52 protein-coding genes and 8 pseudogenes are annotated in these 56232 nt (G+C 69.8%); 28 read left to right on the top strand and 32 right to left on the bottom strand.

What is annotated here, in order from left to right:
- Positions 1-28: 28 nt before the first annotated feature.
- Positions 29-250: pseudogene (locus ABB07_RS41870) on the top strand (transposase); the annotation flags it as partial.
- A pseudogene (locus ABB07_RS41865) lies at positions 180-623 on the top strand (transposase); the annotation flags it as partial. The pseudogenes ABB07_RS41870 and ABB07_RS41865, both read left to right, overlap by 71 nt.
- A gap of 204 nt (positions 624-827) precedes the next feature.
- Here the strand turns inward: ABB07_RS41865 and ABB07_RS00270 are convergent.
- The 4 genes from ABB07_RS00270 to ABB07_RS00255 form a co-directional block, all read right to left on the bottom strand.
- Positions 828-2327 (bottom strand): long-chain-fatty-acid--CoA ligase, encoded by a 1500-nt coding sequence (locus tag ABB07_RS00270; RefSeq protein WP_208896662.1) that lies wholly within the window; start codon positions 2325-2327, stop codon positions 828-830.
- A 52-nt stretch (positions 2328-2379) separates the two neighbouring features.
- Complete coding sequence (locus ABB07_RS00265) at positions 2380-2841, bottom strand: cupin domain-containing protein (RefSeq protein WP_244189708.1); 462 nt, start codon at positions 2839-2841, stop codon at positions 2380-2382.
- Positions 2842-2909: 68 nt separating this feature from the next.
- A complete protein-coding gene (locus tag ABB07_RS00260) occupies positions 2910-3293 on the bottom strand; it encodes a DUF6069 family protein (RefSeq protein WP_279617418.1) in 384 nt (127 codons plus the stop codon).
- A 75-nt stretch (positions 3294-3368) separates the two neighbouring features.
- Positions 3369-4961 carry a CocE/NonD family hydrolase gene (locus ABB07_RS00255; RefSeq protein WP_208896659.1) on the bottom strand — a complete coding sequence of 531 codons (1593 nt, stop codon included), beginning with the start codon at positions 4959-4961 and terminating at the stop codon, positions 3369-3371.
- A gap of 109 nt (positions 4962-5070) precedes the next feature.
- Here ABB07_RS00255 and ABB07_RS00250 point away from each other — a divergent pair, with 109 nt between their 5' ends.
- Positions 5071-5658: a TetR/AcrR family transcriptional regulator gene (locus ABB07_RS00250; protein ID WP_208896658.1), complete on the top strand. Its 588-nt coding sequence runs from the start codon at positions 5071-5073 to the stop codon at positions 5656-5658.
- 46 nt (positions 5659-5704) lie between these two features.
- On the opposite strand, the gene ABB07_RS00245 is transcribed toward ABB07_RS00250, so the two are convergent.
- The gene (locus tag ABB07_RS00245) at positions 5705-6349 is read right to left on the bottom strand and encodes a LysE family translocator (RefSeq protein WP_208896657.1); all 645 of its coding nucleotides are present in this window, start codon (positions 6347-6349) and stop codon (positions 5705-5707) included.
- Positions 6350-6479: 130 nt separating this feature from the next.
- On the opposite strand from ABB07_RS00245, the gene ABB07_RS00240 reads away from it, so the two are divergent.
- On the top strand, positions 6480-7571 hold the full coding sequence (locus ABB07_RS00240; protein ID WP_208896656.1) for an ArsR/SmtB family transcription factor: 1092 nt from the start codon (positions 6480-6482) through the stop codon (positions 7569-7571).
- Positions 7572-8102: 531 nt separating this feature from the next.
- Here the strand turns inward: ABB07_RS00240 and ABB07_RS00235 are convergent.
- Both ABB07_RS00235 and ABB07_RS00230 read right to left on the bottom strand, forming a co-directional pair.
- Positions 8103-9236, bottom strand: a complete 1134-nt coding sequence (locus ABB07_RS00235) for an ABC transporter permease (protein ID WP_208896655.1) — start codon at positions 9234-9236, stop codon at positions 8103-8105.
- A gap of 283 nt (positions 9237-9519) precedes the next feature.
- On the bottom strand, positions 9520-10296 hold the full coding sequence (locus ABB07_RS00230; RefSeq protein ID WP_208896654.1) for an SDR family NAD(P)-dependent oxidoreductase: 777 nt from the start codon (positions 10294-10296) through the stop codon (positions 9520-9522).
- 258 nt (positions 10297-10554) lie between these two features.
- On the opposite strand from ABB07_RS00230, the gene ABB07_RS00225 reads away from it, so the two are divergent.
- Together ABB07_RS00225 and ABB07_RS00220 are read left to right on the top strand one after the other, a co-directional pair.
- Positions 10555-11244: a TetR/AcrR family transcriptional regulator gene (locus ABB07_RS00225; protein WP_208896653.1), complete on the top strand. Its 690-nt coding sequence runs from the start codon at positions 10555-10557 to the stop codon at positions 11242-11244.
- A gap of 160 nt (positions 11245-11404) precedes the next feature.
- Complete coding sequence (locus ABB07_RS00220) at positions 11405-12337, top strand: LysR family transcriptional regulator (protein WP_208896652.1); 933 nt, start codon at positions 11405-11407, stop codon at positions 12335-12337.
- 61 nt (positions 12338-12398) lie between these two features.
- On the opposite strand, the gene ABB07_RS00215 is transcribed toward ABB07_RS00220, so the two are convergent.
- The 4 genes from ABB07_RS00215 to ABB07_RS00200 form a co-directional block, all read right to left on the bottom strand.
- A complete protein-coding gene (locus ABB07_RS00215; RefSeq protein ID WP_279617417.1) occupies positions 12399-12569 on the bottom strand; it encodes a fumarylacetoacetate hydrolase family protein in 171 nt (56 codons plus the stop codon).
- A 268-nt stretch (positions 12570-12837) separates the two neighbouring features.
- The gene (locus ABB07_RS00210; protein ID WP_208896650.1) at positions 12838-13314 is read right to left on the bottom strand and encodes an NADPH-dependent FMN reductase; all 477 of its coding nucleotides are present in this window, start codon (positions 13312-13314) and stop codon (positions 12838-12840) included.
- An 11-nt stretch (positions 13315-13325) separates the two neighbouring features.
- The gene (locus ABB07_RS00205; RefSeq protein WP_208896649.1) at positions 13326-14249 is read right to left on the bottom strand and encodes a sugar phosphate isomerase/epimerase family protein; all 924 of its coding nucleotides are present in this window, start codon (positions 14247-14249) and stop codon (positions 13326-13328) included.
- Positions 14250-14293: 44 nt separating this feature from the next.
- Complete coding sequence (locus ABB07_RS00200) at positions 14294-15028, bottom strand: YoaK family protein (RefSeq protein ID WP_208896648.1); 735 nt, start codon at positions 15026-15028, stop codon at positions 14294-14296.
- Positions 15029-15141: 113 nt separating this feature from the next.
- Here ABB07_RS00200 and ABB07_RS00195 point away from each other — a divergent pair.
- The 4 genes and pseudogenes from ABB07_RS00195 to ABB07_RS41850 form a co-directional block, all read left to right on the top strand.
- Positions 15142-15450, top strand: a pseudogene (locus tag ABB07_RS00195) (amidohydrolase family protein); the annotation flags it as partial.
- A gap of 153 nt (positions 15451-15603) precedes the next feature.
- The gene (locus ABB07_RS41860) at positions 15604-15804 is read left to right on the top strand and encodes a DUF1427 family protein (protein ID WP_425264665.1); all 201 of its coding nucleotides are present in this window, start codon (positions 15604-15606) and stop codon (positions 15802-15804) included.
- Complete coding sequence (locus ABB07_RS41855; protein ID WP_425264664.1) at positions 15801-16154, top strand: DUF1427 family protein; 354 nt, start codon at positions 15801-15803, stop codon at positions 16152-16154. The genes ABB07_RS41860 and ABB07_RS41855 overlap by 4 nt, the downstream gene beginning before the upstream one ends.
- Positions 16155-16639: 485 nt before the next feature.
- Positions 16640-16788: pseudogene (locus ABB07_RS41850) on the top strand (transposase); the annotation flags it as partial.
- Positions 16789-16857: 69 nt separating this feature from the next.
- Here the strand turns inward: ABB07_RS41850 and ABB07_RS00180 are convergent.
- The 8 genes from ABB07_RS00180 to ABB07_RS00145 form a co-directional block, all read right to left on the bottom strand.
- Positions 16858-17394: a hypothetical protein gene (locus ABB07_RS00180; protein WP_208896644.1), complete on the bottom strand. Its 537-nt coding sequence runs from the start codon at positions 17392-17394 to the stop codon at positions 16858-16860.
- A 298-nt stretch (positions 17395-17692) separates the two neighbouring features.
- The gene (locus ABB07_RS00175) at positions 17693-18895 is read right to left on the bottom strand and encodes a thiolase family protein (protein WP_208896643.1); all 1203 of its coding nucleotides are present in this window, start codon (positions 18893-18895) and stop codon (positions 17693-17695) included.
- A complete protein-coding gene (locus ABB07_RS00170; protein ID WP_208896642.1) occupies positions 18892-19536 on the bottom strand; it encodes a CoA transferase subunit B in 645 nt (214 codons plus the stop codon). The genes ABB07_RS00175 and ABB07_RS00170 overlap by 4 nt, the downstream gene beginning before the upstream one ends.
- The gene (locus ABB07_RS00165; protein WP_208896641.1) at positions 19536-20291 is read right to left on the bottom strand and encodes a CoA transferase subunit A; all 756 of its coding nucleotides are present in this window, start codon (positions 20289-20291) and stop codon (positions 19536-19538) included. The genes ABB07_RS00170 and ABB07_RS00165 overlap by 1 nt, the downstream gene beginning before the upstream one ends.
- A 1-nt stretch (position 20292) precedes the next feature.
- Complete coding sequence (locus ABB07_RS00160; RefSeq protein ID WP_208896640.1) at positions 20293-20670, bottom strand: nuclear transport factor 2 family protein; 378 nt, start codon at positions 20668-20670, stop codon at positions 20293-20295.
- A 47-nt stretch (positions 20671-20717) separates the two neighbouring features.
- Positions 20718-21791: a maleylacetate reductase gene (locus tag ABB07_RS00155; RefSeq protein ID WP_208896639.1), complete on the bottom strand. Its 1074-nt coding sequence runs from the start codon at positions 21789-21791 to the stop codon at positions 20718-20720.
- Positions 21788-22681 (bottom strand): intradiol ring-cleavage dioxygenase, encoded by an 894-nt coding sequence (locus tag ABB07_RS00150; RefSeq protein ID WP_208896638.1) that lies wholly within the window; start codon positions 22679-22681, stop codon positions 21788-21790. The genes ABB07_RS00155 and ABB07_RS00150 overlap by 4 nt, the downstream gene beginning before the upstream one ends.
- A 72-nt stretch (positions 22682-22753) precedes the next feature.
- Positions 22754-23926: an iron-containing alcohol dehydrogenase gene (locus ABB07_RS00145; protein ID WP_208896637.1), complete on the bottom strand. Its 1173-nt coding sequence runs from the start codon at positions 23924-23926 to the stop codon at positions 22754-22756.
- Positions 23927-24114: 188 nt separating this feature from the next.
- Between ABB07_RS00145 and ABB07_RS00140 the strand changes: the two genes are divergently transcribed.
- Together ABB07_RS00140 and ABB07_RS41440 are read left to right on the top strand one after the other, a co-directional pair.
- Positions 24115-25011 carry a LysR family transcriptional regulator gene (locus ABB07_RS00140; RefSeq protein WP_208896636.1) on the top strand — a complete coding sequence of 299 codons (897 nt, stop codon included), beginning with the start codon at positions 24115-24117 and terminating at the stop codon, positions 25009-25011.
- 571 nt (positions 25012-25582) lie between these two features.
- Positions 25583-25717, top strand: a complete 135-nt coding sequence (locus tag ABB07_RS41440) for a hypothetical protein (protein ID WP_279617364.1) — start codon at positions 25583-25585, stop codon at positions 25715-25717.
- Between the two features lie 276 nt (positions 25718-25993).
- On the opposite strand, the gene ABB07_RS00135 is transcribed toward ABB07_RS41440, so the two are convergent.
- A complete protein-coding gene (locus tag ABB07_RS00135) occupies positions 25994-26428 on the bottom strand; it encodes a MarR family winged helix-turn-helix transcriptional regulator (RefSeq protein ID WP_208896635.1) in 435 nt (144 codons plus the stop codon).
- A gap of 198 nt (positions 26429-26626) precedes the next feature.
- Here ABB07_RS00135 and ABB07_RS00130 point away from each other — a divergent pair, with 198 nt between their 5' ends.
- The 6 genes from ABB07_RS00130 (at position 26627) to ABB07_RS00105 (ending at position 32512) form a co-directional block, all read left to right on the top strand.
- Positions 26627-27817, top strand: coding sequence for a PP2C family protein-serine/threonine phosphatase (locus ABB07_RS00130; RefSeq protein ID WP_208896634.1), 1191 nt, complete (start codon positions 26627-26629; stop codon positions 27815-27817).
- A 109-nt stretch (positions 27818-27926) separates the two neighbouring features.
- Positions 27927-28823, top strand: coding sequence for an STAS domain-containing protein (locus tag ABB07_RS00125; protein WP_208896633.1), 897 nt, complete (start codon positions 27927-27929; stop codon positions 28821-28823).
- A complete protein-coding gene (locus ABB07_RS00120) occupies positions 28820-29236 on the top strand; it encodes an STAS domain-containing protein (protein ID WP_208896632.1) in 417 nt (138 codons plus the stop codon). The genes ABB07_RS00125 and ABB07_RS00120 overlap by 4 nt, the downstream gene beginning before the upstream one ends.
- A complete protein-coding gene (locus ABB07_RS00115; RefSeq protein ID WP_208903192.1) occupies positions 29236-29679 on the top strand; it encodes an anti-sigma regulatory factor in 444 nt (147 codons plus the stop codon). Before ABB07_RS00120 ends, ABB07_RS00115 begins: the two co-directional genes overlap by 1 nt.
- Entirely contained in the window at positions 29676-30764 is a 1089-nt protein-coding gene (locus ABB07_RS00110) for an ATP-binding SpoIIE family protein phosphatase (RefSeq protein ID WP_208896631.1), read from the top strand. Before ABB07_RS00115 ends, ABB07_RS00110 begins: the two co-directional genes overlap by 4 nt.
- Positions 30761-32512 (top strand): PP2C family protein-serine/threonine phosphatase, encoded by a 1752-nt coding sequence (locus ABB07_RS00105; protein WP_208896630.1) that lies wholly within the window; start codon positions 30761-30763, stop codon positions 32510-32512. Before ABB07_RS00110 ends, ABB07_RS00105 begins: the two co-directional genes overlap by 4 nt.
- A 520-nt stretch (positions 32513-33032) precedes the next feature.
- Here ABB07_RS00105 and ABB07_RS00100 read toward each other — a convergent pair.
- Positions 33033-33539 carry a MarR family winged helix-turn-helix transcriptional regulator gene (locus ABB07_RS00100; protein WP_208896629.1) on the bottom strand — a complete coding sequence of 169 codons (507 nt, stop codon included), beginning with the start codon at positions 33537-33539 and terminating at the stop codon, positions 33033-33035.
- A 259-nt stretch (positions 33540-33798) separates the two neighbouring features.
- Between ABB07_RS00100 and ABB07_RS41845 the strand changes: the two genes are divergently transcribed.
- On the top strand, positions 33799-34323 hold the full coding sequence (locus ABB07_RS41845; RefSeq protein WP_425264663.1) for an STAS domain-containing protein: 525 nt from the start codon (positions 33799-33801) through the stop codon (positions 34321-34323).
- A 235-nt stretch (positions 34324-34558) separates the two neighbouring features.
- Here the strand turns inward: ABB07_RS41845 and ABB07_RS00090 are convergent, their stop codons facing one another.
- The 5 genes and pseudogenes from ABB07_RS00090 to ABB07_RS00070 form a co-directional block, all read right to left on the bottom strand.
- A complete protein-coding gene (locus ABB07_RS00090) occupies positions 34559-36961 on the bottom strand; it encodes a SpoIIE family protein phosphatase (protein WP_208896627.1) in 2403 nt (800 codons plus the stop codon).
- 91 nt (positions 36962-37052) lie between these two features.
- Positions 37053-41339 (bottom strand): HAMP domain-containing protein, encoded by a 4287-nt coding sequence (locus ABB07_RS00085; RefSeq protein WP_208896626.1) that lies wholly within the window; start codon positions 41337-41339, stop codon positions 37053-37055.
- An 884-nt stretch (positions 41340-42223) separates the two neighbouring features.
- The gene (locus tag ABB07_RS00080) at positions 42224-43159 is read right to left on the bottom strand and encodes an anti-sigma factor RsbA family regulatory protein (RefSeq protein ID WP_208896625.1); all 936 of its coding nucleotides are present in this window, start codon (positions 43157-43159) and stop codon (positions 42224-42226) included.
- Positions 43156-43515, bottom strand: a complete 360-nt coding sequence (locus tag ABB07_RS00075; protein ID WP_244189135.1) for an STAS domain-containing protein — start codon at positions 43513-43515, stop codon at positions 43156-43158. Before ABB07_RS00075 ends, ABB07_RS00080 begins: the two co-directional genes overlap by 4 nt.
- Before the next feature lie 512 nt (positions 43516-44027).
- Positions 44028-44486 (bottom strand): annotated as a pseudogene (locus ABB07_RS00070) (ATP-binding protein); the annotation flags it as partial.
- A gap of 255 nt (positions 44487-44741) precedes the next feature.
- Between ABB07_RS00070 and ABB07_RS00065 the strand changes: the two are divergent.
- Both ABB07_RS00065 and ABB07_RS00060 read left to right on the top strand, forming a co-directional pair.
- On the top strand, positions 44742-44927 hold the full coding sequence (locus ABB07_RS00065) for a CsbD family protein (RefSeq protein ID WP_208896624.1): 186 nt from the start codon (positions 44742-44744) through the stop codon (positions 44925-44927).
- 129 nt (positions 44928-45056) lie between these two features.
- Positions 45057-45875, top strand: coding sequence for a YihY/virulence factor BrkB family protein (locus ABB07_RS00060; protein ID WP_208896623.1), 819 nt, complete (start codon positions 45057-45059; stop codon positions 45873-45875).
- A 388-nt stretch (positions 45876-46263) separates the two neighbouring features.
- Here the strand turns inward: ABB07_RS00060 and ABB07_RS00055 are convergent, their stop codons facing one another.
- The 3 genes from ABB07_RS00055 to dps all read right to left on the bottom strand — a co-directional run bounded on the left by ABB07_RS00055 (position 46264) and on the right by dps (position 48705).
- Positions 46264-46716: a PRC-barrel domain-containing protein gene (locus ABB07_RS00055; protein ID WP_208896622.1), complete on the bottom strand. Its 453-nt coding sequence runs from the start codon at positions 46714-46716 to the stop codon at positions 46264-46266.
- The gene (locus ABB07_RS00050; RefSeq protein WP_208896621.1) at positions 46713-47318 is read right to left on the bottom strand and encodes a PRC-barrel domain-containing protein; all 606 of its coding nucleotides are present in this window, start codon (positions 47316-47318) and stop codon (positions 46713-46715) included. The genes ABB07_RS00055 and ABB07_RS00050 overlap by 4 nt, the downstream gene beginning before the upstream one ends.
- A gap of 826 nt (positions 47319-48144) precedes the next feature.
- The gene (gene dps / locus ABB07_RS00045) at positions 48145-48705 is read right to left on the bottom strand and encodes a DNA starvation/stationary phase protection protein Dps (RefSeq protein ID WP_208896620.1); all 561 of its coding nucleotides are present in this window, start codon (positions 48703-48705) and stop codon (positions 48145-48147) included.
- Between the two features lie 107 nt (positions 48706-48812).
- Between dps and ABB07_RS41840 the strand changes: the two genes are divergently transcribed.
- From ABB07_RS41840 to ABB07_RS00030, 5 genes and pseudogenes are all read left to right on the top strand, one after another.
- Positions 48813-49112 carry a hypothetical protein gene (locus ABB07_RS41840; protein WP_425264838.1) on the top strand — a complete coding sequence of 100 codons (300 nt, stop codon included), beginning with the start codon at positions 48813-48815 and terminating at the stop codon, positions 49110-49112.
- A pseudogene (locus ABB07_RS41835) lies at positions 49040-49330 on the top strand (hypothetical protein); the annotation flags it as partial. The gene ABB07_RS41840 and the pseudogene ABB07_RS41835, both read left to right, overlap by 73 nt.
- 89 nt (positions 49331-49419) lie before the next feature.
- Positions 49420-49673 (top strand): annotated as a pseudogene (locus ABB07_RS40350) (thiamine pyrophosphate-dependent enzyme); the annotation flags it as partial.
- Between the two features lie 97 nt (positions 49674-49770).
- A complete protein-coding gene (locus tag ABB07_RS00035) occupies positions 49771-50622 on the top strand; it encodes an RNA polymerase sigma factor SigF (protein ID WP_208903189.1) in 852 nt (283 codons plus the stop codon).
- Between the two features lie 289 nt (positions 50623-50911).
- Entirely contained in the window at positions 50912-51148 is a 237-nt protein-coding gene (locus ABB07_RS00030) for a hypothetical protein (RefSeq protein ID WP_208896619.1), read from the top strand.
- Between the two features lie 7 nt (positions 51149-51155).
- Here the strand turns inward: ABB07_RS00030 and glgX are convergent.
- Both glgX and ABB07_RS00020 read right to left on the bottom strand, forming a co-directional pair.
- Positions 51156-52592 (bottom strand): annotated as a pseudogene (glgX, locus tag ABB07_RS00025) (glycogen debranching protein GlgX); the annotation flags it as partial.
- Positions 52593-52730: 138 nt separating this feature from the next.
- Complete coding sequence (locus ABB07_RS00020) at positions 52731-53267, bottom strand: cysteine hydrolase family protein (protein ID WP_208896618.1); 537 nt, start codon at positions 53265-53267, stop codon at positions 52731-52733.
- Between the two features lie 735 nt (positions 53268-54002).
- Between ABB07_RS00020 and ABB07_RS40345 the strand changes: the two genes are divergently transcribed.
- Positions 54003-54224 (top strand): DUF2071 domain-containing protein, encoded by a 222-nt coding sequence (locus tag ABB07_RS40345; protein WP_244189134.1) that lies wholly within the window; start codon positions 54003-54005, stop codon positions 54222-54224.
- Positions 54225-54429: 205 nt separating this feature from the next.
- On the opposite strand, the gene ABB07_RS00010 is transcribed toward ABB07_RS40345, so the two are convergent.
- Positions 54430-55683, bottom strand: a complete 1254-nt coding sequence (locus ABB07_RS00010) for an IS110 family RNA-guided transposase (protein ID WP_425264797.1) — start codon at positions 55681-55683, stop codon at positions 54430-54432.
- A 237-nt stretch (positions 55684-55920) separates the two neighbouring features.
- Here ABB07_RS00010 and ABB07_RS00005 point away from each other — a divergent pair.
- On the top strand, positions 55921-56232 hold a 312-nt coding region (locus ABB07_RS00005), incomplete at its 3' end, for an IS110 family transposase (protein WP_482268062.1).

Raw genomic sequence — 56232 nt, 5'->3', positions numbered from 1 at the left:
GCTGGCGTTGGCGGTCGTTGCACGGTGTGTGAGTGATCGTCGTCCGTACCGCAGTGATGTGTCCGATGCCCGCTGGGCCCTGATCGAGCCAGTCTTCACCGCCTGGCGGGCGAGACGGACCGGGCCCGGAACGGCAGCCCGGGTGCACGGCCTGCGGGAGATCGTCAACGCGAGCCTCTATGTCAACCGCACCGGCATCCCGTGGGAGTACCTGCCTCACGACTTCCCGCCGTACCAGACCGTCTACGACTACTACGCCAAGCGGGGCCGACGGGACCACGCAGCAGGTCCACGACCTGTTACGCGACAAGACCCGCCGAGCCCACGGCCGCAGCACACAGCCGACCGCGGCCGTTGTCGACGCTCAAAGCGTGAAGACCTCGGCAAACGTCGCCGAGACCAGCCAGGGCATCGACGCCGGCAAGAAGATCAAAGGGCGCAAGCGTCACCTGATCACGGACACCCTCGGCCTAGTCCTCGCCGTGATCGTCACGGCTGCTTCGGTGCACGACTCCGCCGGCGGGGTTCGACTCCTCGACGAGCTCGCCACTGCACACCCCAGCGGGAGCAAGGTATGGGCCGACGCGGGCTACCAGACAAGTGTCTTCCAGCGCGGGGCCGAAGTGGGGATCGACGTTGAGGTCGTGCAACGGCCCAACGCCGGTGCGCTTCTGGGACAGCTCCCACAACCGGAAGGCGGCGCGGACCGGCAGCCGGGTCAACGCTGCGCGGAGTCGGCCGCGGTTGCCTTGACGCCGCCGGTGAGAACGGTGGGGCGGGTCCGCACGGCGTGCTCGCCCCACGCGCACAGTGGCGCCGGACCCGGGTCAGGCCGCAGCCGGGGCGATGACGATCTCACGCTTGAGGATCTTGCCGGTCGGCCCCTTGGGGAGGGCGTCGGTGAGCGTGACCACCCGTGGGTACTTGTAGGCGGCCACCTGCGCCTTCGCGTGGTCGCGGATCTCCTCGACGGTGGCGTGTGCCCCGGGCTTGAGGACCACCACCGCCGCGACCTCCTCTCCGAGCAGCGGGTCCGGCACGCCGACGACAGCGGCCTCGGCGACTGCCGGATGCGTGTACAGGACCTCCTCGACTTCGCGCGGGTAGACGTTGTAGCCGCCGCGGATGATCACGTCCTTCGTGCGGTCGACGATGAAGTAGTAGCCGTCCTCGTCCACCCGGGCGAGGTCGCCGGTGTGGAACCAGCCGTCGCGGATCGCGTTCGCGGTGGCACGCGGCTGGTTGTGGTAGCCGGCCATCACGTTCTCGCCGCGGACCGCGATCTCACCGACCTCGCCGGGCCCGGTCGTCGTGCCGTCCCGTCCCACCAGGCGCAGCTCGACGCCGCGCACGGGCAGACCGATGGAGCCGGGCTTGCGCGGCCGGTCCGGCGGGTTGAAGGCGGCCACTGGCGACGTCTCGGACAGGCCGTAGCCCTCGAGCACGTCGACCCCGAAACGCCGTTCGAAGCCGTGCAGCACCTCGACCGGGAGCGAGGCGCCGCCGGAGACGGCCAGGCGCAGGCGGGCGGCGTCGAAGCCGTCGGGGAGTTCGGCGTTCAGGAGTGCTGCGTACATCGTCGGGACGCCGAAGAAGACGGTGACACCGTCCCGGCGGATGGTTTCCAGTGCCGCCGCCGGATCGAAGCGCGTGAGCAGGGTCAAGGTGGCCCCTGCTGCCACGGCCGTGTTGAGGCCGCAGGTTTGGCCGAAGGCGTGGAACAGGGGCAGGCCGCCGAAGAGTACGTCGTCGGGGGCGACGTGGAACAGCGTCTCCACGGCGGTGGCCGTGTTGCTGAGCAGGTTGCGGTGCGTCAGCTCGGCACCTTTGGGTGTGCCGGTGGTACCCGACGTGTAGAGGATGACCGCCAGGTCGGCGTCATCGGTGTCGACGACGGCGGGCAGTGGTTCGGTGCGCTCGAGCCGTGCGTCGAAGTCGGCCGGATCGACGACCAGCCAGCCGGTTCCGGCAGCGCTGGCCGCTATGGCGGCCTCGGCCGCCGACATCGGCGAGGCCAGCACCGTCCGAGCGCCGCAGTCGCGCAGGGTGAAGGCGATCTCGCGAGCCTTGAGCAGCGGGTTCATCGGTACGACGACGGCGCCGACGCGCAGGATGCCGTAGTAGACAACGGGGAAGTGCGGCACGTTGGGCATGATCACGGCCACCCGGTCGCCCGGGCGGACGCCTCGGGCCCGCAGCAGCGCGGCGGTACGTGCGCTGAGGTCGTCGAGTTGGGCGTAGGTCAGTGCGGTGTTCTCGTGCCGCACCGCGATCCGGTCACCGTGCTCGGACGCGGAGCCGGTGAGCAGGGTAGCGAGATTGGTCATCGTGGTTCCTAGCGGTGGTGCACCGAGTGGTGCGGAGGGGAGGGTGAACCGGTCAGCGAGGCGGCCCGAGGAGGACGTTGCCGCGCAGGGCCGCGGCTTCGGTGAGCCTCTCCTTGGTGATCTCGAACCCTTCGGGGCGGGGGGTGGTGATGTCGCGTCCGGCGTGCCGGAACATCTCCTCGATGCCCCCGGGGGTGGTCATGAGCAGGAGGTCCGCGCGCTCGGAGGTGATGCGGTAGCTGTGGGGGAGGTTGCGGGGCAGGTAGACGATGCCGCCCTCGGAGAGTTCGTGGCGTTCGTCGCCCACCCACACGAGCGCCTCGCCCTTGAGGAGGAGGAACACCTCGTCCTCGCGAGTGTGCATGTGGAAGGGCGGGGCCTCGTCCTTGGGGACGTCGAACCGTCCGATGGTGAGCTGGCCCTCGGTGGCCTGGCTGTCGAGCAGGATCGTGAACAGCCCGCCGTGGAGCCATTCGAGGGTCTGCTGCTGGTCGGGCTGGGCGAGGTAGGGCATGGTCACGGGGGTCTCCAGGGTGAAGGTGTGCCGGCCGGACCGGTGCGGTCCGGGGAGCGGGTGGTGCGTCAGGAGCGGCGCAGCGAGGTGATCACGAAGGTGGGGATCACGACCGCGCCGACGATCAGGTGCATCAGGGCCAGCAGGAGCCGGTCGGTCGTGCTGATTCCGGTCCCGCTGAAGGGGAGGCTGCCAACGAGCGTCAGGATCGCGAGCACGGTCCAGACGACGGTGGCCCGCCGTGGGGAGAACCGTTCCAGCAGCTCCAGGAGCGCCCAGCCGAGCAGGGTCGGGACGATGGAGGAGGCGCTCACCAGGCCGATCAGGACGGAGTGGACCGGCATGCCGAACACTGCGGGCGTCTTGAGGTTGTACCCGAACGCCCCGGTGAGGGCGAGCATGTACAGGAGGTTCGCGAGGAGGCCGATGAAGACGGCAGTGGCGCGCAGCAGCCGGGTCGGGGGCCCGTGGGGTGGCGAGGGGTGGGTGGTGTCGGTGCGGAGGGTGGGTGGCCGTTGTGGGCGGGGTCAGTGAACGAGGGGCAGGACGAGGTGGGATGGGTGGTCGGCGTCGTGGTGGATGAGGTCCCGGCCCACCTGGTGGCCGTAGTAGTGGTAGAACAGGCCGTCGGCGACCGGGGAGTCGCCGTTGGCGATCTCCAGCCGGATGCGGCTGCCCTTGCGAAAGAGGTAGGAGGTCGGCCAGACCTCGATCTCGTAGCGGACGACGGCCCCCGGCTCGACCGGCTGCGGCGGCTGGGTGCGGTGAGAGCCCTTCAGCCAGCCGCGGCTGACCATCGCGGAGGGCGGCGGTACGTTCTTGGCAACCCTGCGCATCAGTGCCTCCTTGAGCTTCGGAACGGCCTTCTGCTCGGAGATCTTGACGTGGAAGTCGGTGTCGCTCTGGTCCGTCTCCGCGTACAGCACGAGGGTGATCTTCCCGGTGACCTCGGTGTCGTGTTCCAGCGGCGGAGTGGTGAACGTGAGGATGCCGCTGGTGGGCTGGGGGATGCCGTCGGTGATGACGGTGGTGCCCACCGTCCATTCGGGGTTGGGGAAGTCGTAGGCGGTCGGCCCTCCGGTCGCCGCGGTGGGCGGCGCGGTGGTGAGGCTGCCGTCGTTGAGTGAGCGGACGGCGCCCGCGGGCTCGGGGCTCAGGTAGAACGGGGTCGGTACGGCGCGCTGGAGCGGCCACTCGGGCTCTTCGCGCAGTCGGCTGCCGGCGTTGCCGATCTGGAGCCGGACGGGCGGGCCGTCCATGACGCCGTTGTCGATGCCCTTGAGCCAATGGTCGTACCAGGGGCGGATGTAGGTGTCGAGGAACTCGGGCTGGTAGTAACGCTCGTGGCTGTCGGTGCCGGCCAGCACAACCAGCCGCTTGTCGGCGCCGCTGAGTCGCTCGTAGCCGTCGAGCTGACCGTGCAGGTGCAGGCCGATGCTGTACCACCAGGCGACGTTGAGTACCGGGATGTCGATGTCCTCGACCTTCACCGCTCGCTGGTCCCACCAGTCGTCGAAGACGGGCCGGTCCAGGGTCATGCCGATGACGTCGGCGGCGATGCCGCCGGGCCGGGGCGGGGTGGCGCCGAGGGTGGCGGCAGCCCGGAGGTGCTCGGTCGCCCAGAACGCGAGGAAGTTCATGGAGTAGACCCCGCCGTGGTAGACCGCGTCGTGGTAGAGGTCCGTGAACCCGTTGTAGATGAGCGCACAGGTCAGGTGCGGCGGGCGCTGCGCGGCGGCCAGCCACTGGTTCACGCTGTAGGCGCTCTCCCCGGCCATCGAGATCTTCCCGGTCGACCAGGGGCGCGAAGCGATCCACTCGATGGTGTCGTAGCAGTCGCGCTGCTCGGCGGGCCCGAACAGCTCGAACTCCCCCTCGGACCTGCCGGTGCCGCGCTGGTCGCCGACCACGACCGCGTAACCGTGGCCGGTCCAGTAGTCGAGCGGACCGGTCTCGATGAACCGGAACACCGACACCGGCGGGAGGTAGAGCAGGTCCTTCTGGTACGGCGCCACCGCGTACAGCGCGGGGTACGGGCCCTCCGCGTCGGGCAGGTACACGTCGGCGTAGAGCCGGGTTCCGTCGGACGCCGTGATGCACTCGTTCTTGATCGTGCGCATGACATCAACTCGCAATTTCATCATCTGTGGAAACTAGTTTCAGCGTATGATGAAACTAGCGGGACGGCAAGGGCAGTCCTCTTCGAACTTGCGTGGAAGGTGATGCGCTGTGGGCGGGCGAGGCCCCCGAGGGGAACGCGGAGAGCAGGCCGACAAGATCATCGCCGCGGCCCGCAGAGCCTTCGCCACCCGCGGCTACGCGGCGACCTCACTCCGGTCGGTCGCCCAGGACGCCGGCGTGGACCCCGGTCTCGTGCTCTACTACTTCCGTACCAAGACCGGGCTGCTGGAAGCGGTCCTGCAACCCCCCGAGGCATTCGGTGCGACGGTGGCCGCCGCCGCGGAACAGCCCCTGCACCAGCGAGGACGCGCGTTCGTGCAGGCCACCCTGCAACTGTGGGAAGACGCCGCCTCTGCCGAGATCCTGCGGTCGATTATTCTCACCGCCGCCCAGGAACCCGCCGCCCTGGAACGCCTGCGCCAGTTGTTCTCCGAACTCGTCCTGGCCGTCGTCTCCCGCAGCCTGCCCGACGCCGAACGCAACCTGCGCGCCAGCCTCATCGCCACCCAGATCGACGGCATGATCATGAACCGCTACATCTGGCAGGTCGGCGATATCGCAGCCCTCCCCGCCGACGCCGTCACCGACCTCCTCGCCCCCACCATCCAGCGCTACCTCGTCGACCCTCTGCCATAAATCGCCCAGGAGCCCCGGCACGGCCGCCGGAAGCGCCGGGCCGCGCTCATGTGCTGCAACACGTGGCGCCGACGCTGACGCCGAGGCCGATCATGGCAATGCCGCCCGCGCCGGCGATCATCGCCATGCGGCCCTCGGAGCGGGCGAACCAGGTACGGGCTGCGGAGGCGGACAGGCCCCACGCGGTGTCCGAGAGGAGACCGATGACCGCCGGGACCAAGCCCAGCACCAGCATCTGCCGGGGAATGTGGCCTGCGGAGTTGTTCACGAACTGCGGCAGCACCGCGGCGAAGAAGACGAAGCCCTTGGGGTTGGTGACGCCGACGAACAGGCCGTCCAGGACTGTGCGCAGGTCACTGCGCCGGGTGCCGGCCGGGGTGGTCAGGCCAGCCGCGTGCAGTTGCTTGCTGTGGCGGACGGCCTGCACGCCGAGGCGGACGAGGTAGGCGGCTCCGGCGAGCTTCACTGCGATGAGCAGCGTCACCGAGCTCTGCACCAGGTTGCCCAGGCCCAGGGCGACGGCGGTGATCAGGGCGTAGGCGCCGAGGACATTGCCCAGGACCGTCGCCATCGCGGTGCGGCGGCCGTGGGCGAGGGCGCGTCCGACGACGAACAGGACGCTCGGCCCGGGTACCGCGATCACCAGCAGGGACACCGCCGCGAACGCCAGCATGCTCTCGGTGGACACCATGGGTCTGTCGTCTCCCGTCAGGTTGATGCCGGCGCGTCAACAGGCACTGCCCGCGCCGGGTGAGGGCGTGCGACCACGAGCTTCGGACACCGGGACAGAACCGATCAACTGATTGTGAAATCCTGCAATCGTGATCACTGTGCGGTTCGGCGGGACGGCCGAGGAAGACCTGGCCCTGACCGTGTCCCCCCTGCTGGAGGCCGTCCATTCCTGGCATGTGCTGACCGCCCCCGGGCACCACGCACTGCACCTTCCCTGGGTGCGCCGGTGCCGCGAGCTGCCCGCCGCGCTCCGCCGGGAACTGCGCGAACACGGCTGGATGGTGGCCGACTACGTCCCCGCCTTCTTCGAGGCAGGCGCCGACGCCCCCGAGGCGGATTTCGCCGGCCAACTGGCCGCGGTCCGCTCCGTCCCCCCGGAACACCTCGCCACCGAGCTGTCCCAGACCCTCGTCGACACCACCCGCTACGGCCGCGACCTCGTCACCGACCCGTTCGTGCGGGACGCGGCCCTCGCTGACCTCGACCGCTCCGACCCCGCCCTGGCCGAGCGGCTGCGCCACGTCCTCGCCGACCCGGCTCCAGCCGTGGAGACCGCGCTCACCGTTCTGGCGGACTACTGGGACAGCGCCTTCGCCAACGAGTGGGGACGCCTCGAGCCCGTACTGCATGACGAACTCACCCGCGCCGGACGCCGGATCGCCGTTGCCGGCGTCTTCCCCATGCTGCGCACCCTGCTCCCGCAGATCCGCCTGGACCCTGGGGAGCGGCTGCTGCGCCTGGACCGCCCGCATGACCACGACATCACCGTCACCCCCACCCGCCCGGTGACGTTCACCGCCAGCCACTACGTATGGCCGCACGTCCGCGTCACCTGCGACGCCCCCTGGCCCCTGCGGGTGACCTACCCCGCGGCCCCGCTCGCCCCGCAGCCCGCCTCCGCCGGCCGCGAAGAACTGCTCACCGCCCTGCGAGCCCTGGCCGCCGCGCCGCGCCTGGAGATCGCCGAGTCCCTCGCCGGAGAGAGCCGAAGCACCCAGGAACTCGCCACCCTCCTGGGCCTCTCGGCGTCCGTGGTCTCCCGCCACCTCCAGCAGATGACACAAGCAGGGCTGCTGACCAGCCACCGCGAGGGCTACTACGTCCTCTACTCCGTCGACCGCAGCCGACTCGGGCGCATCGCCGCGGCCCTGAACGATCTCGTCGACGGACCCGGAGCCTGATGTGGCAGAGCACGGCAGCCCCGAAACCGGCGCGGCAGCCGCGGACCGCCAACCGTCGTCGTGTTCCAGATGATCGGACTTCGGCAGCGTCCAGCGCTCAACCAGTTCCTCCGTCGACGCCTGTGCGCGGTCGCCGACCGGCCCGGCCCAGCCTCAATCGCCGCAGCAATACCCCGCACACCGCCTCTCACCAGGGCGGTCCTGTCCCGTGTAGTGGTGGAGCGATCGTGCGCCAACGGTCACGTGGTGGGCGGTAGTTCGTGCGAGTCCGCTCGGCGGGGTAGATCTGCTCCATGCTGCCCTCGGCCTTACGGACCAAAGGGACAACCGCGATCGGTCACGTACGGAGCCCTCCCCTGGCTGCCCGGGACGGTGCACCGAGAGGGACGCACGAATCCGTTCACGGCCTCCACCCGAAGGACAAAGGCGGGGCTGCGACGCCGGGACGTCCGGCAGGGCCAGCCCCCGGGGAAGGGATGGCGTCCCGCCTCGCCCTACACCCGGCCAGATACAGTTGATCTTGTAGGGCCTTCAGCGGACCGCGGCGGTGTGGAGCGGGGCCGGATCCGCAGCGCGGCGTGCGGCGACCCAGTCCAGAACGTACTGCAGCGCCAGGCAGCCGACGACCCAGGCGCTCATGGTGAGCAGAGCGGCCGTGAGGTGGGCGTTGTGGAAGTAGGCGGCCCCACGCAGAGCGCGGATCGCGGCCGCCGGAGCCAGGATCTGGGCCAGCGGGGAGAGCCACGCCGGCAGGAAGGTGGCGGGCAGGATGCCGCCGGAGGTGGCGTTGCCGAAGGTCAGCAGCACCACAGAGGCCATCGGCATGCCGATCGGTCCGAACAGCCGCAGCATCACCCCGGTCGCGGCGGCGGTCGCCCACGCCAGCAGTCCCACCACGACGGCGACTGTGAAGAAGGACGCCGGGAGCGCGTTCATGGCAGTGTGTGCGATGAGTGCCACCGCCGCGCCGGAGGCGGCGGAGAAGACCATCATCGACGCGACCCGGGCGGCCAGGCGCAGGCGTGGGGCGATCTGGTAGGAGGACACCGCGAAGAGGAACCCGGCGAGTACCACTCCGAACGCGGCATAGAAGGGAGACAGCCCTCGAGCATCTCCGGCCACCAGCGGCCGCACATCCTTGATGGGAACAGGATGACCGACCGCCTGGTTCACCGCGGCGGCCAGGTTGGAGACGGTGGAGGGGCCCTGCGCACCGGCCGCCAGCAGACGCAGATGGTGGCCGTCCGCGACGAGCGCGGCAGGGACCTCGTCATGGGCGATGGCCTGGCGCGCGGCTTCCGCGTCCGGGTAGCGGTAGAAGGTGTAGGCGCTGGGGTCTGCGGTGTTGAGGGCGAGTTCGGTACGGGCGGCCACCTGGTCGGATGCGGCGATACCCAGCGGCTGGTGATGTGCCGAGGGGGCATGGAACGCCGCAAGATAGACGGCCACGAATATGGTGCCGATCGCCAGCGCGGTGACGACCGGCACGAGCATCGCCTTGCGCGCTGCAGCAGCGGCCGCGAGCACGGGGGCGGGGATGCCGGGCTCGCTATCGGCCAGCGCGTGCCGGGAGTGCGCAGGGTGACCGGCCGCCCGGCGCCTGCCAGGGGCGTGGAGTGCGGGGTCGGGCGGCGCGATGGGAGGGAGGTCGGTGCTGTGCTGCATAGAGGGAGGGGCTTTCTGCGTATCCGCGGTGTGCGCGAGGGATCTCGGTCAGGGCCCGCAGTGGTCCGCGCGCCCGGTGTGCAGGCGGGAGCCGGGCGGGCCGACGGCGTGTTCTCTCCGAGGGCGTGACCGCCCACCCACCTGCTACCGCCAGGCGATCGGGGCGAGGCGGTCGTATGGTTGTCGCTGCCCCTCCTCCGCGTGGCGGCCCTTGGCGGGCTGCCTCCCCCGTGGGGCCGCGGAAGGACGAGCGGTGCCAGCGGGTTCGATGACCCGGGGCGGGCTAGAAGAGCCCGCCATCGAGCTGTAGGGTGCGCCCGGTCATGTAGGCCGCGTCGTCGGAGGCGAGGAAGGCGTACCCGGCGGCCACCTCGGACGGCTCCGCGAGCCGCTTGAGGGCGACCTGGGTGTTGAGCCAGTCGGCCATGGAGAGCTTGCCGATCTGCTCGGGGTGCAGATAGCTGGCTCCATGTTCTGCGGCCATGTCGGTGGCGGTGCCGCCGGGGGCGACCGCGTTGATGGTGATCTTCTTCTGCCCGAGTTCGGCGGACAGGTTCAGCACCATCGACTCCACCGCCGCCTTGCTCGCGGCGTACAGGGTGTGGCCGAAGATCGCTCGCGAAGCGCTGACGGATGACGTCAGGACGATCCGGCCGCCTTCTGGCATGTGGGCGGCGGCGTGCTGGGCGGCGAACAGCTGCCCGCGGGTGTTGACGGCGAAGACGCGGTCGAAGTCGGCCGGGGTGATCTTCTCCAGGGCGTCGAAGTGCTCGATGCCGGCGCAGGAGGCGAGCACGTCCAGTCGGCCGAACTCGTCCACCGCCCGCTCCATCAGCGAGCCCGTCTGGTGCGGGTCGGCGACATCGGCCTGTACGGCGATCGCCCGTCCGCCGTTGTCTGTGAGCTCGGCGACGAGGGCGTCCGCCGCCTCCTGGTTGCCCCGGTAGCCGATCGCCACCGAGGCTCCCTCGGCGGCCAGTCGCCTTGCGACGGCCGCGCCGATACCCCGGCTGCCGCCGGTGACCACTGCCGCCTTGCCTTCGAAACGCGCAATCTGCATGGATGCCCACCACTTTCTTCTCTCGCGATACGCAGGGGGAGCGCCGCGGACGACACCTGCGGCGCCCGGGGCGAAGGCCGGCCCGCCCGGGCACGGACACCCGCCATGTCCAAAGGCGTCCTCCCGCGGCGCCCCCAGGCCGGGTGTCTTCACCGTAACACTAACCGCAGAAAATCCTTCACTTAATCTGCCTGTGAAGCCCACCACTGACGTAACCTCGATGCGTCCACCAGCACAGACAACGAGGAAAGGCCCACGGTGACCCGCAACGCATCCCCAGACGGCGGCACACCGCGCTTGCGGGCAGACGCCGCACGCAACCGCGCCCAGATCCTGGCCGCTGCGCGCAGCGCCTTCCGGGAACTGGGCACCGCCGCCCCGCTCGACGAGATCGCCCGCCGCGCAGGAGTCAACATCGCCACGCTCTACCGGCGCTTCCCCGACCGCGACGCCCTCATCCGGCAGGTCGTCCTCGACGGCTTCACCCTGGTACTCCAGACCGCTCACGACGCGCTGGAGACCGCGCCCCGGGACCCACTGGCCGCCATCGAGAAGATGATGCTGCGCCTGGTCGACGAACGGGACATGCTCGTCCTGCCCCTGATCGGCGGCCCCGTCATCGACGACCCCCGAGCCCTCGAACTCCAACGCCGGACCGCAGCCGCCCTGGAAGACATCCTGGCCGTCGCCCGCACCCAGGACGCGGTCCGTCCCGACGTGACAGCGGTGGACCTGATCACCACCGGAGCACTCGCGTGCCGCCCCCTGCCCCACCTCCCCGCCGAACAGGCCACCACCCTCGCCACCCGCCACGTGCGCGTCTTCCTCGACGGCCTGCGCCCGGACGGCGCCCGGCCACTCCCCCCACCCCCCACCCACGAAGACCTCACCGCCCACCTGCACACCACGAAAGGCACAGATCGAGAACCCGGCTGCACCGAGGTCTGAACGAAGCCACGTCACGCCCGGCCTGCCCGCGCTGCTGTCACGGAACCTCAAGGTCAACCACTGGCAGGGAGACGGCGGGAGACCACACCGGTATCCGGTGAGTACGTGCCCGGATACTCCTTCCCCGCCGGATCGTCCCGTAGCAATCGAGGAGGCTCTCATGAGCCCTGGCCTCAAACCCGAGGACATCGATCTCCGTCTGGTCCGCTACGTGACGGTGCTCGCGGAAGAGCTGCACTCCGGCCACGCCGCGGACCGTCTGCACATCGCTCAGCAGACTTTGTCCGCGCAGATCAGCCGACTGGAACATCGGTTGGGCACGGCGCTCTTCGCGCGCGACCGTCGACACGTGGAACTGACGGATGCCGGTGCGGTGTTCGTGGCCCGCGGGCGTCAGCTGCTGAACCCAGCTTCCGCGTTGCTCACGGAGGTGTGTGAATCGGGCCGTCCCATGCGGCTCGATGTCGTCACCGAGAGCCTGACGACCGGACTGGCCGCGCAGCATGTGCGCGCCCGTCTCCCGGAGCTCGCTCTGGAGGTCGTCCAGGGACAGGGGTTTGCCGGCTCGTTGGAGCGCCTGAGCCGGGGGGAGGTCGATCTGGCCTTCGGCCGGGTGACCGGGGTACCTGACGCCTGGAAGGGGGCCTTCCCCTGTCTGCTCGTCAGGATCAAACCGATGGGGGTCGTCCTCCCCGAACACCACGCCCTCGCCGACGAAGACGTAGTGCGCCTCGCCCAGTTGCGGGACTTTCCGATCCTTCTGCACAACGCCGCCGAGGCCGGGGACTGGGAGGACTGGAACACCGCTCTGGTATCGCGGTTCGGTCTCACCGCGGGGCGGCGCCTGCGCGGCCACGGCCGCGCGGCGGCGAATGCGGCGGCGCTCGCTTACAACACGCCGACGCTCGCACCCGTCCATGCCCCGCTGCCCGAAGGTCTCGTCGTGCGCGAGTTGCACGATCCGATACCGCTGTTTCCCGTCTGGCTGGTCGGGCGGGACACGGACCGATCGCTCAGGGCGCCGAAGCGGGCAGCCGACATCGGCGGTCATCGAGGAGGTCGATCGTCTCGCGCTCGACCAGGGCTGGCGTGACCTCCCCCGCCAGCCCTGGTGGCTTCCCGAGACGGACCGCGCCGAGCTCGCTTGAGCCGGCTCAGTCACCGGTGATACGGGTCTCCAGGCGGCCCACTCCCATGACCTCGGCGACGACCTCGTCGCCGGGTTCGAGGTATCGGCCTTGATGGGCGGCGGCGGTTCCCGCGGGAGTACCGCTCAGCAGCAGGTCGCCCGGATGGAGCGGCGCGAGCATGCTCAGCGCCGAGATCTGCTCTCGGCCACATGATCACGGTAGTTGGCGCCCGCGCAGTAGACGGTCGGGCGATGCGTGGTCGGGGGAAGGAACGTCACCTCCGATGCGCTTCGCCAGGCGAGTCGCCCGCCATCCGGAGGATTCGCGCTCAGCGCCTCCCGAACGGCGTCGACTGGATCCTGTTCAGTGGACGTGCAGGGTGTGGGCGATGTGCTGACGGAACGCCGTGAGCGCGTCCAAGAGGAAGGCCCTGGTCGAGTCGACCGTGATGGTCCCGTCGTCGTCAATGAGCCCCGGCTTCGCATGCAGGTACACCTCGGGCTGGGCGAGTTCCGGGGACGCGAGGAACGACAGGATCGAACGGAGGTGCTGTTGGGCGACGGCGGTGCCGATCGCGCCGATGGATGCACCCACCGCATAGGACGGCTTGCCGCTTAGCGGGGCTTGTCCCTTCGGCCGGCTCACCCCAGTCGAGCGCGTTCTTGAGCACCCCGGGGATCGACCGGTTGTACTCGGGGGTGACGATGAGGATGCCGTCCGCCCTGCTGACGGCATCCCGGTACTCGGCCGCGGCGCCGGGATAGTCGGCGTCGGGTGCCTCGTAGTCGTGGTTGTAGAACGGCAGCTCCGCGATGGGGATCTCATGTAGCACGAGGCCCGCCTCAGGCGCGAGCTTCTCCAGGGCAAGCGCCAGTCGGCGGTTGATCGAAACGGACGAGATGCTGCCGACTATGTAGCCGACGCTGTAGGTGGTGCTCATGTGCTGCGTCCTTACGCGTTGCTGGAGATACGGAAAGCAGGGACGTCCTCGGCGGCGTCGATGGCGGCGATGGTCTTGGTGAAGACCTCGCGAACGCCTTCGGCGACGGGCATCTGCCGCAGATGCTCGGACATGATCTCCACGCCCCAGTGGCCTCGCCAGCCGGCGTCGTGCATGGCCGCGATGAAGGCGGCGGTGTCCAGAGCACCGTCACTGGGCATCCGGCGCCGGTGGATGGTGTCCTCCCACAGCGTGCCGACGACCTGCTTGTCGGCGTCGTCGAGTTCCACGACGAAGACATGGTCCATGGGCAGTGCGTCGACCATGTCCTGGTAGGAGGTGCCGGCACGGGCGACGTGCCAGGTGTCCACGACGAGGCCCGCGTGCGGGTTGCCGATCTCGCGCATCATCTGCGCACCGTCCTCGATGGTGCGCACGTTCGCCATGGGCATGGGCTCCATCGCCACACGCAGACCGTGGCGAGCCGCATCGCTTGCGAGCGCGTCGAGCGATTCCATGAACCGCTCGCGCGAGACACCGCCGGGCACGGCCCTGAAGGACTCGAGCTCGGCGCCGACCTTGATGGTCTTGGTGCCCAGTACCGCCGCGGCGGCGAAGAGGTCCTTGCGGACCGCGTCGGACGCCTTGCGCAGTTCGCCGTCCGTCCACCAGTTGCTGATGAACTCCAGCTCGATGGTTTCGATGCCGTGGTCATCGAGGAGATTCTTCAGCGTGCTGATGCCGATACTGTTGACGATCTTCATCAGGTCGGCGTGAACGAATCCCACCCCCTTCCATCCCGCGGCCTGCACGGCGGCCAGGCGGGTGCGGATGTCGATGGGGCTCGACTCGTCCTCGCGTGAGGGAGCAGTGTTTCCGGACCACGTCCAGACGGTGGCGAGCAGATCTCGGTTTTCGATACGGCGGATAGCCATGGTGATTCCTTTCGTGACAAGCCGTGATGGTGAAGGAGGGACTGCTACTTCTTCGCAGTCCAGGCTTCCGTCGATCGCCAGGTGGTGGTTCCGACGACGACGATGGCAAGGAGCAGGGCGACAGTGATCAGCAGCACTGCCCAGGGAATTCCCGCCATGATGAACGCTGTTCCGACGAGTCCTCCGGCGAACATGCTGGCGACGGAAATGAGACGTCGGCCGAGTTTGCTGTCCGAGCCGCCCGCGGCGCGGCTGTCCGCGGAGATACCGGTGATCGTCAGTGTGAGGACCGTCGTGGTGAGGTCGGGGACCGCCAGGGCGCGGGCGGTGGCGTTCTGTAATCCCATCGCCACCCCGGGCAGGACGATCAGTCCGATCAACGGCACATTTCCGTAGGGCGTCGCAACGAGCGTGGTGAGAACGAGCGCTGTGAGTACGAGTACGGCCTGGATCGCGGCGGCCACCAGGAGATGCCGACCTCGGTGCCGGCCGTGCGCGGCCGCGACTCGGCCGCCGACGAATGCGCCGACGATGAAGGTGACGATTCCCAGCGCGGATGCCCACCAGACGAATCCATTCGCCCCGCCGAGTGCGAAAGACAGGAAGACGACGTTGCCGGTCATGTTGGCTACGAACACGCGCCCGAGTTCGCGATAGCTGAATGCGTCGACGAGGCCGGTGACTATGGTCAGCAGCACGAGCAGTGTGGGAAGTGGACCGTGCGGGTTGCCCCGCGCGGGGACGATCGTGCGCCAGGCTTCTGTCGCGTGGTGTGCCATCAGTTCGTCTTTCCAGTGGGAGTGACAGGCGCAGGTCGGGTCAGCAGCATCCGGGTGGCGAGCCCGCAGGCGATGCCTGCGACGGTCGCGATGACCGACACCACCCAAGCTGAGCCCCCGACACGCCCGTGTTCGTGCTGCACCTCTACCAGTCAGCCCTGCTGAACCGTGCCGCCGTCCGTGCCGTCGGATACGGCAAGGACACCCCGAACCCTCCCGGAGGGGAGATCGTGCGCGGGCGCGACGGTGATCCCACCGGGCTGCTGTTGGCCGCGCCGGCCGCGACGGTCCTCTACGCGACTCTCGCGAAGGGGCCGATCCTGGCGGACGAGCAGAAGCTGGAGTCCACGCGGCACTTCTTCCGCGAACTCAACAGGTTCGGTCTGACGAGCGCGATAGACGCGGCAGGCGGATTCCAGGACAGCGGCAGCCGAATCTGCCGAGCAGACTGCGTGGCGGCTGGCCAGGGGTGAACACGTACATCGGCATCACCACGGCGGCTTCAACGGCGCCTGCTAGCCACTAGAACGCGGAGGCTGCGTGGGGGCGGTGACCCGTAGCGCTTTTGCGAGGGCGTGAAACACCGCGCTCACCCAGCCTTGCCTGTACCGGAGAGGTCAGAGACCTTGAATTACTTCGCATCATTTGGTGGCGGCTTCCTGGTTGGCGCACTGTACGCAACTGTCCGGCTCCCCTCGCCGGCGCCACCCCTGACAGCCCTGGCGGGGTTGTTCGCGATGGGTACCTCGTACTCGTTGCTGGAGATGCTCGTATGACAAGCACGCCCCCCACCGGGTGGCGAAGACGAGCCACCTCCATAGCGACCTCACTCGTGGCCGGCGGCGTGATGGGAAGCGTCTACTGGCTGATCCGGGTAGGCACGCCAGCGCCACCATGGGGCGCCCTGACCGGGCTCCTTGGGATGATCATGGGTGAGGCTGCCATCAAAGCCACCCGACGCAGGCTTCTCGCGGCGAAACTAGTTCTGCGATCGATCCGCAGGGCAGCGACGAGGCGCCTTGACGCAGCCCGCGGAACCCGACGCTGCTTCAGGGCCTGCCCGACAAACCACTGTGCCCGAAGAGAGCGCCTGCCAGGAGGATGCGAGGGGCGGTGGGTGGTGTGACGACACGGTTCACCCATACAAGGTCTCTGGACGGGAGACGCTGTGGCCAGACAGGTGCTCACATTCGCCCACTGGGTGGACTTCGTGATCGATTGCGGGAGACGAACACACGCGCCCGTGGATAGGGATGCCAGCCAACACCCCGGTCCCGGTCTTCGACCAGGGGAGCGGGACGGTGCCTTTGGGCGCACGGTTCCAGGGTGCTTCGTTCGGTGCGTACGTTCAGCCGTTGAGGGCCTCGTGGGCGGACTGCCAGCATGCTCGTGGCTGGCAGATTAAAGCTGATGCTCCCGTCCCTGTATTCATCCCGTATGCCAGGACGGTTCACCTCGGAGAGCCGGCGAGCGCGTTCTCCTTCTTCCCTGCGGAACCGACCCCGGCTCGACGCGGGTCCCCGGCCGGAGCAGAGGGAGACCACGCTCCGCGCGGCGGTGGACGGTTGACCGTCTGTCGCCGACAGTCGATCTTGTGGTGGTCGGGGTGAGGTGACAGATGCGGCTTGGGAGCGGATAGCCCCGTCCCTGCCGTGTCGATGACCGCGGGTCGGCCATGGCGGGATAACGGCAGGCGGACGGCGCGTTGTGGCGGTTGCAGACCGGGGCCCCGGCGGGACCTGTCCCACCGTTCCGGCCCCGCGGCAGACCGGCCGTGAACGCATTCGCCCGCTGAGAGCGGAACGGCACCTGAGCGGGGCTGCAAGCCTTCATGGATTGCGGTGGCCCGGTCCCGCTGCAGCTCCGCCGAGTCGTGCTGCGGCAGCGGCCTGACTACGAAGACGTGCTCGCCTGCCACGCCCAGCATCTGACGGCTCGTCGCCAGGATGCGCAGTTCGGGGGCGGCTGAGAGCAGCGCCACCGCCCGCACAGGCGTCGGCCAGATGCTCGCAGTTGTCCAGCACGATCAGCGCCTGTCGACCGCCCAGGTATGCGGCAAGCTGTTCCAGCAAGGGCTTGGTGCCGAGGTCCGGCACCGCCAGCGCGGCGGCGGTCGTGCTCGCCACCATCGACGGGTCCTGCGCCGCGGCCAGGTCCACCAGCCACACCCCGCCCGGAAAGGACCTTGCCAGGGTGGCCGCGGCCTCGAGCACCAGCCGCGTCTTGCCCACCCCGCCTGGCTCGGTCACCGTCAGCCGCCGCGCGCCGGCCAGCCGGCGACGGATCTCGGCAATCTCCTGCCGCCTGCCGACGAACCTGGTGAAGGCCGCAGGCAGGTTCGCCTCACACACTGCTTCGACGACCAAGCGTCCCGCCTTTCCGGTCTCAAGGCGCCGTCCACAGCGTCCAAGGTGACGTGATCGCTGTGAGACTCCGACCGTTTCGTCACCGTGAACACTTCCGAACTCGCCTCTCCCAGGACGTGCCGCCACCGCCGTGGTGGCCTTGCGACGGCACGCGGGGTCGCGGCACGTCCCTGCACCGTCATGACTCCGACGAACACCTGGAGCGGCTTGGGAGGCACCGATCACTGTTGTGTTCCCTGCCGGTTTCCTCCGGACGGCGGCGCGGATGACCGTCGTGTGCGCGCTCGGACCGGGCTGCTCAGCGCTCCAGCACGAGGGCGAGGCCCTGGCCGACGCCGATGCAGAGGGCGGCGACGCCGACTCCACCGCCCTTGCGGGCGAGCTGGTGTGCGACGGTGCCGACGAGACGGGCGCCGGAGGCACCGAGCGGGTGGCCCAGCGCGATGGCGCCGCCCTGGGGGTTAAGGACGGCCGGGTCGAACTCGGGCCACTCGGCGACGCAGCCGAGCACCTGGGCGGCAAAGGCTTCGTTCAGCTCCAGCACGTCCAGGTCGGCGAAGGTCCGGCCGGCCCTGGCGAGGGCGCGGTTGACGGCCTCGACGGGGGCGAGCCCGAAGTAGTGTGGGTCGACGGCGTGTACACCGGTCGCACTGACGCGGGCCAGCGGTTCGCGGCCGACCGCCTTCAGGCCCTCCTCGTCGACCAGCAGCAGGGCGGCGGCACCGTCGTTGAGCGGCGAGGCGTTCCCGGCCGTGACCGTGCCGTTCTCGGTACGGAAGGACGGCTTGAGCCTGGCCATCGCGGCGAGCGAGGCATCCGCGCGGACCGACTCGTCGGCGCCGAACACGACCGGGGCGCCCTTACGCTGAGGGATCGACACCGCAGCCAACTCGGCATCGAACAGACCCTGTTGGTGTGCGGCAGCCGCCTTTTGGTGCGAGGCGAGCGCGAACTCGTCCTGCTGCTCCCGGCTGATCTTGTGCTTCTCGGCAATCAGCTCGGCCGACTCGCCCAGTGGGACGGTCCACTGCGGGTCCATCCTCGGGTTGACCATGCGCCAGCCCAGCGTGGTGGAGTACAGCTCCGCATGCCCCGCCGGGAAGGGCTTGTCGTTCTTGGGCAGGACGTAGGGAGCGCGGGTCATCGACTCGACACCGCCGGCCAGGGCAATGGAGACGTCGCCGAGTGCGATGGCCCGCGCGGCCTGGATGACGGCCTCAAGGCCGGAGGCGCACAGCCGGTTCACTGTCACGCCCGGCACCGACGTGGGCAGTCCGGCAAGCAGCCCCGCCATGCGGCCGACGTTACGGTTCTCCTCGCCGGCGCCGTTGGCATTGCCGAAGTAGACGTCGCCGATCCGGTGTAGATCCAAGCTCGGTGTACGGGAGAGCAGTTCACGGATCGCGTGGGCGGCGAGGTCGTCGGGGCGTACGGAGGCAAGGGATCCGTTGTACTTGCCGATCGGGGTACGGGCGGCGTCGACTATGTAGACGTCCTTCACTGCAGTCCCTCCGCGATGGTCAGCTTGGCGTCGGTCTTGGCGATGATCTCGTCGACGGTCACGCCCGGTGCGGTCTGCGTCAGCAGCAAGCCGTCGTCGGTGACGTCGAGGACGCCGAGGTCGGTGATGATGCGGTTCACGCATGCCTTGCCCGTGAGCGGCAGCGCGCACTCTGTGAGGATCTTCGGGCTGCCGTCCTTGGCCGTGTGCGTCATGACGACGATCACTCGGCGGGCGCCATGCACGAGGTCCATGGCGCCGCCGATCCCGGTGATCAGCTTCCCGGGAATCGCCCAGTTCGCCAGATCGCCCTTCTCGGAAACCTGCATCGCGCCCAGTACAGCCACGTCGATGTGCCCGCCCCGGATCATGGAGAAGGACAGCGCGGAATCGAAGAAGGACGCCCCGGGCAGCACCGTGACGGTCTCTTTCCCGGCGTTGATCAGGTCCGCATCGACCTGGTCCTCGGTGGGGTAGGGGCCGGTGCCCAGGATCCCGTTCTCGGACTCCAGGACGACTTCGACGCCCTCGGGGAGGTGGTTCGGAATCAGGGTGGGCAGACCGATGCCGAGATTGACGTACTGGCCATCACCCAGCTCGCGCGCCGCGCGGGCTGCGATCTCCTGCCTGTTCCAGGCCATCAGGTACTCACCGTCCGCTGCTCGATCTTCTTGTCCGCCGCCTGCTGCGGAGTCAGGGCGAGGACCCGCTGCACGAAGATTCCCGGCAGGTGCACCGCATCCGGGTCGATCGCACCAGGTTCCACGAGTTCCTCCACCTCGGCGATCGTCACCCGGCCCGCCATCGCCGCGAGCGGGTTGAAGTTGCGGGAGGACTTGTTGAAGACGAGATTGCCGTGCCGATCCCCCTTCGCCGCCCGCACCAGTGCGAAGTCGGTCCGGATGCCGCGCTCCAGCACATATTCCACCCCGTCGAACTCCCGCACCTCCTTGGGCGGCGAGGCCAGATCGACCCCGCCCTCACCGTCGTAGCGCCAGGGCAGTCCACCCTCGGCGGCCTGGGTGCCGACCCCGGCCGGGGTGTAGAAGGCGGGGATGCCGGCGCCGCCGGCCCGCAGCCGTTCGGCGAGCGTGCCCTGCGGGATCAGCTCCACCTCCAGCTCGCCAGCCAGGTACTGGCGGGCGAACTCCTTGTTCGCGCCGATGTAGGAGCCGGTCACCCGGCCGATGCGTCCCGCGGCCAGCAGGACAGCGAGTCCTGAGTCCATCGCGCCGCAGTTGTTCGACACCACCTTCAGGCCGGACACGCCCCGCTCGTGCAGTGCGTTGATCAGTACGTTCGGGACGCCGCTGAGGCCGAACCCGCCGACAGCGAGGGACACGCCGTCGCAGACATCGGCCAGGGCCTCGGCGGCGGAGGTGACCAGCTTGTTCATGTCAGCCCTGCTTGACGGTCGGCTGATAGGCAAGGAACTTCCAGGTGCCGTCCACCCGCGTCCACACCGCGAGCGAACGGTTCGCCAGCTGCTTGCGAACGCCTCCGGCGGTCAGGTCGGCGTTCATCTCGCCGATGACTACGGCGGTGTCCCCGACCACGGTGATCGTGTCTATGGGGTGGTCGATCTGGTGGTAGACGTAGTAACCGTTCTTGCACTTGTCCAGATACGAACTCAGCGTGTCCAGGGCTCCGTTGGAGTGGGTGTACGCGAGGTCGGGGTGAGCGAGCTCGGCGAACTTGTCGAAGTCGCGCGCGACGATGGCGTCGAAGCGGTTGTTCTCCAGCGTACGGATGATTTCCGCGTTGTCTGCGGTCATGGGAGGTTCCTTCGGTGCGGTGCGGGATGTAAGCAAGAGTGTGCAGGTCACGCCGCCGGCGGTTCACCGGCCCAGGCGCGGCTCAGGAGGCGGGTGAGGCCGTCGGCGGTGACCTCCCGCGGGTTGGCGTACGGATGGGCCAGCACTTGCTCGACGATCTGGTCGATGTCGTCTTCTTCCATGCCGAGTTCCCGCAGCGACCTCGGCGTGCTCAGACGCCCGGCGAGCTCCCACAGTGCCGTGGCCGGGTCGTCGACCCCGCCAAGTGCCCGCTGCAACGCGGCAACAGCATCGGGAGCAGCGGGCTGGTTGTACGCGAGGGCGTGAGGCAGGACGACAGTGTGCGTCTCGGCGTGCGGCAGGTCGAGCGTGCCGCCGAGGGCGTGGCACAGCTTGTGGTGCAGGGACATCGTGGTGGCGCCGAGGCAGGCGCCGCACAGCCATGCCCCGTACTGGGCATCGCCACGTGCCAGGAGGTCCTTGCCCTTCGCGACCACCGCGGGGAGGGCGGCAGCGAGCGAGCGCACCCCTTCCTCGGCCATCAGGCTGATGACCGGAGAGGCGTCCGGGGCGTAGAGAGCTTCGACGGCGTGGGCGATCGCGTTCATGCCGCTGGTCGCGGAGGCCAATGCCGGGAGGCTCAGCGTGAGCTCGGGGTCATAGAGCACGCTGACGGGCAGGACTCGGGGATCCTTGCCTGTGCGCTTGCGGCCGTTCTCGGTCAGCCCCCATACAGAGGTCATCTCCGAGCCGGCGTACGTCGTGGGGACGGCAATGATCTTCAAGCCGAGCTCCAGGGCGATGGCCTTGCCGAGCCCGATCGCCGAGCCGCCGCCGACCGCGACGCAGCCGTCGGCTCCGAGCTCCGCCACCCGGTCGCGGGCCGCGGCAGCGGACTCGACCGGGACGTGCATACGGGCGTGCGGGCAAACTCCGACGGCCCGGTCACCGATCAGCTGTGCGACGACCTCGCCGAGCGCCTGCTGCGGCGGGGAACACAGGATCAGCACGCGCTTGAGCCCGGCCGCGTCGAGTTCGTCGGCCAGTCGGCCGAGCACGCCAGGGCCCATCACCACCCGCATGGGCAGGGACTGGTAGGAGAAGGCTCGGACCTGGCTCATTGCTTGGCCTCCTGGCCGGCGTCGCGGAGAAGAGTGATGTCGAAATGGACGGCGCGGAAGGGGTTGTCGAAGCCGAGCTCGGCCGCGCGGGCGGGGTCGTTGACTTGGGCGAAGTCGCGTACGAGGCTTTCCTTGACGCCGAAGACCACGTCGGAGCCCATGTAGGGGCAGTCCTTCACGAACAGGTGAGTGATCAGCGGCCTGTGACGCGGTGCAGTCACCAGGAAGTGCAAGTGCGCGGGACGGTTCGGGTGCCGGTGCGTGGCCTTGAGCAGGCCGCCGACGGGCCCGTCGACCGGGATCGGGTAGAAGCGGGGCACGATGGAGCGGAACCAGAATTCGCCGTTGTCGTCCGTGGTGAACAGGCCACGGAGATTACCCTCGGGCTGGATGCCGGGCTGCTGCACGTCATAGAAGCCCTCCGCGTTCGCCTGCCAGACGTCGACTGTGGCGTTCGCGATCGGCTCGCCCTTTTCGTCGGTGACGCGCCCGGTGACCAGGCACTGCTCGCCTTTGCCATCCAGGGCGATGAGGTCGCCCGGCTTCCTGGGCGGTGACTCGACCATGTGGAACGGGCCGAGGACGGTGGACTCGGTGGCCAGTTCCAGAGAGCGATTGTTGATCGTCTCGACGAGCATGGAGACACCCAGTACGTCCGACAGCAGGATGAACTCCTGGCGGACATCGGTGCACGCCCGACCGGTCGCGGTGAGGAAGGCGATGGCCGCTTCCCACTCCTCGTTGGTGAGCTCCACGTCCTTGACGAAGGCGTGCAGATGCCGGACGAGGGAGCCCAGGACCTGCCGCAGTCTCGGGTCCGTGTCCAAGCCGAAACTCTCGACAACGATCTCCGCGGACCTGTCCTCGGTGAACAGCGAAGGCTCACTCATGGGACCCTCACCAACCTTTCATGCGTAGCGTGTGCGTCTGGCGTCCGGTGGGGCATAACCGCCGAAGCCATGTCAGGGGCCGAGGGGGGGCCGCCCGTGGAAGGCGCTCTCCACGACGGCGGCGAGCACGTCCGGCTCCAACTCGGTGTCCCGGACCACCGTCTCGTCGCGTCGCAGTGCCTCCAGGGCGGCGTCCAGCCCGTCGAGCTCCATCCCCAGTTCCCGCAGGCTCTGCGGAGCGCCAACTTCATGGGCGAGGTCAGCAATGCCCTGCACGGCGTCGTTGCAGCCGAGGGCCTCGGCGACACGGGCGAGAGCCAGCGGCCGCTTCACGCCGGTCGCCGCGAGCAGGTGCGGCAGGACGACCGGGCGCACATCGGCGTGGCGCAGTCCGCAGGCCCGCTCCACGGCCTCGCCTAGAGTGCGATGCGATCCCGGTGCGGTTACGGCGAACGAGGCGGCGGTCAGGTACCCGCCGTACTGGGTTCGGGACCGGCCGACCAGGCCGTGCGGATGCAGGATCGCGTCCGGCATGCCGTCGGCGATCTGGCGGATCCCCTCCTCGGCCATCATCGCGGCGACCGGACTCGCGTCCGGCGTGCACAGGACGTCCACGCCGTGCGCGAGCGCGCGCATCGCGGACCGGGCCGTGACGTGGTCCGGAAGCCCGACGGTGAGGGCCGGGTCGTAGATCACCACTCGTGAGGCCGCCGCTGACGAGTACGCGGCTGGTCCGGTGCTGCCGGGAGGAGTCTCCGGCGGGGCAACGAACTCAGCGCCGGCGTATGAGGTGGGCAGGGCAACCAGAGGGACTTCCGCACGCAGCGCGGCCTGTCGGGCAGCGTGAATTACCGCTCCGCTTCCGACGGCGACCAGGCAGTCGGCCTGCTCGCGCACCGCGACCTCATACGCGCGGGAGATCTGCCCAGCCGCCGATCGGCTCCGCTTGAACGCCAACGGTTGCGCACGGCCATCCGGCATCGCCGCCGTGAGCGCACCGGCCACAGCCTTCTGGGAGGCGGAGGCCAAGACGAGCACTGCCTTTGCGCCGAGACGTTCAAGCTCCGGCAGCAACGACGTACGGTGCGCGTCAACAGCGAACACGACCCTGACCGCGTGCACGTCGTGGGTAAAGCCTCCGACGACCTCCGACATCGATCTCGCCGACACCAGGACCTTCTTCCGCTCGGCGTCGCACGGCCGCCCCGACGTCATCGGCACGGCAAGGGGGTCGATGGTGGCCATTGGATCCCCTCCTGTCTGTGCCGCTGCCCGGGGACGGATTGCCTCCGCAGTCTTGTGAACGTTGCGTCACATGGTTGTATTGCAGTATTCATCCTGTCCAATACTCGTTTTGCTCTTGATCTATAGGACTGGCGAATACATCAACCTCGGTGCTGCCCGCGCCGAGCGACGGAAGGTGGGTCGAAAGGGTGGAACTGCGACAACTCCAGTACTTCCTGGCCGTGGCCGATGAGCTGAACTTCAGCAGGGCGGCGGACCGGCTCAACATGACGCAGCCGCCGCTGAGCGCCCAGATCCGTCAGCTCGAGGAAGAGATGGATGTGGTCCTCTTCGAGCGGACCACGCGCAAGGTGAAACTCACCGCAGCAGGACGTCACTTCCAGCAGAGCACGCAGGAGCTCTTCAGCCAGCTGGACACGAACATCGTGGACGCGAGGAGAGCAGCGAAGGGCGAGTGGGGCAGACTGGCCCTGGGCTTCGTGCCATCCGCGACCATAGAAACCCTCCCCCCCATCCTTCGCGATTTCCGCGCGAGATTCACCAATGTGCGCCTTGACCTGCACGAACTCACCCCCGAGCAGCAGGTCTCCGGACTGCGCGACGGATCTTTGGACTGCGCCTGCTTCTACCTCCCGTTCGCCGAAATGCATCCGTTCGGCGACCGGAACCTCAAGTCCGCAGCCATCTCCCGTGAGCCCCTGGTGGCGGCGCTTCCGCCCGGTCACCGCCTTGCCGCACAGCGGAAGATCCATGTCGGCGAACTTGCCGAGGAACCGTTCGTGACGGTCAGCGGCCACAGCGGCCAGGGCCTGCGAGAAATCATTCTGGAGCAGTGCCGTCGGGGCGGATTCGCGCCCCGCATCGTTCAGGAGGCCGCGCTGATCCAGACCATCGCGGGCCTCGTCGCCAGCGGGGTCGGAGTCGCGCTCATTCCCGCATCGGTGCGCCGCATCCAGAAGATCGGTGTCACCTACCGGGCACTCCAGAACGAGCCTGTCGACGTCGAAATGGGGCTCGTGTGGATGCGCGAGAACAACAGTCCCGTACTGGCCGGCTTCATCGACGGCGTGACGCCGGCCAGATGAGGCGCCACCTCCGTCGGAGGCCTCGTCGATCACTGCCGCGCACGACGGCAGCCCGAGCGGTGCGCTCGCACCGCGACGCCGCCGCCTCAGACATGGGCGTCGCCCCCTGGGCGGCCCTGCGCGATACACGGGACCGGCCGATGGACTGCCCGCCCGGCAGGGTGGAGCTTGTCAAAGGCGGCGGGATGGACCATCCGCGAGAACGACCTCCACAGCGAAGCCGGTGAGCCCCGAGTGATCCTCCACGGGCAAGCAGACCAGCGTGGCGGTCCCGCCGTGCAGGAGTGACACCTCTGTGGCCGCCCTCTGACCGCAGCGGCGCCGCCCTCGCGTTCGCCGAACTCTCGCTCGCCCCTGCCGAGGCCCTCCACCACTTGGACCATCTGACCAAGCCGTCGAGCAGACCATCACCACCTGCATCTACTGCTTATACGACGCCACGAGGGCACTTGCGTGGTCTGCCTCGCCGGTCTCCTGCCCCCGGCCCTGGCCCTACGCAGCCGGGCGGCCCGGCTGCTCGAGCTGCCCACCGGCGCGCCGGCTCGGCGACGGCGGGGTGCCCTTCGAGGCGGTGACCATCCCGTTCCGCCCCGGCGGTGAACTGGTCCTCTACACCGACGACACCTGCGACCAGCTCCTCGCTACCCAGCGCTCGTCCAGCGGCGAGGACGACATCGCCCTGCTCACCGCCCCCGTCCTGACCTGAGCGGGGCGCACGTCCGACTTGCCCGGGTCCGGCGGAGCTTCGCCGAGACATACGGCACAACGCCCGCACATCGCGCCGTTACGGGGTAACCGAATCCACGTAAGGGCTGTCAGACAAACTGTTGCCGTTTGACAACAATAGAATAGCCATGAGGCAACAAAGTGGCCGTGTCGGACGTGCGCGGGAAGGACCTGGAATGCTCCGGTGGACGGAGACCACTCCGTGCGCTGGTCGTCGTCGCCGAAAGGCGGTGGCGCAGGCGCCTCCAATGGCGGCTCAGGCGGTCTGGCTGCTGGGATCCGTGGTGTCCTCGTGTATCTGCTTCGCCCCTGTGACGCAGAACGCCTCGAGCCCCTCCAGCAGCGCGATCCGCTGGGCGGCGGGCATATCCGCCAGCACCTTCCGCAGCTCCCGCTCCCTGCGGGTGCGCAGTTCGGCGAGGAAGGCGCGGCCTCGGCCGCTCAGGTGCAGCCGCACTTCCCGCTGGTCCTCCGCGCTCACCACCCGCTCGACGAACCCGGCGGCGATGAGCCGGTCGCACAACCGGCTCGTGGACGGCGGGGTCGAGGCCAGGGTCTCGGCAAGCGTGCGCAGATTGATGCCGTTGTGGTGCTCGAGGATGTGCAGCACCCGAAGCTGGGACGCGGAGGTGGGCGCGGTGGAGGCCCGGCCCCACACGACCTCCACCAGCTCGACGGCCCTGGTGGTCACGTGCGCGACCTCTTCGGGCTCTGGGCGGCGGCGGAAGGCAGTCGCGGTCACACTCTCGCAGGCGCTGGGGTGTCTGTCAGCGTACTAGGCGCACGGGCGGCCGCAGCTGATCCGGTGCGACCGACGAGGCAAGCGGGAGTTCGTCCTCATGGGCAAGGCCCGTACGTTGTCCGGCGAAAGGTTGGTGTGTTTCCCATCGTGAAGAGATTCCATGCCGCTGAACGCGCTCTGCGCACGGCGGCCCTCCACGACTTGCTCGACGCCGTGCGTGTCGTACTGATCGAGCAGTACGGCGCAGAAGACGTCGAGCTGTTGATGGCCGACTACAGCCTGACGGTGCTTCAGCCGGTGTCGGCCCCCACGCTTCAGCCGGTGTCGGTGCACAACAGCCCGGCCGGCCGGGCCTTCGGCTCGCAGAAGCCGTACTGCGAGGATGGCCGGGACGGGCGGGCCCGCCTGCACCTGCCGGTGACCGTGCGCGGCGACCGGCTCGGCGTGCTGTCCGTGATCCTGCCCGGGAGCGAGGCGGTACGACGCTGGGAGCCCGAACTGGCCGATATCGCCGAGGTACTGGGGCACGAGCTGATCGTGGCCGAGCGCGACACGGACGTGTATCTGCAGGTGCGGCGCAAGGACCGGCTCACCCTGGCCGCCGAGATGCAGTGGCAGCTGCTGCCCGGCCGCTCCTGCTCCCGCCCCGAGTACGAGCTGGGGGCTCAGCTGGAGCCGGCGTACGCCATCTTCGGCGACAACTTCGACTGGTCCGCGACGGCCGATCACCTGATGCTCTACGTCACCAACGGCATGGGCGAGGGCATAGAGGCCGCCCTGCTGACCACCCTGGCCATCAACGCCCTGCGCAACGCGCGGCGCGCCGGCATCTCCATCGCCGACCAGGCGGCCCTCGCCGACCAGGCCGTCTACGCGCACTACCAGGGGCGCTGCTACCTGTCCGTGCTGATGTTCGACTTCGACCTCGCCACCGGCCGGGCCGGCGTCGTGGACGCGGGCTCCCCTCAGATGCTGCGGCTGCGGAACGGCGCCGTGGAGCGCGTCACCTTCGACGCCCAGCTTCCGTTGGGCATGTTCGAGGAGACCGACTACGTGGCTCAGGACTTCCAGGTCGAGCCCGGTGACCGGCTCGTCTTCGTCAGCGACGGCGTGCACGGCGTGGCCTCGCCCAAGGGCGAAGCGTACGGGGACGAGGCGATGGCCCGGGCCATCCAGGCCACCCGGCTGGTGCCCGCCGCCGAGGTGCCGCGCGCCATTCTGCGCGAACTGACCGGCCACCGCGGCACGCCGGTGCCGGACGACGACGCCCTCGTCGTATGCCTGGACTGGCGGGGTAGGGAGATGGGCGGCGGGCCGGTCCCGGCGGAGCGAATGTGACGATCGCGTGTGGTTCGGCCGGTACCGTCGCACCAACGCTTGCCATAAAGCAATAATTGTTCCATGGCTGGCCGTCCGGGCGGGCCGTCGAGCACGCAGCAGGGAGACGATGCAGGTGGCGGAGCAGCACGACGTGGCCCCCGAGGTCGTGCGGGAACTGGCTGGCTTCCTGGAGCGGCGGCGCGAGCAGATCGCCCAACGGTGGGCCGACGCCCCTCTGTTCAGCACGGTGTTCACCGTCTCCCGGGACGAGGCGGTCGAGGCGTGCAAGGCCGTGGTGGACGCCCTGGCCGAAGTGGCCCGCGCCGGGCGGCTGGAGGACATCGACGCCCCCGGCTTCCGTGCCGTGAAGGACCAGCTCGGCCGGATGGCGGCCTCCCGCGCCCGAGCGGGATTCGGCCCTGCCCAGATCGCCGCGGAGGTCGCGGGACTGCGCGAACCGGCCGCCGCGTTGCTGAGCGCCGAGTTCGAGTCCGCCGACGAGCACGCGCACGCCTGTGCGCTCGCACTGGCGGTGCTCATAGGGACGCTGCGCCTGGTGGTCATGGAGACGACCCTCAGCGCGGGGGAGGAGCTGATCGCCCGGCAGCGCCAGCAGCTGCTGGAGGTGGCCACCCCGGTCATCAGGCTGTGGGAGGGCGTCGTCGCCGTACCGCTGATCGGCACGCTGGACAGCGCCCGCAGCCAGGTGGTGATGGAGAGCCTGCTGGAGGCCATCGTCGAGCAGCGGGCCCGGTACGCCATCCTCGACATCACCGGCGTGCCGACCGTCGACTCCCTCGTCGCCCAGCACCTGATGAAGACCGTCGCCGCGGCCCGTCTGATGGGCGCGGAGTGCATCGTCTCCGGCATCCGCCCCGCGATCGCGCAGACCATCGTGCACCTCGGCATCGACCTAGGGTCGATCATCACGCGGGCCGGCCTCGCCGACGCCTTGGCCCACGCGCTCACTCAGCAGGGCATCGTCGTCTCGCCACGCCCGGACGCGGGAGCGAACGCACGGTGACCGGCTTCTTCGACCACGCGGGTAGGGTTCCGGTCCTGGCACTTGGAGACGTCCTGCTGGTCACCCTGCAAGGAGAGCTGCACGACGGAGCGGCCGAACAGCTCAAGGACGATCTCGCCCACCGTATCGCGGCCAGCCCGGTGCCGGTGGGCGGCGTCGTGATCGACATCTCCGGAGTGGAGATGGTCGACTCCTTCCTCGGCCGCATCCTGGCCGAGATCGCCGCGAACGCACACCTGCTGGCAGCCAGGACGGTACTGGCCGGCATGCGTCCCGCCGTGGCCATCACGCTGGTCGAGCTTGGTCTCACCCTGCCCGGCCTGGTCACGGCCCTGGACGTCGAGAGGGCGCTGTCCCTGCTGGGCCGTGCCCCCTCGGCAGCCTCACCCGCTCATCCGGAAGAGGGTGCATGATGCATGCCCCACTCGCGCCGACCACGCGTCTGCCCATCGGCTCGGACGCGGACCTGGCCTGGGTTCGCCAGCACGTACGCCGGGCCGCCGCCGATCTCGGCTTCAGTCTGGTCCAGCAGACGAAGCTGGTCACCGCGGTCAGTGAACTGGCCCGCAACACGCTGGTGCACGGCGGTGGCGGGTCCATGGCGATGACGATCCTGGAAGAGGGGGGCAGGCGCGGACTGCGGCTGTCGTTCGTCGACGCCGGCCCCGGCATCCGGGACATCGACCAGGCCATGACCGACGGCTACACCACCGGCGGCGGCCTGGGGCTGGGCCTGAGCGGCGCCAAACGGCTCGTCCAGGAGTTCAGCATCGACAGCAGTCCCGGCAAGGGCACGACCGTCACCATCACCGACTGGGTCACCGGACTGCCCGGCCCCCGCACGGGTGCGCCATGAGCCGGGTGTGGGACATCCCCGTCCAGGACAGCACCCGGGTGCGGGACGTGCGCGTGGCCGCGGAAGCCGCCTGCGCCCGCACTGGGCTGGACGCCGACTCCACCGCGGGCGCGGCGCTGGTGGCCACCGAGCTGGCGACCAACCTCGTCAAGCACGCCAGCGGCGGCCGCATCGTGATCAACCTGACCGGTCCCTGCGACACTCGCGCGGAAGGGGTGCCGGGTGTGCAGATCACCTCGCTCGATCACGGGCCGGGCATCGGCAACGTACAGGCGGCGCTGCAGGACGGGCACACGACCGCCTCCTCCTCCCTCGGCGCGGGCCTGGGAACCTGCCTGCGCGTCTCCAGCGACTTCGACCTGCACAGCAGGCCGGGCCGGGGCACCGTCGCCGTGGCGCGCATCAGGCCCGCGCGTCCCCCGGGCGCCCCGTCCCCGGGGCCGGCCCACTTTCCGACGGGCGCCCGGGCCGGGGGCATCGTCACCTCGCTCGCCTATGCCGAGCACTCCGGGGACGCCTTCGCCTGGGTCCGCTCCGGTTCGACGGTCACGCTGCTGCTCGCCGACGGACTCGGCCACGGAGGCAAGGCGGCCGAGGCGTCCACCGCCGCCGTGGAGGACGCCGCCGTGGAGGAACTGCACAGGTGCGCCGGTCTGCCGCCGGCCGAGCTCCTGCGCCGCCTCCACACGGCGTTGCGGACCACGCGCGGCGCGGCCGTCGGCGTCGCCCAGCTCGACGAGAGCACCGGCCGGCTGTCCTTCGCCGGCGTCGGCAACATCCGCGCCCGGTTCCGCACCGAGGACGTGTGGCGGCCGCTCATCTCCCACCCGGGCATCGTCGGAGCCCACTTTCCCGCCACCGTGCCCCTACAGCACTCGTGCTGGCGGCCGGACAGCCTGCTCGTCCTGCACAGCGACGCGCTGCCCAGCCGCTGGGCGCCACCGCACGACCTTCAGCTCCTCGGCCACGACCCGGCCGTGACGGCCGCGGTCGTCCTGCGGGACGCCGGCAGCGCCGCCCGCCCGCTGCGCGACGACACCAGCGTGGCCGTCCTGGCCCCCGAACCCCCGGACGGACGTCCATGACCGCACCTCCCGACGTCTGGAAGATCGCCTCCGTCACGGACGCGGCCCTGGCCCGTGCCGCCGTCGACCGCGTCCTCACCGACGGCGAGGCCCCGGCCCTGGAGCGGGTCCGCTTCCTCACGTCGCTCACCGCCCGACTGCGCCACTGCCTGGGCCAGGGCGGCGAGTGGGAACTCACGCTGCACCTCCGGCACGCCGACGCGCACGAGGGCGGCCGGCTCGACGTCTCGCTGCGGCCGGTCGGCTCCGCCCTCCCGGCCCCGGACGGCGCGCCCGCCCTCAGCTGCCCCCTGTCCCGCCCGCCCGCCGGGCACCCTCTCCGCGCCGGCATGCCACTGCCCGAGGCGCTGCTGCACGCCGACGAGACCACCGCGGCCCTGCTGACCCTCCTGGGCGAGCAGGAACACCTCATCCGGCTGCACCGGCAGGAGCTGCACGACACCAACCAGGGCGTGCTGGCGCTGCACTCCGAGCTGGAAGCCGCCGTACGGGCCCAGCGCGAACTGCTCGACGCCGAGCGGGCCGCCCGGGCAGAGGCCGAGCGGGCCCGGCGCCTGCTGACCTTCCTCGGTGACGCCAGCGCCGCCATCACGGCGTCCCTCAGCCCTACGGCCATCCTGCGCCGCCTCTCCGAGCTGCTGATCCCGGACTACGCGGCCGACCTCGACGTCTGGCTCTTCGACGAGGACGACGACGAGCGGCCCCACCGCGTACGGGAGCACTCGGCGGCCGCGGTGACCGCCGCCCGCACGGGCCGCCCCCAGCACGCGGCCCCCCACCCTGGCAACCTCCCCGGCGTCGGCGACCTCCCGCCCTCCGCCCTGTCTCCCGAGCGGCCCCTGCTCGCGATCCCCCTGGGAACCCACAGCCTGCTGGGCGTCCTCACCCTCACCGCACCCGGTCCCCGCTTCGACCCCGACACCTGCGTGATGCTGGTGGAACTCGCCCGCCGTGCCGGCATCGCCCTGGACAACGCCCGCCGGTACGAGCGCTACCGCGACACCGCCGACACCCTGCAGCGGGCCCAGCTGACCGACCTGCCCGCCGTGCCCGGCCTGCTCCTGGCCGCGCGCTACCTCCCCGCCACCCAGGGATTGAACATCGGCGGCGACTGGTACGACGCCTTCGTTCAGCCCGACGGAAGCCTGCTGGCCGTCATAGGCGACGTCACCGGCCACGGGCTGCACGCCGCTGTCGTCATGGGCCAGCTGCGCACCGCGCTGCGCGCCTACGCCGTCGACAACTCCACCCCCGGCCAGATCCTCACCCGGCTGCACCACATGCTCCGGCACCTGCAGCCCGACCTGTACGCCACCGCGTTGGTCGCCCGCTTCCGGCCCGGCGAACCGCGGGTGCTCTGGGCGTCGGCCGGGCATCCGCCCGCTGTCGTGCGGGGCGCCGACGGAACCGTGCGGGTCCTCGGCGGCAAGCCGGGCGTCATGCTGGGCATCCCGCTGACGTACACGTATGCCGATCACATCGCCGACCTGCAGCCTGGCTCGTCCCTGGTGCTGTACACCGACGGCCTGGTCGAACGCCGGGCGCACGGCATCGACGCCGGCATCGAACGCCTCGGCCGGGCGCTGGGCGCACTGAGCGCACCGGAGCTGGAACAGGACCCGGCCGCCGCCGCCGACGCCCTGCTCAAACCCCTCCTGCACGACTCCGAACGCGACGACGACGTCTGTCTGCTGCTGTGCCACACCATGACGTTGGCCGGGCCGCAGCTGAGTGCGGAGGCGGACTGACCTCACGGGCGGGAAGGAGAGCTGCCGGCAGCGGCCCGCCGAGCGGTAGCGAGGAGGCCACCAGACGAGAGGGTGGATGCCGTGAAAGCCTGTGAATCGCTTCCGTCCGCGGAGGCCTTACTGTGCGCGGCCCCGCCCCACGCGCTGGTGTGGCCACCGCGCGCACACCGGCCTCTCGGTGCCCGCGCACGACGGCCCAGCGGGCAGCTCCTTCATCAACCAGAACCCGGTGAATCGAGGTACTGCGCGAGTCCGCGGGCCACCTGGTGCATCTGCCCACCACTGTGCGCGGAGACCGCATCGGCGTCCTCTCCGTGTGCCTGCCCGCAGGCCCCATCGACCCGGACGCGGGCTCCAGCTTGGCGACTTTGCCACGGCGCTCGGCCACGAGGTGGCCAGCGCCGACCGCGACTCCGACCTCTACGTCCAGGCGCGCCGCACCCGCCGCCTCACCTTCGCCGCCGAGATGCAGTGGCAGCTGCTGTGGGCCGGCGCGACTGACCGCGTCCTGGTAGCGCGATCAGGCTTCGGGGCGGGCCGAGTCCCGGGTGACGCCGTCCTGAGCCGCCAGGAAACCCTGCAGGCCGCGACTGAGTGCGTCCCGGTCGCCCGTCCCCATGGCCGCGAACACGGTGGCGAGCGCCCGCGACCGGCGGGCGGCCACCTCGTCGAGTACTTGCCGTCCGTGTCCGGTGAGGTTCAACTGCACCTCGCGCCGCTTCTGCGGATGCAGCACACGCTCCAGCAGGCCGGCCGCCTCCAGCCGGTCGCACAGCCGGCTGGCCGTGGGCATCCCTATCTCCATGCTCTCCGCCAGAGCGGTGAGGTTGAGCCCCGGCGCGGCCTGAAGGATCCGCAGGGCACGCAGTTGGTGCGGCGACAGGCGCAGCCGAGCCCGCTGCGCGGCGACGGACCACAGGGTCGCGAGACCGTCCACGGCATCGGCGAGCTGCAGCGCGAGAGCCGCCATGGGATCGTCGCCCGGCCCGCTTGCCCGGTCGTCCCCGAAGCCGCTGAGACGAGTCACGAACACATCGCTTTCAGTAATCGCCTGCCCACATGAATACCACCCTCATTCAAACGCCGTACCCGAACGGCCGCCGGGCAAGCACCGCCGACCGCGCCATCGTAGGAGACGCACAAACGGTCCTGCCGCCTCCTCGGTGCCCGCAGCCGTGCCGTAACCGGGCGGCCGCCCGGCCCCCGACACGCACGGCCGGCCGGATTGAACACGGGCATCCAGGGCAGGCGCTTTCCGGAGCGGATCTGCGGAAACGGCGGTAGGTATGCCGAATGCTCCTTCGGTTGCCGAATACCGTTCCGGCCGGTGTCTCGTGGCGAAATTCACCGGCGAGATGGATCACGTCACGACCCAGGCGTTCACAAGAGATCTGCTGAATCTCCTGAATTCGGGGGAACAATGCATCGTGCTGTGTCTCGGTGACGTCCCCTTCAGCGACTCCGCGGGACTGAACGCCATCCTGACGGCACGCCGACGCCGTCGAGCCCGACGCGACCCTGCTACTGGCCTGTGGCCGGCCCCCGTTGCGACAGCTGCTGGAGATCACCGGCGTCGAAGGGATCCTCGGTGTGCACGACACCCGTGGCTGGGGCGGAAGGCGCCCTGGGCGGCTGACGCCTCTGTTGTCCTTTCCCTGGGGCAAGCGCCGCAGGCCCCCTCCTCCGGGGGGCCGGTCACCGGCATCGCATTACCCGCCTGCCGTGTACAAAGCGGCGAGGCTGAAGTTCCGTCAGGAGGGCGAGGGCGCTTTGCGACGGCAGGCACCTCCCTGTCCCCAGTGGCGCCATAGCGCCATACGAAGCACAGGACGCGCTGCTGCGGCACTGGCGCACCCGTGTGCTGGGCGGCGCGGACAGCGGCGCGAAACGACCCTCGCCAGACGGCCGCACGTCCTCCCTGCGGGCCCGAGGCGGTCTGCTGCTTGGCTTGGTCGTAGGCGTCCAGGGACCAGGCGCAGTCGTCGCGGATGCCTTGGGTCGCTCGAGCGCGTTCCGCCGGAGCCGGCCCGGTGGCCCGAGTCGCGGCTACGTCACGCGGATGCCGACGATGCAGGTGTCGTCGTCCGTGTCCGACCTGCTGTAGGTCAGCAGACGGTCGAGCTGTTGGTCCAGGGCCTTCGGCGCGGTACGGGCCGTGGTCAGCAGGTGGGTCAGGGACTCCTCCACGGACCGGTCCCGGCGCTCGATGAGCCCGTCGGTGTACATCAGCAGCATGTCCTCCGGCGCGAACTGCAGCTCGGCCTCCTCGTAGACGGCTTCGGGCACGGCGCCCAGCAGCAGGCCCTTGACCAACGGCAGTGGGGCCGCCTCCCGCCCGCGGACCAGTACGGGCGGGAGATGGCCTGCCCGTGCCCAGCGCAGACTGCGCTGATCCGGGTCGTACAGGGCGCACACCGCAGTGGCGGTGACGCCTCCGGTCAAGTGGTGCGCCACGATGTTCAGCCAGGACAGCAACTGGCCCGGCCCGGCACCCGTAACGGCCAGGCCACGCAACGCGTTGCGCAGAACGACCATGCTGGTGGCGGCTTCGATGCCGTGGCCTGCGACGTCACCCACGCACAGCAGCGCCAGCCCGGACGGCAGCATCACGGCGTCGTACCAGTCGCCGCCCACCAGATGCTCGGTCTCCGCCGGCCGGTAGCGCACCGCGACCTCCAGACCGGGCACCGTCAGCGGAGCCTGCGTGGGAGGCATGATGGCGTGCTGCAACTGCAGCGCCAGACGGTTGCGTTCAGCCGCCTGCTGCTCGGTGTGGGCAAGCTGGTCCCGGGTGGCGGCGAGCGCCACCTCCGTCCAGTGCTGGGCGGAAATGTCCTGGTAGGCGCCTCGCACAGCGAAGAGCCCGCCGTCGGCGTCGAGGGCCGGTTCGGCGACCACCCGGATGTGCCGGGTCACGCCGTCTGGGCGTTGCAGCCGGAAGGCCGCGGAGGCCGGCCGGCGGCGGTGGAGCAGCGTCCGCAGGAACCGGCCGAGGGCCACCGCGTCGTCGGGGTGCGCGTGCGCGGGCAGCTCCTCCAGCGGTACGGGCGTGCTCGCCGGGGACCGGCCGTAGAGGTGGAACAGCTGGTCGTTCCAGGTGATCTCACCGGTGAGCAGGTTCTCCTCGAAGCCGCCGATACGGCCCAGACGTTGGGCGTGTTGGAGCAGGCTCGCCAGCTGCGCCGTCTCGTCCTCGATACGCCAGATCAGCAGCACGCTGCTGCCGTGCCGGCTGATGCTGATGTCCGCGACTGCCGACAGCGGCACCTGGTCGACGAGCGCGGTCAGACGCATCCGGCGGCCCCGGTACGGTTCGCCGGTGGCGTAGACCCGCTCGACCCGCTGGAACAGCTCGCTCGTCCCTGCGGCCATGGGGTACGCCTCGAGCAACAGCGCTCCGCTGACCACCGCGCGCGGCCGGCCGGCCGGGTCCAGGAAACGGCTGTTGACGTGCTGGATGCGGAAGTCCACCAGCTGGCCGGCGGCGTCGATGTGCGGCACCAGCACCAGAGCGGGGTCGTGCAGTCCATCGGCCAGCTCCGTCAGCTCCGCGGCGTCCGGCAGGATCCGTGGGTCCTGGCCGGGGTACTGGCGGAGCGTGTACGTCTCCAGCGTGTGCGCGCACAGCTCGGCCAGGGCTTCCACCTGCCGGACGATCTGCGGCGGCTGCGGCTCCAGCGGCCCGGGCCAGGCGATCTCCAGGACGCCGTGGATGCGGCCCCCTGCGCCAGCGGGTAGGGCAACCCGGCCGCCGGCCGGATGCATGTGCCGGCCGATGGTGGGCAGCCCGGTGTCGGCGAGCGACTGGAACCACTGACCGGTGCGCTCCGTCAGTCCCCGGCGCGCCACGGTCGCCACCTCCGGGGGGACGTAACGCCACCGGACGGCCTCGGCGGGGGAGAAGCCGGCGCTTCCGCTGAGGGTGAGCGAGCCGTCCGCGCCCGCGCTCCACACGGCCACGGCGACCGCACCGAGCGGGCGCAGGGCATGCTCCAGCAGAGCGTTGGCCACGTCCTGAGTGTCGTTCGCGGCCAGCGCGCCGCTCTCCGCCGCCCGCAGTCGCCGGGCGGTGGCCTGGCGCGCGGGCGTCTCGGCAACGGTGCCCAGGAAGGCGTCCGTGACCTCCGACACCCGGTCGCGGGCGGCCTGGTTGATGACTTCCACCGCGAACTCCAGAGGTGTCAACCTGGCCTGCTCGGTCAGCTCCGCGAGCTGCCGGGCGGCTTGCGCCGGACCGCAGCCCAGCCGCTCGACCAGGATCCCCTTGGCCAGCTCGATCAGCGCCCGGCCCTCCGCCTCCGCATGCGCGGCACGGACCTCGCGGCGCAGCCGGTCCACCGTGGCGGCCAGCCTGCCGAGGGGGGAGGTGGGGGAGACGCCCGCGAGATCCAGCGGCGCAGTGCCCGACTCGACGCCGTCCGGTTCGCATGGCTGCTCGGGCGTCTTCACGATGTACACGCTCCTCGGCTGAACGGCGCTTGGACGCGGGTCGTGCCACGCCGGGCTGTACTCGCCCCGTCGGCGGGCGGCACCGGCGCGCTCACGCGGAAAGCCAGCGTCGGACGCAGGCGATGAGGTCGCGGGTGTCGACGGGCTTGGTGACGTAGTCGCTGGCGCCGGCGGACAGAGACTTCTCCCGGTCGCCGGGCATCGCCTTGGCGGTGACGGCGATGATCGGCAGCTCGGCGTACTGCGGCAGCTTGCGGATCTCGGAGGTGGCTGTGTAGCCGTCCATCTCCGGCATCATCACGTCCATCAGCACCAACGCGATGTCGGGGTTGGCGAGCAGCGTGTCGATGCCCTTGCGCCCGTTCTCCGCGTGCAGCACCCGGAAGCCGTACATCTCCAGGATCCCGCTGAGTGCGAACAGGTTGCGTGCGTCGTCGTCGACGACCAGGACCGTACGGCCCCGGAAGCTGTCGTCCACCGGGGGTGCGAGGTCCTGCGGTTCCTCGACCCGGACAAGGGAGAGCGCCTCCCCGGGTGCCTCGGCGGCCAGGTGCAGGGCGATGCGTTCGCGCAGCTCGTCCAGGCTGGACAGGAACTCCAGGGACCCGTCGTCGCGGTGGGAGCGCAGTGCTTCGGCCCGTGCCACCTCCGGCCGGTGGCTGCTGTGGACGAGTACCGGAACGCTCGCCAGCCCCGAGTCGCCTTCGAGTGCCTGCAGGAACCGGCCCGCCTCCCCGCCGGACATGTCCAGGTCCAGTACGACGCAGTGGCAGGACTCGGTGGCCAGTGCGCCCGCTGCCTCCAGCGCTCCGACGGCGGTGATGACGTCCACCGCCGGCAACGGGAAGCCGTCGTCCGGGCGATGCCGGGCCACGTCCGCGACCACGCTCTCGGCGACCAGGGTCAGCAGGCCGCGCGGCCGTTCCTCCACCACCAGGAGTCGGCGCGGCCGCTGCTGGGGAATGGCCGACTGCGGCGAAGCGGTGGTCTGTCCCGCGGTGGCGGCCGATGCAAGTTCTGCCGGTTCTTTCGGGTTGTTCGGGGTGGGCCAACCGGCCTCGAGCAGCTCCTCGAAGTCCGGCCGGGCCACCGGCAGGTACAGCGTGAAGGTGCTGCCCCGGCCGGGCGCGCTGTCCACCGCCACGGCACCGCCGAGCAGATGCGCGATCTCCCGGGTGATGGACAGTCCGAGGCCGGTTCCGCCGTACTTGCGGCTCGTGGTGCCGTCCGCCTGCTGGAACGCCCCGAAGATCGACTCCAGGTGCTGCTCCGGAATACCGATGCCGGTGTCGCGCACCCGGAACGCCACGACGGCACCGCCGCGCACGACGTCCTGCGGAACCTCGTCGTCCGTTGCGGGCTCGATGGCCAGCTCGACACTGCCCTGCTCGGTGAACTTCACCGCGTTGGACAGCAGGTTGCGCAGCACCTGCCGTAGCCGGGAGTCATCGGTGAGCAGGTCGGCGGGCGCGCCCGCCGCGGTGGTGACCGCGAATTCCAGCCCCTTCTGGGTGGTCATGGGCCGGAAGGTGGCCTCGACGTACTCGATGAGCCGGCGCAGCGGCACCCGCTCCGGGGTGACGTCCATTTTGCCTGCCTCGACCTTCGACAGGTCCAGGATGTCGTTGATCAGCTGCAGCAGGTCGCTGCCCGCGGAGTGGATGATTCCCGCGTACTCGACCTGCTTCGGGGTGAGGTTGCGCGAGGGGTTCTGAGCGAGCAGCTGGGCGAGGATGAGCAGACTGTTGAGCGGAGTGCGCAGCTCGTGGCTCATGTTGGCCAGGAACTCCGACTTGTACTTCGAGGCCAGCGACAACTGCTGGGCGCGCGCCTCGAGTTCCCGCCGGGCCTGTTCGATCTGCAGGTTCTTCGCCTCGATGTCGCGGTTTTGCGCCGCCAGCAGCGAGGCCTTCTCCTCCAGTTCGGAGTTGGAGCGCTGCAGCTCGTCCTGCTGGGACTGCAACTCGGCCGAACGCGCCTGCAGCTCGGCGGTCAGCCGCTGAGATTCCTCCAGCAGCTCGTCGGTGCGGGCGTTGGCCACGATCGTGTTGACGTTGACGCCGAGCGTCTCGCGGAGCTGTTCCAGGAAGTCCCGGTGGACGGGCGTGAAGGCGGTGACCGACGCCAGCTCGATGACGCCGAGGACCTGGTCCTCGAAGAGGATCGGCAGCAGGATCAGCGCGGCCGGCACCGCCTGGCCGAGCCCGGAGGAGATGGTCACGTAGCCTTGGGGCAGCTCGTCGACGGTGATGGTACGGCGGCTGCGCGCGGCCTGGCCGACCAGTGAGCGGCCGAAGGAGAACCGGGTGGGCCGCCCGTCGTCGTCGGGCCTGCCGTAGGAACCGACAAGCCGCAGCTCCGGGCCGCGCTCACCGTCCTCGGCGAGGTAGAAGGCGCCGTACTGGGCCGACACCAGCGGTGTCAGCTCGTCCATGATGAGCTCAGCCACCACAGGAAGATCCCGGTGGCCCTGCATGAGGCCGGCGATGCGCGCCAGGTTTGTCTTGAGCCAGTCCTGCTCCTGGTTGGCCCGGGTGGTCTCGCGCAGCGACTCCACCATGGAGTTGATGTTGTCCTTGAGCTCGGCGACCTCGCCGGAGGCCTCCACCGTGATCGAGCGGGTCAGGTCGCCCTCGGCCACGGCGCTGGCCACGGCGCCGATGGCCCGTACCTGACGGGTCAGGTTGCCTGCCAGCTCGTTGACGTTCTCCGTGAGCCGCTTCCAGGTGCCCGAGACGCCCTCCACCTCGGCCTGGCCGCCCAGGCGTCCTTCGGTGCCGACCTCGCGGGCGACGCGGGTGACTTCGTCGGCGAAGGCGGAGAGCTGGTCCACCATCGTGTTGATGGTCGTCTTCAGCTCCAGGATCTCGCCGCGTGCGTCCACGTCGATCTTCTTCGACAGGTCGCCCCCGGCCACGGCGGTCGTCACCAGCGCGATGTTGCGTACCTGACCGGTCAGGTTGTTCGCCATGGAGTTGACGTTGTCGGTGAGGTCCTTCCACGTGCCGGCCACGTTCGGCACGTGGGCCTGGCCGCCGAGGCGTCCTTCGGTGCCGACCTCGCGGGCGACGCGGGTGACTTCGTCGGCGAACGCGGACAGGGTGTCTACCATCGTGTTGATCACATCGGCCAGTGCGGCGACCTCCCCCTCGGCCGCGACCGTGATCTTGCGGGACAGGTCGCCCCGCGCGACGGCCGTGGCGACCTGGGCGATGGAGCGCACCTGGCCGGTCAGGTTCGACGCCATCACGTTCACGTTGTCAGTGAGGGCCTTCCAAGTGCCCGACACACCCTTGACGTCGGCCTGGCCGCCGAGGCGTCCTTCGGTGCCGACCTCGCGGGCGACGCGGGTGACTTCGTCGGCGAAGGCGGAGAGCTGGTCGACCATCGTGTTGATGGTGTTCTTGAGTTCGAGGATCTCGCCGCGTGCGTCGACGGTGATCTTCTGCGACAGGTCGCCCTCGGCCACCGCGGTCGCCACCTGGGCGACGTTGCGGACCTGGGCGGTGAGGTTGCCCGCCATGAAGTTGACCGAGTCGGTCAAATCCCGCCAGGTGCCTTTGACGCCCTTGACGTCGGCCTGGCCGCCGAGGCGTCCTTCGGTGCCGACTTCGCGGGCGACGCGGGTGACTTCGTCGGCGAAGGCGGAGAGCTGGTCGACCATCGTGTTGATGGTGTTCTTGAGTTCGAGGATCTCGCCGCGTGCGTCGACGGTGATCTTCTGCGACAGGTCGCCCTTGGCCACCGCGGTCGTCACCTGGGCGACGTTGCGGACCTGGTTGGTCAGGTTGCCCGCCATGAAGTTGACCGAATCGGTGAGGTCCCGCCACACCCCCGCGACACCGGGCACCTTGGCCTGGCCGCCGAGGCGTCCTTCGGTGCCGACTTCGCGGGCGACGCGGGTGACTTCGTCGGCGAAGGCGGAGAGCTGGTCCACCATCGTGTTGACGGTTTCCTTCAGCTGCAGGATTTCCCCGCGCGCGGGCACGTCGATCTTCTGGGACAGGTCGCCCTTGGCCACGGCCGTGGCCACCTCGGCGATGTCACGGACCTGGGTGGTCAGGTTTCCGGCCATGGCGTTGACCGAGTCGGTCAGGTCGGCCCAGGTTCCGGAGACCCCCGGCACCTCCGCCTGCCCGCCGAGCGTCCCCTCGGTGCCGACTTCCCGGGCCACGCGCGTCACCTCGGAGGTGAACACGGACAGTTGGTCGACCATGCCGTTGAACACGGTCGCGATGTCGCCCATGAGACCGTCGGCGTCTTCCGGCAGACGTGTGCCGAAGTCGCCGTCCCGCACGGCCGTCAGCCCCGCCAGGAGCTGTCTGAGCTCCCCGTCGCCCGGCCCGGCGTCGACGAGCTCGGTCCTGTCGCTGGTCATGCGCACCCTCGTCCCGCTCCCCTGGAGCCCTCAGCAGTGAAGACTCGAACACGTGGGCCGCGGTGGGCCCGTGAACGTTGTGCATTCCCTCACCTCAAGGCATTAGTCGGGAGGGAAATACGCCGCAGGCTAACCCACTCGGGACCCGCCGAACAAAGCCCCCGGTCGCTGCGCACCAGGGAAGAAATCCGCCACGAAGAGGCACGCATGACACCGCAGTCACGGGGTATGTGACCTGGTTTTCGCGTCTCGGTGTCCACCACGATCGTGCCGTCGGAGTGCTGCAGTAGTGGCGCCCCCTGCGCAGCGCGCAACCGCCGATCCTGTGCATCGGTCGTCCATCGGGCGACGGCCGACCGCGCGTCCGTCGGCCGCCGTGAGTACCGGCTGTACACCCGGGCCGACCCGACCCCGTTCCGCACGCCGGACAGGCAGCTTGCTCCGCATAGCACCGGCACGCACGAGCACCGGCTCGCCATAGGGGAGCAGAGCACCAGCGGGCTTTCATGATGGCGGTGTTGGGTCCCTGTGACGGCCGGGTCGGCACGTACAGCACGTGGACTGACTTCGATGCTTTGTAGGCCGCACGCCCCGCCGTCGGCTATCCGTCGTCCCCCCACGAGCCGAACGGCGAGCCGGCACGAGAACATCCGAACGCCCAGGATGGTGTTCGGAACAACTCGCCACCGCGCTCGCCAACCGTGACGGCCGGGCTCGGTACCGACCGAAATCCATGCCCTGCTGCTGCACCGGCAAGCCGCCGCCGAGCTGCCCGACGACTGCAGCCTCCTCGTCGTCCTCTTCCCGGTCAACGGCTTGGCGGGAGGCGCGGCTTGTGGTCGGCTGGAGGGCGAGCGGTCTCGATGCCGCCGGGTCGGTAGTGATCAGCGGTCGATGTAGAAGCGGATCGTGGTACCCGCCTCACTGGTGTGGATGCGCACGAGGTCGGCGAGGTGGTTGACGAGGAGCAGGCCCCGGCCGCCGGGCCGTTCGGGTGCCGGGGGGCGCCGGCCGGCCAGTGGATCGGTGAGCCGGCCCGCGTCCTGCACCTCGCAGACGACCTGCTTGTCCTCCGCCCAGATCCGCAGCGTGCCGCCACCGGCTCCATGAACGACGCTGTTGGTGGTCAGCTCTGCCACCGCCAGCTGGAGGTCCTGCAGCCGCGTCCCCTCCAACCCCAGCCGCTCGCCCTGCCGTACGGCAAACTCGCGTACCGTCGGCAATTGGCCACTGCCTTCGAACTTCGTCGCCTGGGCGGCGGACGGCACGGGCAGAGCCTGGTTGTACCGGGCGACGACCTCCTCGGGACTGTACGCCGCCGAAGCCGTCTCGCTCCCCTCGGCGACCACCACCGGGTGGGTGGCCAAGGCGTCCTTCAGCACCTCCTGGTCGAGCCCGGCGACGTCGTACGGGCACAGAATGGTGACGGCGCGGCCGGTGAACGCCGCGTTGATCAGCGCCTCGTGCTGCACGCACGCGGGGTACTCCGCCGCGCTGCGACCGGGCCAGATCGGCTCACCGATGATGCGCACCCGTCCCCCGGCATGGGCATCGGCGAACCGGCGCAGCACTCCGGGAATGATCCGCCCCGGGTTCCGGCCGGCCTGCGTCATGTCCACGAAGTGAACACGGCGGGCCTGGTCACCGAGCCGGTCCTTGATCAGCCGGAGTCGGTCCGGCGGCGCGGCGACCGCAACCGGTTCCTCCCTGGCCAGCCCCTCGAGGACGAAGGGGACTGTACCTGCCACATACTGCTGCTCCCCGCTGTAGAACAGCGCCGGATGCACGAACTCCTGGGGCCCGGGGGCGGTGCCGGTCATGCAGCCACCTCGATCCCGCCCAGGCCGGACCAGAACAAGTCCAGAATGCGCGGTACCTGGGGCGGTGGTTGTTCAAGGACGAGCAGACGATCCCCACTCAGTGACCGTGCGGTCATCGCCAGATCCGTCACCCCGGCCACGTCGATGAACGTCAGCCGGGACATCTCGACGTACAGGCAGCTCTCGCTCCGCAGTGACAGCCGGCAGAGGGCTTCCTGCCACATCGGCCGCGTACCCACGCCGACCTCGCCTTTCGCATACACGCCTGGGCGCTCCAGCAGCGGACGTACTTCCAACCATGCCCCGCCGTGTGACGGCACGGCGCAGTGCCCCTCCGTTTCGAGTGGGACATCCACGCTCTTCCCCCCTCTGTCCGAATCGGCCCTCGACGGCGTACACCCGGATGAGTACAGCCGCTGTCCATCTATACCAGGCGTATGACGCCAACCCGGGCGAGTTGTCCGACGGCCGGAATTCGACGGTGTCGCGCAGAGCTTGCCGGGGGGATCGGTCACTGGTGAAGGGTGTCTACCGTCCGCCAGTGGCCGGGCCTGTGACCGATGATCAGGCCGAGGCGTAGGGGCGAGCCCACACGTCCCGAGCCGGAACGCTTCTCCTCGTTCCCGCTCGTGCTGATGGGCGGGGGCGAGGGGTTCCCGGTAACAGCCATCAGAAGTGCTGGGGTTCACACGTGGGACAACGTGCTCGACAGCCTCCCGAAGTCCGCCCAGCCGGGAGCAGACAAGGCCCCGCAAAAAGGAGATGCCGCTGACTTCACGCGTTCGCAACCGGCTTCACCGGTGTGAGCCGTCGGCGGAAAACGAGGGCGACCCCGTCCGGACCGGGCGTGGTCACATCGGCTGGTGACCGAGGCGTCTCCGCCGGGATCACCGGCCAACGCCACCGTGGCCGTGATGCGCTTGCCCACCCGCTCCCGGCGAACGGCAAAGCTCTGGCAGACCGCCATCACGATCTCGAGTCCGTGCTGCCCGATGCGGCTCGGGTCCGGCGCCAGGACGGCCGGCACTGCCGTACCGCTGTCCCAGACGCTCACCTGGGCGGCCCCGTCTTCAATCTTCAGCGTCAACAGGCACGGGCCAGGCGCGTACTTTCGGGCATTCGTCACCAGCTCGCTCACCACCAGCTGAACCATGCCCATCGCGCGGCTGGACACCGGTGGACCGTGCACCGCCTGCACATCCGTCAGGAAGAGACGGGCCAGCTCACGAGCCTTGGCGATCTTCTCGCTGCCCTCGAGGGCTGCGGACACCGATAGCGGACCCGCTATGAGCGGCTCCTGGCCCTCATCATGCCCAGCCGCGTCCATGTACACCGCCTCACGTTCCGAAGCGCCGGTTTCCATCAGGCCCCCGGATACCCACAAAACACGGTCCCAGGCATGACCGCCGAGTGTCGCGATCACGACGTCATGGTGACGATGCCGGGCCCGGCACGCGGCGCGGAGAGCGCCGTCCACGGCTGCCGTGCGAGTGGTCCGGTCTTGGAGGGGACATCATCCGGGGCGGCGCGGGTACAGGTGCCGGGGAACACGACGAGCCCGGGCTGGGAAGGAGCGGTTTCGATGAGCGGCGCGGACAAGGCAGGCAACGCCGGCGACAAGATCAAGGGCAAGGCCAAGGAAGCGGTCGGCAAGGCGGTCGGCAACGAGCGTCTGGAAGCCGAAGGCAAGGCCGACCAGGTCGAAGGTGACGTCAGGCAGGCGGGGGAGAAGGCCAAGGACGCGGCGAAGGACATCGTCGGGGACTGAACGGCATACCGACGAAGGCGGGTCATGGCTGATCGGGCCGTGGCCCGCCTTCGTACGCATACTCCGCGGATCTCCGGCGTCGAGCCGCCGAGGGAGAGGGGGACAGCCGGGGCGAGTGGGTGAGGGTGCATGGACTGGGCGGCCGCCCTGACGTACTACGCGGTCCTGGCCCTGTTCCCCGCACTGCTGGTCATCCTCTCGGTCATCGGGCTGACCATGCCCAAGACGACTCCTGAAGTGATCGACCGGATGACGGGGGTCGTCCGGGCCGCCTCGCGCGGACTGCTGCGCAGCGCACTCCGGCAAATGGCCGGTCAGTCGTCAGCGGCATGGATGCTGGTGTTCTTCGGTGTCGTGGGCGCGTTGTGGTCGGGCTGCAGTTATCTGAGCGTCTTTCGCAGGGCCCTGCACGCGATCCGCCGCGTCAGTGCGCACCGGCCGGTGTGGCACACGGTCCCCCGCATCATCGTCACGGCGATCGTGCTGATCAGCCTGCTGGTGACCACCACTCTCGCGCTGCTGGTGAGCGGCAGCCTGGCCGGGCGTCTGAGCCGGGCGTTGAACCTGGGCACCGTGCCCCAGACCGCGTGGGACACATTGCGCTGGCCTGTCCCGGCCGCCGTCGCGGGCGCCCTGGTGCTGGTGCTCTACCGTTCGGTCCCGTCCTGCTCGAGACCCGTGCGGAAGATGGCGCCGGGCGGCGGCCTGGCGGTCCTGCTCCTGCGGATCGTCTCGTTGGGCTTCACCGTCTACGCCTCGCATGTGAGCACCTACTACCGCCTGTACGGCTCGCTGGCAGGCGTGGTGGTCTTTCTCGTCTGGCTGTGGCTGTCCAACCTCGCGCTTCTGATCGGCGCCCAGTTCGACGCCGAGTTGGCGAAACCTGCCGCGCTACGGCCGGCAGCGATCACCGGTTCCGCGTCCCCGACCGCGCTGCCTCCCGGCTGACGGTACGGGTCATGACCGTCGTCAGTGCCGGCAGCGCGGGGCGAGCGGGGGAGGGAGTGACATGACGCAATCCGAACCGTACGTGTCCCGGCGTGGCGCCGGTCGCCGCCGTCCGCTTGAGCACCGGCGCGGGACTCGACGAGCTGCGCGATGGACCGGTGGGCCGGCCGGTGGGCCTGGACGTGATCCGGCCCCCTGGCCGTCCCGTCCGCCGCTGACGTCGTACACCGCCGGTCGGGCCTGGGCCTGCCGCACGCCTGTCGCGGGAGGGGACAACGCACGTCCGCGGCGGCGAACGGCCCGCCGCGTCTCCGTTGCGTCTGCCGACCGCCGACCGGACGAGGGGGCCGCCGATATGGGACCCCGGGTGGCTACGACCGTGCGCAGCTCACTCCCGTGCCCCAGGAGGCCCGGCGGGCTCGACACGGACCACCACGGCGTAGGAGCCGAGGCCGAGGAGGTGGTCTGCGGGGACGTCACCGAGCGCCGTGTAGAGCGTGAGGATGTGCCCGGTCGTGTTGTCGAAGGCGATGTCCTTGACGGTGCCGAGCGCGGTGCCGTGTTCCGTCAGGACCCGGTGCCCGAGGGCCTCGTGGTGGGCGGGAACGTCGCTCTGCCCCGGATCGGTGCCGGTGCGGGAGCGCACGATGACGGCGTCCCGACCGACGGCTTCGATCGCGTTCCAGGCGATGGTCGTGGCGTGTTTCGGGGCCCCGGACAGACGCAGGCAGGCGACCCGCCCGTTGCGGGCATCGATGGTCAGCGACTCCACGCGCCCGAGCTGTTCGGCATCTACGGCGGTGATCACGGGCAGGCCCAGGGCCTGGGAGAACATCATCATGCCGCACCTCCTTCTCCGGCCGCGGGCACGCCGGCGCGTGGTTGCGCGGCCTGTGCGCGGAAGGCCTCGACCTGGGCGCTGAAGCTGGGCAGGTCGTCGGCGACGAAGCGGCTGGCGTGCGCGGGGACGACCAGGGCCCGGCCGGAGACGGCCAGTGTTTCCCCGCGCGGGATGAACGTCTTCCGCTTCCGGGAATCGAGGTTCTCGTGGGCGGCGATCTCGAATCCGATGACCCGTCCGGCGACACCGGCCTCGATCACCACGTCCAGGACCGTGCCCACCTCGGTCCCCTGGTCGGTGACGACGGGCGCGCCGAGGACCTGACCGCGTTCGGCTTCGCCGGCCCCCACGACCGTGTCGCATTTCTCCAGGACCGCCCCACTGGGAATCATCACGGCGGACGGTCCGATGGCGTGCACTCCGGAGAAGGGGAGGCTCTCCTTGAGAGGGCCGGACAACAGCCCGCGTCCGCTCAGGGTGAAGCCCGTGATCCGACCGGCCTGAGCGTCGAAGACGGTGTCGCGGATCTGGGCGACCGCCTCGCCGCCCAGCGTCACGACCACGCGCTTGGTCAGTTCGGAGGCGAGCATCAGGGTGTTCACCGTCCCCCCTCCCCGCCGCTCCGGTGACCCGAACGCACCGCGATCACCGTGCCGTTACGGCGTTTTGCCTGGACTGCCAACGTTATCGCGGCGAGCAATCCTGCCACCGCGATCAGCAGGACCACCCAGCCCCACCATTCCATCGCGGACCTCCTTGCTTGCGAAGTCACCCGGGCCGTCGCGCTGTGTGCACGTCCCTGGGCTATCCGGTTGCCCGCGGTAAGGGCGTTGCACGCCTCCGGCGCACCCGTGAGGCGCGGTGGGAGACGTCAGGTCAGCCGCGGTCTTCTTCAGGGGCGGCGGGCAGGGTCGGGCGGCAGCGGGTGCCGGCTGGCGTACGAGGTGTCGCTCCACGCGGGGGAGCGTGGCGAACTTCCGCTCTCCCCGGCGTTTCGTGGGTCGGAAGCGGGGAGCCGGCGCATCGTCGGGGCCGAGGGCGCAGGCCGGGAGGGGGGAGCGCTGCCGCGGCCCTGCCCTCAGTGTGAGCAGGACCTGGTGCAGGACATCACCCCGTCGTGGCGGTACGCGCCTTCTGCCGGGGGGAAGGAGGACAGCAGCCTCGCGCGCGAGTCCGTCGTCTCCGGCGGCTGGCTGTGCGAGTGCATCACTTGCGCGGTCCACGGCTGCGAGAACGTGCGGCGGGGCTCGCACCCAAGCAACCGACGGTCTCCGGGGGCGGGTTGGCTGTCCCGCTCCGCTCTCCACCGGGCCGTCGTACGGTGTGCCGCCCGGAGCCGGTGCCGCAGACGCGATTCTGCGTGCGGGCGACGGTCGGCGGCCGTGCCCGGCCTCGGCCGAGGGCCCGGCCGCCGTTGCCGGGGGCTGTTCAGCTTCGTTCGGCGCCCTTGGCGGCGGCCTCCTCCTCGGTCCGGGCCTGTCCGGTGGCGAGCGTGCCGCCCGCGGTCTCCAGGTGGGCCCGCACGAACCACTGGAACTGCTCCAGGTCGCGCAGCTGCTCGATGAGAAGGTCCTCGGTGGCGGTGTCGTCGCCTGCCTCCTTGATCGCGGCGCGGACTCCTTCGATCACGCCTGTGTAGACGAGGTCGAGGGCGCCGAGATGGGCGATGGCGTCGGCCCGCCCGATGGCGTAGTCGTCCCAGGTGCGTTCGGCCACGAGTGCCCCCGGCGTCCCCTGCGCGACACCGCCGAGCGCGGCGATGCGCTCCGCCACGTCGTCGGCCATGTCCCGGACCCGGTCGACCTGCGGGTCGATCATCTCGTGGACGGCGATGAAGTGCGGACCGACCACGTTCCAGTGCACGTGCTTGAGCGTCAGGTGCAGATCGTTCAGGGCGTGCAGGCGCAGCCGGAGCAGACCGATCAGTCGGCCGGCCGCCTCGCGCTCGATGCCGGGGACGGTGTAGTTCGGGGTCAGATCCTGAGTCATGGCTCACCTCGGTATGTCTGTGAAGACCTGGTTTCCGCGCCGATAGCGCGTCCGCCCCAGCTCGCCTGCCCCGGTTCGTCGTGCGCAGACATGGGCGATGGAGGCCGGTGCCGTCTCGGCGCGCCTGGCAGGCGGTAACCGGGCAAAGCGCGCGGGGGTGCCGCGGCCGGGAGTTCGCTCAGGACGCCGGTGAGGGAGGACTGTCCGAGTACCACCTGCGGCCCGGGGGCGACCTCCTGTGGGAGATCGGCACCGGGTACGTCGGCTGCCGGACCCGGGACGGGGACTTCGACGCGGCCGAATTCACCTACGAGGCCGCGCACGACGACGTCAAGTGCCTGTCCACGAAACCGTCGCAAGGCGCCAAACCGCCGGCATCGGTGGTGTCCTGCCCGGCGCCAAGGTGAACGCCGAGATCGCCCGCGTCCCGCGCGTGCCCGAGGGCCGTACGGTCGTCTCGCGCCGTACCACCGGATGTTCTCCGCCCCGCGCGCTCACCGTGCACAACGTCCTCGAGGGGACCGGCCTGCGCGACCTGATCAGGGTCGGCGTCAGCGGCAGGATCGCCACGGGCACCCACCTCGTCGAGCGCATGGTGCAAGGGCCCGACTACGGCAATGCCGCACGAGCCATGGTGTTCGCCGTCGGCTGCAACCGAGCCCAGCGCCACACGAACACCTGCCCGCAACGGCGTCACGACCCAGGAACCCGTCGGGCCGCGCCCTCGACGACCCCGACTTCGCCGCCGTGGCCGAGGCCATGGGCATCACCGGGATCCCCAGGACGGGTCCGGCCGAGATGGACGGCGCCGTGCGCCGCGCTCTCGGCGGTCCGGGCCGGGTGCGCTCGTCGTCCTCACCAGCCCCGACGAGATCGCGGTACCGGCCGAGCCGACCGTGGAGCAGGGCTGGGGCTTCGCGCCGGCCAAGGTCAAGGAGGTCGTACGCAGCCACGGGGAGCAGGAATGAGAGAAGCGGGAGGAATGCTGCTCGGACTGCCGGGTATCCGCCTGCTTGCCGGGGACGACCGGCAATGGCACAACCGATCAACTGGGAGGGGCGCACGATGGCGACGACGGTCGTACCAACTGCCGAGGAGACGGTGGACGTACCGGGCGTACCGGAGATCGCAGACCCTTCCAAGGTCACGCCGAGGGACGCGCGGGAGCTGTCCAAGGTGTTCTTCGACCAGCTCGCGGTGCTGGAGGAGGGCACGCCGGAGTACCAGTACGCGCGCAACACGCTCATCGAGATGAACATGTCCCTCGTCCGCTACGCGGCCGGCCGGTTCCGCAGCCGCGGCCCGCAGGAGATGGAGGACATCGTCCAGGTCGGCATGATCGGCCTGATCAAGGCGATCGACCGGTTCGAGCTGTCCCGCGAGGTCGAGTTCACCTCCTTCGCCGTGCCGTACATCGTCGGCGAGATCAAGCGGTTCTTCCGCGACACCTCCTGGGCCGTGCACGTACCGCGCCGACTCCAGGAGGCGCGCGTCCAACTTGCCTGTGCAAAGGAGGAGTTGAGCAGCAGGCTCGGCCGGACGCCGACCACCAAGGAGCTGTCGGAGCTGATGTGCCTGCCCGAGGAGGAGGTCGTGGAGGCCCAGCTCGCCTCCAACGGCCACAGGTCGACCTCCCTCGACGCGGCGATCAACGGCAGCGAGGACGGTGAAGCCGCGCTGGCCGACTTCATCGGCAACGAGGACGCCGCCCTGGGCCTGGTAGAGGACTTCCGCACCCTCGCCCCGCTGATCGCCCAACTCGACGAGCGCGAACGCAAGCTCATCCACTGGCGCTTCGTCGAGGAACTCACCCAGGCCCAGATCGGCGAACGCCTCGGCGTCTCCCAGATGCACGTCTCCCGGCTGCTCTCCCGTCTCTTGGCCCGCCTGCGCGAAGGCATGCTCACCACTGGATGAGGCCCGGGCGCCCGACAGCCGGCTGTCCTCGCGGCCAGGCGCAGCGCCGGACACCGCGGGGTCCTGAGGGTCGGCAGGACCCCGCCGCAGTTCGACGGCCGCGGGAGGGGACCGGATGCGGGCACCGAGAGCCGGACCCCGGGCCTCCGAGGCCGCCGGCACGGAGGGGCACGATGGCAGGCCCTGCTCTTGGACGGTCTGGGCGAGCACACGGCCCGGCACCCGGTCCCGCACCGCGCTCCGCACTCCGCGCAGGAGGAACACCGGTGGTGGCGGTTGACGTGCGCATGTGCCGATCACCCTGACCCTCGTCGGCGCGCTCGGCGCCGGTTTCCTCAAGGGCTTCCGCGAGGCCATCGGCGTCGCGGTGGCCCTGGTGGGCGCCCACCTGGCCGCCGACATCGTCGTGCCAGCCGTCACCACTGGCACGTCGTCGGCCATCCGGTACGGATCAGCGACTGGGCCGGCGCGCACGGATCACTGCGACTGCTCGCCCCCGCGCGAGCGGCTGCCGTGCGTCCAGTGAGCTGAGGTCAGCCGTCCTGGTGAGCGCGGAGCACGAGCATGGAGCGCGCTTCCGTCTCCACCTCGGTGCCGCACTTGATCAGCGGCCGGTACTCGGTGCAGGGGATGGCCGTGTCCACCTCCACCGCCCACCACGGGCCGAGTCCTTCGGGGACGGTGAAGGCTAGCGGCTGGCTGTGGGCGTTGAAAAGGAGAAGGAACGAGTCGTCCACCACGGGCAGGCCCCTCAGGTCCGGTTCCGTGATGGCCTTGCCGTTGAGGTGGACCATTAGGGACCTGGCGAAGCCGGTGTCCCAGTCGGTGTCGGTCATCTCCCGTCCGGCGGGGGTGAACCAGGCGATGTCCTTCGCCTCGGTGCGGCTCCCCTGAGCGGGACGTCCCTTGAAGAACCGTCGCCGGCGGAAGACGGGATGGCTGCGGCGCAGGGTGATCAGCTTGCCGGTGAAGTCGAGGAGTTCGCTTCCTTCCGTGACCTGGGCCCAGTCGATCCAGGTCAGTTCGTTGTCCTGGCAGTAGGCGTTGTTGTTGCCGCGCTGGCTGCGGCCGAGTTCGTCGCCGTGCAGCAGCATGGGTACGCCTTGGGAGAGCAGCAGCGTGGCGAGGAGGTTGCGCTGCTGGCGGGCGCGTAGCGCGAGGATGCCGCGGTCTTCGGTGGGGCCCTCCGCGCCGCAGTTCCAGGAGCGGTTGTGGTCCTCGCCGTCGCGGTTGTCCTCGCCGTTGGCCTGGTTGTGCTTGTCGTTGTACGAGACCAGGTCGCGCAGGGTGAAGCCGTCGTGTGCGGTGACGAAGTTGATGGAGGCGTAGGGTTCGCGTCCGTCGTTCTGGTACAGGTCGGAGGATCCGGTGAGGCGGGAGGCGAACTCGCCGAGTGTGCCGCCCTCGCCGCGCCAGAAGTCGCGTACGGTGTCGCGGTACTTGCCGTTCCACTCGGTCCACAGCGGCGGGAAGTTGCCCACCTGGTAGCCGCCGTCGCCGACGTCCCAGGGCTCGGCGATGAGCTTCACCTGGGAGATGACCGGGTCCTGCTGGGCGAGGTCGAAGAACGACGACAGCCGGTCCACCTCGTGGAACTGCCGGGCCAGGGTGGCGGCCAGGTCGAAGCGGAAGCCGTCGACGTGCATCTCGGTCACCCAGTAGCGCAGCGAGTCCATGATCAGCTGCAAGGTGTGCGGATGGTTCATCCGCAGGCTGTTGCCCGTGCCCGTGGTGTCCCGGTAGAACCGCGGATCCTCCGCGGCCAGACGGTAGTACGCCGCGTTGTCCAGCCCCCGCAACGACAGCACGGGGCCGAGGTGGTTGCCCTCGGCGGTGGGGTTGTACACCACGTCGAGGATCACCTCGATCCCCGCCTCGTGCAGGGCCTTGACCATCGAGCGGAACTCCTGCACCTGCTCGCCGCGCTGCCCGGAGGAACAGTAGGCGTTGTGCGGGGCGAAGAAGCCGATGGCAGCGAGTCAAGATCAGTGATCTACGCATGCCCAGGATCGAGGAATCCGCAGCCGCGAGTGGCGGCGCTGTGCCGTACGGCCCTCGCGGGAAGCTCATTTCCGGCCTCCGTAGGCGGCTCGCACCGCAGCGGCCTGTCACATCCAGAGTTCCTGGCTCCTGCACACGCGCGCGCCCATATTCCGCTCCATCATCCGCAGTGCCGCCCGAGCGAGATCCGCATGGATGTGCGCGACAGCGTCCTCGGGGACGGTCACCTGGAAATGCCGGATGTGGGCGTCCAGGGCTGAATAGAGCACGCACTGTTCGGTGACCTGTCCGCAGAGCACCAGCTGCTCAATGCCCTGCTGCCGCAGCAGGTACTGAAGCGGGGTGTCGAAGAACACCGAGTGGCGGGTCTTGAGAACGAACAGGGAGTCCGCGTCGGGCCGCAGCGGTTCCACGAGATGAGCGTGCGGCCCCGCGAGAGCACGGTTGAGCAGCTCACCGTGATGGGAGCGCCACTCGCCGAAGTTGTCGTTGACATAGATGACCGGGACCGAACGGCGCCGTGCGCGCTCCGCAAGGTCGGATACGACCGGCACGACCGACTCGGCCGAGGGGAGCAGCAGTTCGGCGTCCTCGTGGTCGTACGTGTTGATCATGTCGATGATGATCAGAGCGGCCTTGCTCACGAGATGAGGTTTCCGTCCAGGTTGAGTCGGGCGACCACAGCCTCCGTTTCCGGATCACACGGCGGAGTAACCACTCTCCCTGCGTCTCTTGGAGGCGCATTCGCAACTGTAACTCTCCCGGGTGCCGGGTGCCGGGTGCCGGGTGCCGGGTGCCGGGTGCCGGTGCCGGCTGCGGTCGCGGCGGTTCGGTGGAGCTGATGATGCGCAGGACCCCGAAGGCCCGCAGGATGGGCGCGGGGCCCGTGTCCGTGAGACCGGTCGCCAGGCTGTACTCCGCCTCGCCGCGATGCTCCTCCAATGCGGTGTGGTGGAGCCCGACGAACTCGACAAGATCGCGCCGGGCCGCTCGCGGACCAGGGACTCGACGACGACGGAACCGTCCTGCTCACCGAGTGGTGGGGCGCACCGGCAGAGACTGATCCCGTGAACCGTGGCCGAGTGCAGGCAGCGGTGACCGGCGCCGGCCAGCCCGCTCCCCGTTGCGGCAGGCGTCTGGCCGTGCGGGCGTAGCCTTCCTGGCTGCGGGCCGGGACGTGCACCAGCGGACGCAGACGCCGGCGCCCCGGGGAATCCAGCGTCCGCCGGAGTCCTGGCCCGACCCGGGGCCGCCCGGGCCGCCGTAGGCGCGGCGCTCATGACCAGCGGGGGACGTCGTCGGGGGAGAGGCCGGGCCGAGCGCGGCGCCGACGCGGGGTGGCGCGCGTTCCCCCGGCCGGGCGAGGAGACTCGCGGTGCGTGGTGGCCTACGGTGCGGAGCACAGGGTGCGGCTGCCGGCGCTGCGTGCAGGCTGGCTGGCGCAGACGTTCGTCCACTGGTCGCCCGTGCAGGCAGTCCAGGCGCTGGTGCCCGAGCCTCTGGTCGTGGATGAGCACGAGGGCGTGGTCCGAGTCGGGCTCACGCCGTTCGTGAGGGCGGACGTACGCCCGGCGTACCGGCCGGGCTGCCCACGTTCCTGAAGATCAGCCCGAGGACCTATGTGCGGCACCCCAGCGGCCGGGACGGGCCGTGGTTCTTCTCCCTCGAGGTCGTCTGCCCGCTGATGCCGGCGGCGCCAGGAATCGGCACGCCCTCTCACCCCGGCGCCCTTCGACGTCACCAGGCGGGAGAAGACCTTCGTCCACTCCGGGCGGAGATGGGAGGGGGGTGCCCCTATGGGTTTCGTCAACCCGTGGGGGCGGGTTGGGGGTCGTAGAAGGTGCCGTCGCGGAGCATCGCGAAGAGCACGTCGGCTCGGCGTCTTGCGAGGCAGAGGAGGGCTTGGGTGTGGTGCTTTCCCTGGGCGATCTTCTTGTCGTAGTAGGCGCGGGAGGCCGGGTCGGTCAGGGCCGCGAATGCGGAGAGGAAGAAGGCTCGTTTGAGCTGCTTGTTTCCTCTGCGGGAGGGTTGTTCTCCGCGGATCGAGGATCCGGAGCTTCGGGTCGCCGGGGCGAGCCCGGCGTAGGCCGCGAGGTGGGCGGCGGACGGAGAACTGCTGCCGTCGCCGACGTCGATGAGGATCCTGGCTCCGGTCCTGACCCCGATCCCGGGCATGGAGGTCAGGACCTTGGAAAGAGGGTGGGCCTCCAGCAGTTCCTCGATCCGGGCGGCGAGGAGTTTGCGCTGGTCGAGCACCGATTTCAGCTGATTGGCGAGGCTGGGGACCAGCGCGGCCGCGTCGGTGCCGGGAACGACGACGGCCTGTTCGTCGAGCGCGGTGAAGACGTCGTCGACCAGGCGCTCGGCCATCCGCGGGGCTTTGGCCCGTATCAGATTGACCAGCCTGCGGCGTCCGGCCTTTCTCAACTGGGCGGGCGAGCCGAACTGGTCGAGCATCAGCAGCACGGCCGGGTGCTGGATGCGTGGGCCCAGGACTCGCTCCAGCGAGGGATGGATCTGGGTGAGCAGGCCGCGCAGCCGGTTGCTGATGCGGGTCGCCTCGCCGGCGAGGTCGTCGTCGAAGCCCACGATCATCTCCAGCTCGGCGACGGTCTCGTCTTCCAGCTCGAGGGCGCGGAGCGTGTGTGGCATGGCGCGGGCGGCGTCCGCGATGATGAACGCGTCGCGGGCATCCGTCTTGGCTTCGCCGGGGTAGAGATCGGCGATCCGCCGCATGGTCAGGCCCGGCAGATAGGCCACCTGGCAGCCGGCTTCCCGGGCGACGGCCAGGGGCAGGGCGCCGATGGAGGCGGGCTGGTCGACGACCACGAGCACGGTGCCGTGCTTGGCCTGCAGCTTCTCGAAGAGTTCCCGCAGCTTGGGTTCGCTGTTGGGCAGCCGCTTGTCGAAGGCTTTCTTCCCTGCCGGGGTGACGGCGGTGGCGTGGTGTTCGCCCTTGCCGACGTCCAGGCCGAGGAAGGCGCCGATGTCACTGGTGTCGATCACGTGCGTCCTCCGGTCGAGCGTCCCGGCCTCACCTGCGGCACCAGCTGCCGGCATCCACATGACGAAGAGCCTCCCAAGTCCCTGGCGGGAAGCGGTGGTCATGGCGGCTCGTCAGAGCTTGCCGTGCCCCCGAGATGTCTGCCGGACGTCGACGTCGGCCTGGCCCACCCGTGGGCTTGATCAGCAGCTTGTCCGCCATTTCGACGTGACTCATCACAGTTCTGCCACGCGGTGACTCCACCCAGGCCGACGCCGGCTACGGCCGTCCAGCCCTTGAAGGAGAACAACCGCGTGACCATGCTCGCAGAACAGGTCGACGGCGTCATCGGCGTCGACCCCCACCGCGACACGCTCGCCGCTGCAGCCGTCAGCCCGATCGGTGCCGTCCTGTCCGCTACCGATGCCCCGGCCAACGCCCGCGGCTACCGTCTCCTGCTCGAGTTCGCCCGCCAGCACATACCCGGCCGCCGCTGCTGGGCGTTGGAAGGTATCGGGAGCTATGGAGCTGGCCTGGCCTCTTTCCTTGACCAGGCCGGCGAACGCGTCGTGGAAGTCTGCCGCCCCAAGCGGCCCGCCGGGGGCAGCGGCCTCGCCCAGGCGCTT

The sequence above is a fragment of the Streptomyces incarnatus genome (assembly GCF_001027185.1).
GTDB classification, from domain to species: Bacteria; Actinomycetota; Actinomycetes; order Streptomycetales; family Streptomycetaceae; genus Streptomyces; species Streptomyces puniciscabiei.
The sequence above is the reverse complement of the archived record's forward strand: the minus strand, read 5'-3'. Positions and strand labels throughout refer to the sequence as shown.

Bases quoted from the DNA above. Each gene is read 5' to 3' on its own strand.
- ABB07_RS00270 (WP_208896662.1), bottom strand. From the start codon at position 2,327: ATGACCAATCTCGCTACCCTGCTCACCGGCTCCGCGTCCGAGCACGGT.
- ABB07_RS00265 (WP_244189708.1), bottom strand. From the start codon at position 2,841: ATGCCCTACCTCGCCCAGCCCGACCAGCAGCAGACCCTCGAATGGCTC.
- ABB07_RS00255 (WP_208896659.1), bottom strand. From the start codon at position 4,961: ATGCGCACGATCAAGAACGAGTGCATCACGGCGTCCGACGGAACCCGG.
- ABB07_RS00245 (WP_208896657.1), bottom strand. From the start codon at position 6,349: ATGGTGTCCACCGAGAGCATGCTGGCGTTCGCGGCGGTGTCCCTGCTG.
- ABB07_RS00235 (WP_208896655.1), bottom strand. From the start codon at position 9,236: ATGCAGCACAGCACCGACCTCCCTCCCATCGCGCCGCCCGACCCCGCA.
- ABB07_RS00230 (WP_208896654.1), bottom strand. From the start codon at position 10,296: ATGCAGATTGCGCGTTTCGAAGGCAAGGCGGCAGTGGTCACCGGCGGC.
- ABB07_RS00220 (WP_208896652.1), top strand. From the start codon at position 11,405: ATGAGCCCTGGCCTCAAACCCGAGGACATCGATCTCCGTCTGGTCCGC.
- ABB07_RS00210 (WP_208896650.1), bottom strand. From the start codon at position 13,314: ATGAGCACCACCTACAGCGTCGGCTACATAGTCGGCAGCATCTCGTCC.
- ABB07_RS00205 (WP_208896649.1), bottom strand. From the start codon at position 14,249: ATGGCTATCCGCCGTATCGAAAACCGAGATCTGCTCGCCACCGTCTGG.
- ABB07_RS00200 (WP_208896648.1), bottom strand. From the start codon at position 15,028: ATGGCACACCACGCGACAGAAGCCTGGCGCACGATCGTCCCCGCGCGG.
- ABB07_RS41855 (WP_425264664.1), top strand. From the start codon at position 15,801: ATGACAAGCACGCCCCCCACCGGGTGGCGAAGACGAGCCACCTCCATA.
- ABB07_RS00170 (WP_208896642.1), bottom strand. From the start codon at position 19,536: ATGGCCTGGAACAGGCAGGAGATCGCAGCCCGCGCGGCGCGCGAGCTG.
- ABB07_RS00165 (WP_208896641.1), bottom strand. From the start codon at position 20,291: ATGAACAAGCTGGTCACCTCCGCCGCCGAGGCCCTGGCCGATGTCTGC.
- ABB07_RS00160 (WP_208896640.1), bottom strand. From the start codon at position 20,670: ATGACCGCAGACAACGCGGAAATCATCCGTACGCTGGAGAACAACCGC.
- ABB07_RS00155 (WP_208896639.1), bottom strand. From the start codon at position 21,791: ATGAGCCAGGTCCGAGCCTTCTCCTACCAGTCCCTGCCCATGCGGGTG.
- ABB07_RS00150 (WP_208896638.1), bottom strand. From the start codon at position 22,681: ATGAGTGAGCCTTCGCTGTTCACCGAGGACAGGTCCGCGGAGATCGTT.
- ABB07_RS00145 (WP_208896637.1), bottom strand. From the start codon at position 23,926: ATGGCCACCATCGACCCCCTTGCCGTGCCGATGACGTCGGGGCGGCCG.
- ABB07_RS00125 (WP_208896633.1), top strand. From the start codon at position 27,927: ATGCAGGTGGCGGAGCAGCACGACGTGGCCCCCGAGGTCGTGCGGGAA.
- ABB07_RS00115 (WP_208903192.1), top strand. From the start codon at position 29,236: ATGCATGCCCCACTCGCGCCGACCACGCGTCTGCCCATCGGCTCGGAC.
- ABB07_RS00110 (WP_208896631.1), top strand. From the start codon at position 29,676: ATGAGCCGGGTGTGGGACATCCCCGTCCAGGACAGCACCCGGGTGCGG.
- ABB07_RS00105 (WP_208896630.1), top strand. From the start codon at position 30,761: ATGACCGCACCTCCCGACGTCTGGAAGATCGCCTCCGTCACGGACGCG.
- ABB07_RS41845 (WP_425264663.1), top strand. From the start codon at position 33,799: ATGCCGAATGCTCCTTCGGTTGCCGAATACCGTTCCGGCCGGTGTCTC.
- ABB07_RS00085 (WP_208896626.1), bottom strand. From the start codon at position 41,339: ATGACCAGCGACAGGACCGAGCTCGTCGACGCCGGGCCGGGCGACGGG.
- ABB07_RS00080 (WP_208896625.1), bottom strand. From the start codon at position 43,159: ATGACCGGCACCGCCCCCGGGCCCCAGGAGTTCGTGCATCCGGCGCTG.
- ABB07_RS00065 (WP_208896624.1), top strand. From the start codon at position 44,742: ATGAGCGGCGCGGACAAGGCAGGCAACGCCGGCGACAAGATCAAGGGC.
- ABB07_RS00060 (WP_208896623.1), top strand. From the start codon at position 45,057: ATGGACTGGGCGGCCGCCCTGACGTACTACGCGGTCCTGGCCCTGTTC.
- ABB07_RS00055 (WP_208896622.1), bottom strand. From the start codon at position 46,716: ATGATGATGTTCTCCCAGGCCCTGGGCCTGCCCGTGATCACCGCCGTA.
- dps (WP_208896620.1), bottom strand. From the start codon at position 48,705: ATGACTCAGGATCTGACCCCGAACTACACCGTCCCCGGCATCGAGCGC.
- ABB07_RS00035 (WP_208903189.1), top strand. From the start codon at position 49,771: ATGGCGACGACGGTCGTACCAACTGCCGAGGAGACGGTGGACGTACCG.
- ABB07_RS00010 (WP_425264797.1), bottom strand. From the start codon at position 55,683: ATGCCGGCAGCTGGTGCCGCAGGTGAGGCCGGGACGCTCGACCGGAGG.